General features: G+C 51.3%; 52 protein-coding genes and 1 tRNA gene (1 of these 53 running past the window's edge). 31 read left to right on the plus strand and 22 right to left on the minus strand.

Annotated features, from left to right (window positions below; translation table 11 throughout):
* Positions 1-69: 69 nt before the first annotated feature.
* From ACCI51_RS03775 to ACCI51_RS03790, 4 genes are all read right to left on the minus strand, one after another.
* Entirely contained in the window at positions 70-687 is a 618-nt protein-coding gene (locus ACCI51_RS03775) for a hypothetical protein (protein WP_371842652.1), read from the minus strand.
* Positions 669-989: a hypothetical protein gene (locus tag ACCI51_RS03780; RefSeq protein WP_371842653.1), complete on the minus strand. Its 321-nt coding sequence runs from the start codon at positions 987-989 to the stop codon at positions 669-671. The genes ACCI51_RS03775 and ACCI51_RS03780 overlap by 19 nt, the downstream gene beginning before the upstream one ends.
* Positions 990-1,044: 55 nt before the next feature.
* The gene (locus ACCI51_RS03785) at positions 1,045-1,584 is read right to left on the minus strand and encodes an NMCC_0638 family (lipo)protein (protein WP_371842654.1); all 540 of its coding nucleotides are present in this window, start codon (positions 1,582-1,584) and stop codon (positions 1,045-1,047) included.
* Between the two features lie 101 nt (positions 1,585-1,685).
* Positions 1,686-3,152, minus strand: a complete 1,467-nt coding sequence (locus ACCI51_RS03790; protein WP_371842655.1) for a hypothetical protein — start codon at positions 3,150-3,152, stop codon at positions 1,686-1,688.
* 340 nt (positions 3,153-3,492) lie between these two features.
* Between ACCI51_RS03790 and ACCI51_RS03795 the strand changes: the two genes are divergently transcribed.
* Entirely contained in the window at positions 3,493-3,873 is a 381-nt protein-coding gene (locus ACCI51_RS03795) for a phage integrase N-terminal SAM-like domain-containing protein (protein WP_371842656.1), read from the plus strand.
* The gene (locus tag ACCI51_RS03800; RefSeq protein WP_371842820.1) at positions 3,861-4,478 is read left to right on the plus strand and encodes an integron integrase; all 618 of its coding nucleotides are present in this window, start codon (positions 3,861-3,863) and stop codon (positions 4,476-4,478) included. The genes ACCI51_RS03795 and ACCI51_RS03800 overlap by 13 nt, the downstream gene beginning before the upstream one ends.
* A gap of 322 nt (positions 4,479-4,800) precedes the next feature.
* Here the strand turns inward: ACCI51_RS03800 and ACCI51_RS03805 are convergent, their stop codons facing one another.
* The 7 genes from ACCI51_RS03805 to ACCI51_RS03835 form a co-directional block, all read right to left on the minus strand.
* Complete coding sequence (locus ACCI51_RS03805) at positions 4,801-7,629, minus strand: DUF927 domain-containing protein (protein WP_371842657.1); 2,829 nt, start codon at positions 7,627-7,629, stop codon at positions 4,801-4,803.
* Between the two features lie 241 nt (positions 7,630-7,870).
* A complete protein-coding gene (locus tag ACCI51_RS03810) occupies positions 7,871-8,302 on the minus strand; it encodes a hypothetical protein (protein ID WP_371842658.1) in 432 nt (143 codons plus the stop codon).
* Positions 8,292-8,780, minus strand: a complete 489-nt coding sequence (locus ACCI51_RS03815; protein WP_371842659.1) for a hypothetical protein — start codon at positions 8,778-8,780, stop codon at positions 8,292-8,294. The genes ACCI51_RS03810 and ACCI51_RS03815 overlap by 11 nt, the downstream gene beginning before the upstream one ends.
* The gene (locus ACCI51_RS03820) at positions 8,780-9,028 is read right to left on the minus strand and encodes a helix-turn-helix transcriptional regulator (RefSeq protein WP_371416934.1); all 249 of its coding nucleotides are present in this window, start codon (positions 9,026-9,028) and stop codon (positions 8,780-8,782) included. The genes ACCI51_RS03815 and ACCI51_RS03820 overlap by 1 nt, the downstream gene beginning before the upstream one ends.
* Positions 9,029-9,161: 133 nt before the next feature.
* Positions 9,162-10,172, minus strand: coding sequence for a DUF6387 family protein (locus ACCI51_RS03825; protein WP_371842660.1), 1,011 nt, complete (start codon positions 10,170-10,172; stop codon positions 9,162-9,164).
* Positions 10,173-10,188: 16 nt separating this feature from the next.
* Positions 10,189-11,427 (minus strand): tyrosine-type recombinase/integrase, encoded by a 1,239-nt coding sequence (locus tag ACCI51_RS03830; RefSeq protein WP_371842661.1) that lies wholly within the window; start codon positions 11,425-11,427, stop codon positions 10,189-10,191.
* A gap of 163 nt (positions 11,428-11,590) precedes the next feature.
* Positions 11,591-11,677 (minus strand) — tRNA-Leu (locus tag ACCI51_RS03835).
* Positions 11,678-11,855: 178 nt separating this feature from the next.
* Here ACCI51_RS03835 and queA point away from each other — a divergent pair.
* The 4 genes from queA (at position 11,856) to secF (ending at position 17,148) form a co-directional block, all read left to right on the plus strand.
* The gene (gene queA / locus ACCI51_RS03840; protein ID WP_371842662.1) at positions 11,856-12,929 is read left to right on the plus strand and encodes a tRNA preQ1(34) S-adenosylmethionine ribosyltransferase-isomerase QueA; all 1,074 of its coding nucleotides are present in this window, start codon (positions 11,856-11,858) and stop codon (positions 12,927-12,929) included.
* Between the two features lie 14 nt (positions 12,930-12,943).
* Positions 12,944-14,062, plus strand: coding sequence for a tRNA guanosine(34) transglycosylase Tgt (gene tgt, locus ACCI51_RS03845; RefSeq protein ID WP_455363771.1), 1,119 nt, complete (start codon positions 12,944-12,946; stop codon positions 14,060-14,062).
* A gap of 204 nt (positions 14,063-14,266) precedes the next feature.
* Complete coding sequence (secD, locus tag ACCI51_RS03850) at positions 14,267-16,135, plus strand: protein translocase subunit SecD (protein ID WP_299583694.1); 1,869 nt, start codon at positions 14,267-14,269, stop codon at positions 16,133-16,135.
* Between the two features lie 11 nt (positions 16,136-16,146).
* Entirely contained in the window at positions 16,147-17,148 is a 1,002-nt protein-coding gene (gene secF, locus ACCI51_RS03855; protein WP_371842664.1) for a protein translocase subunit SecF, read from the plus strand.
* A 143-nt stretch (positions 17,149-17,291) separates the two neighbouring features.
* Here the strand turns inward: secF and ACCI51_RS03860 are convergent, their stop codons facing one another.
* The 3 genes from ACCI51_RS03860 to pyrC all read right to left on the minus strand — a co-directional run bounded on the left by ACCI51_RS03860 (position 17,292) and on the right by pyrC (position 19,473).
* A complete protein-coding gene (locus ACCI51_RS03860) occupies positions 17,292-17,486 on the minus strand; it encodes a hypothetical protein (protein WP_371842665.1) in 195 nt (64 codons plus the stop codon).
* Positions 17,487-17,671: 185 nt separating this feature from the next.
* Positions 17,672-18,346 (minus strand): ribonuclease T, encoded by a 675-nt coding sequence (rnt, locus tag ACCI51_RS03865; RefSeq protein WP_371842666.1) that lies wholly within the window; start codon positions 18,344-18,346, stop codon positions 17,672-17,674.
* 95 nt (positions 18,347-18,441) lie between these two features.
* Complete coding sequence (pyrC, locus tag ACCI51_RS03870) at positions 18,442-19,473, minus strand: dihydroorotase (RefSeq protein WP_371842667.1); 1,032 nt, start codon at positions 19,471-19,473, stop codon at positions 18,442-18,444.
* A 321-nt stretch (positions 19,474-19,794) separates the two neighbouring features.
* Here pyrC and ACCI51_RS03875 point away from each other — a divergent pair, with 321 nt between their 5' ends.
* The 10 genes from ACCI51_RS03875 to ACCI51_RS03920 all read left to right on the plus strand — a co-directional run bounded on the left by ACCI51_RS03875 (position 19,795) and on the right by ACCI51_RS03920 (position 30,001).
* Positions 19,795-21,015: an argininosuccinate synthase gene (locus tag ACCI51_RS03875; RefSeq protein WP_371842668.1), complete on the plus strand. Its 1,221-nt coding sequence runs from the start codon at positions 19,795-19,797 to the stop codon at positions 21,013-21,015.
* Between the two features lie 195 nt (positions 21,016-21,210).
* Complete coding sequence (gene ccoN, locus ACCI51_RS03880) at positions 21,211-22,665, plus strand: cytochrome-c oxidase, cbb3-type subunit I (RefSeq protein ID WP_252085974.1); 1,455 nt, start codon at positions 21,211-21,213, stop codon at positions 22,663-22,665.
* 11 nt (positions 22,666-22,676) lie between these two features.
* Positions 22,677-23,294 carry a cytochrome-c oxidase, cbb3-type subunit II gene (ccoO, locus tag ACCI51_RS03885; RefSeq protein WP_299583679.1) on the plus strand — a complete coding sequence of 206 codons (618 nt, stop codon included), beginning with the start codon at positions 22,677-22,679 and terminating at the stop codon, positions 23,292-23,294.
* Positions 23,295-23,312: 18 nt separating this feature from the next.
* Positions 23,313-23,546, plus strand: a complete 234-nt coding sequence (locus ACCI51_RS03890; RefSeq protein ID WP_299583676.1) for a cbb3-type cytochrome oxidase subunit 3 — start codon at positions 23,313-23,315, stop codon at positions 23,544-23,546.
* Complete coding sequence (ccoP, locus tag ACCI51_RS03895) at positions 23,546-24,454, plus strand: cytochrome-c oxidase, cbb3-type subunit III (protein ID WP_299583673.1); 909 nt, start codon at positions 23,546-23,548, stop codon at positions 24,452-24,454. The genes ACCI51_RS03890 and ccoP overlap by 1 nt, the downstream gene beginning before the upstream one ends.
* A 138-nt stretch (positions 24,455-24,592) precedes the next feature.
* Positions 24,593-26,011, plus strand: coding sequence for a cytochrome c oxidase accessory protein CcoG (gene ccoG / locus ACCI51_RS03900; RefSeq protein ID WP_299583670.1), 1,419 nt, complete (start codon positions 24,593-24,595; stop codon positions 26,009-26,011).
* A gap of 96 nt (positions 26,012-26,107) precedes the next feature.
* Positions 26,108-26,620, plus strand: coding sequence for a FixH family protein (locus tag ACCI51_RS03905; protein WP_371842669.1), 513 nt, complete (start codon positions 26,108-26,110; stop codon positions 26,618-26,620).
* Positions 26,617-29,061 (plus strand): heavy metal translocating P-type ATPase, encoded by a 2,445-nt coding sequence (locus ACCI51_RS03910; protein WP_371842670.1) that lies wholly within the window; start codon positions 26,617-26,619, stop codon positions 29,059-29,061. Before ACCI51_RS03905 ends, ACCI51_RS03910 begins: the two co-directional genes overlap by 4 nt.
* 16 nt (positions 29,062-29,077) lie before the next feature.
* A complete protein-coding gene (gene ccoS / locus ACCI51_RS03915; protein ID WP_299583661.1) occupies positions 29,078-29,257 on the plus strand; it encodes a cbb3-type cytochrome oxidase assembly protein CcoS in 180 nt (59 codons plus the stop codon).
* A 3-nt stretch (positions 29,258-29,260) separates the two neighbouring features.
* Positions 29,261-30,001, plus strand: coding sequence for a sulfite exporter TauE/SafE family protein (locus tag ACCI51_RS03920; RefSeq protein WP_371842671.1), 741 nt, complete (start codon positions 29,261-29,263; stop codon positions 29,999-30,001).
* A 54-nt stretch (positions 30,002-30,055) separates the two neighbouring features.
* On the opposite strand, the gene nadC is transcribed toward ACCI51_RS03920, so the two are convergent.
* Positions 30,056-30,910 (minus strand): carboxylating nicotinate-nucleotide diphosphorylase, encoded by an 855-nt coding sequence (nadC, locus tag ACCI51_RS03925; RefSeq protein WP_371842672.1) that lies wholly within the window; start codon positions 30,908-30,910, stop codon positions 30,056-30,058.
* A gap of 482 nt (positions 30,911-31,392) precedes the next feature.
* Here nadC and ACCI51_RS03930 point away from each other — a divergent pair, with 482 nt between their 5' ends.
* The 8 genes from ACCI51_RS03930 (at position 31,393) to ACCI51_RS03965 (ending at position 41,763) form a co-directional block, all read left to right on the plus strand.
* A complete protein-coding gene (locus tag ACCI51_RS03930; RefSeq protein WP_371842673.1) occupies positions 31,393-33,765 on the plus strand; it encodes a DUF1631 domain-containing protein in 2,373 nt (790 codons plus the stop codon).
* Between the two features lie 167 nt (positions 33,766-33,932).
* Entirely contained in the window at positions 33,933-34,493 is a 561-nt protein-coding gene (gene ampD, locus ACCI51_RS03935; RefSeq protein WP_299583649.1) for a 1,6-anhydro-N-acetylmuramyl-L-alanine amidase AmpD, read from the plus strand.
* A gap of 105 nt (positions 34,494-34,598) precedes the next feature.
* Positions 34,599-35,474, plus strand: a complete 876-nt coding sequence (gene ampE / locus ACCI51_RS03940) for a regulatory signaling modulator protein AmpE (protein ID WP_371842674.1) — start codon at positions 34,599-34,601, stop codon at positions 35,472-35,474.
* A 221-nt stretch (positions 35,475-35,695) separates the two neighbouring features.
* The gene (locus ACCI51_RS03945; protein ID WP_371842675.1) at positions 35,696-37,093 is read left to right on the plus strand and encodes an aldehyde dehydrogenase family protein; all 1,398 of its coding nucleotides are present in this window, start codon (positions 35,696-35,698) and stop codon (positions 37,091-37,093) included.
* A gap of 102 nt (positions 37,094-37,195) precedes the next feature.
* Positions 37,196-38,182, plus strand: coding sequence for a threonine ammonia-lyase (locus tag ACCI51_RS03950; RefSeq protein WP_371842676.1), 987 nt, complete (start codon positions 37,196-37,198; stop codon positions 38,180-38,182).
* A 17-nt stretch (positions 38,183-38,199) separates the two neighbouring features.
* Entirely contained in the window at positions 38,200-38,775 is a 576-nt protein-coding gene (locus ACCI51_RS03955) for a YbhB/YbcL family Raf kinase inhibitor-like protein (protein WP_366525561.1), read from the plus strand.
* Positions 38,776-38,855: 80 nt separating this feature from the next.
* A complete protein-coding gene (locus ACCI51_RS03960; RefSeq protein WP_407070185.1) occupies positions 38,856-40,223 on the plus strand; it encodes an AmpG family muropeptide MFS transporter in 1,368 nt (455 codons plus the stop codon).
* Between the two features lie 241 nt (positions 40,224-40,464).
* Positions 40,465-41,763 (plus strand): AmpG family muropeptide MFS transporter, encoded by a 1,299-nt coding sequence (locus tag ACCI51_RS03965; protein ID WP_371842677.1) that lies wholly within the window; start codon positions 40,465-40,467, stop codon positions 41,761-41,763.
* A 1-nt stretch (position 41,764) separates the two neighbouring features.
* Here the strand turns inward: ACCI51_RS03965 and ACCI51_RS03970 are convergent, their stop codons facing one another.
* Positions 41,765-42,079: an MGMT family protein gene (locus ACCI51_RS03970; protein ID WP_371842678.1), complete on the minus strand. Its 315-nt coding sequence runs from the start codon at positions 42,077-42,079 to the stop codon at positions 41,765-41,767.
* Between the two features lie 307 nt (positions 42,080-42,386).
* Between ACCI51_RS03970 and ACCI51_RS03975 the strand changes: the two genes are divergently transcribed.
* On the plus strand, positions 42,387-43,340 hold the full coding sequence (locus ACCI51_RS03975) for a DUF481 domain-containing protein (RefSeq protein ID WP_371842679.1): 954 nt from the start codon (positions 42,387-42,389) through the stop codon (positions 43,338-43,340).
* A 113-nt stretch (positions 43,341-43,453) separates the two neighbouring features.
* Positions 43,454-44,215, plus strand: a complete 762-nt coding sequence (locus ACCI51_RS03980; RefSeq protein ID WP_371842680.1) for an SDR family oxidoreductase — start codon at positions 43,454-43,456, stop codon at positions 44,213-44,215.
* Between the two features lie 74 nt (positions 44,216-44,289).
* On the opposite strand, the gene ACCI51_RS03985 is transcribed toward ACCI51_RS03980, so the two are convergent.
* Positions 44,290-45,063: a hypothetical protein gene (locus tag ACCI51_RS03985; RefSeq protein ID WP_371842681.1), complete on the minus strand. Its 774-nt coding sequence runs from the start codon at positions 45,061-45,063 to the stop codon at positions 44,290-44,292.
* Between the two features lie 147 nt (positions 45,064-45,210).
* Positions 45,211-46,356: a cyclopropane fatty acyl phospholipid synthase gene (gene cfa / locus ACCI51_RS03990; RefSeq protein ID WP_299583626.1), complete on the minus strand. Its 1,146-nt coding sequence runs from the start codon at positions 46,354-46,356 to the stop codon at positions 45,211-45,213.
* 139 nt (positions 46,357-46,495) lie between these two features.
* Here cfa and ACCI51_RS03995 point away from each other — a divergent pair, with 139 nt between their 5' ends.
* The 5 genes from ACCI51_RS03995 to ACCI51_RS04015 all read left to right on the plus strand — a co-directional run bounded on the left by ACCI51_RS03995 (position 46,496) and on the right by ACCI51_RS04015 (position 53,361).
* A complete protein-coding gene (locus ACCI51_RS03995; RefSeq protein WP_371842682.1) occupies positions 46,496-46,972 on the plus strand; it encodes an FxsA family protein in 477 nt (158 codons plus the stop codon).
* 215 nt (positions 46,973-47,187) lie between these two features.
* Positions 47,188-47,481 (plus strand): co-chaperone GroES, encoded by a 294-nt coding sequence (locus ACCI51_RS04000; protein WP_299583735.1) that lies wholly within the window; start codon positions 47,188-47,190, stop codon positions 47,479-47,481.
* Positions 47,482-47,527: 46 nt separating this feature from the next.
* A complete protein-coding gene (groL, locus tag ACCI51_RS04005; protein WP_299583620.1) occupies positions 47,528-49,168 on the plus strand; it encodes a chaperonin GroEL in 1,641 nt (546 codons plus the stop codon).
* A 616-nt stretch (positions 49,169-49,784) separates the two neighbouring features.
* Positions 49,785-49,994, plus strand: a complete 210-nt coding sequence (locus tag ACCI51_RS04010; protein ID WP_299583617.1) for a cold-shock protein — start codon at positions 49,785-49,787, stop codon at positions 49,992-49,994.
* Between the two features lie 667 nt (positions 49,995-50,661).
* The gene (locus ACCI51_RS04015) at positions 50,662-53,361 is read left to right on the plus strand and encodes a LamG domain-containing protein (protein WP_371842683.1); all 2,700 of its coding nucleotides are present in this window, start codon (positions 50,662-50,664) and stop codon (positions 53,359-53,361) included.
* A gap of 143 nt (positions 53,362-53,504) precedes the next feature.
* Here the strand turns inward: ACCI51_RS04015 and ACCI51_RS04020 are convergent, their stop codons facing one another.
* The 4 genes from ACCI51_RS04020 to ACCI51_RS04035 form a co-directional block, all read right to left on the minus strand.
* Positions 53,505-55,301: a sensor histidine kinase gene (locus ACCI51_RS04020; RefSeq protein WP_371842684.1), complete on the minus strand. Its 1,797-nt coding sequence runs from the start codon at positions 55,299-55,301 to the stop codon at positions 53,505-53,507.
* The gene (locus ACCI51_RS04025) at positions 55,279-55,956 is read right to left on the minus strand and encodes a response regulator transcription factor (protein WP_299583608.1); all 678 of its coding nucleotides are present in this window, start codon (positions 55,954-55,956) and stop codon (positions 55,279-55,281) included. Before ACCI51_RS04025 ends, ACCI51_RS04020 begins: the two co-directional genes overlap by 23 nt.
* 585 nt (positions 55,957-56,541) lie before the next feature.
* On the minus strand, positions 56,542-57,426 hold the full coding sequence (locus tag ACCI51_RS04030) for a ketopantoate reductase family protein (RefSeq protein ID WP_371842685.1): 885 nt from the start codon (positions 57,424-57,426) through the stop codon (positions 56,542-56,544).
* Positions 57,427-57,568: 142 nt separating this feature from the next.
* Positions 57,569-57,671: the final stretch of a hypothetical protein gene (locus ACCI51_RS04035; RefSeq protein WP_299583604.1), read on the minus strand. 203 nt of this gene lie beyond the right edge of the window; only the last 103 of its 306 coding nucleotides appear in the window; its start codon lies off the right edge, out of view; its stop codon occupies positions 57,569-57,571.

Here is a 57,671-nt window from a genome sequence, read left to right on the forward strand (position 1 = left end):
ACAACACATACTGGGATGAAAATATGGCTTAAAAGCTTGACGAAGAACCATAGTCACTTGTTAACTGTTTTACTCGAATGTGGCTCTATATACATTTTGATCCCACGGCTTGCCAAAAAAGCTCTCTTTTGAAAGAGCTTTCGAATAGCTACTTTTCTCCTTACCAGCGATAAATGCAATTGCTTCGTTTTTGTAGAAAACAGCTACAGAATGCCCATCTTTCGACCATTTAATGGACAACTCAGAATCGCCAATGTTGTTAAGGACTGCAGACTCTGATGCAACTGACTTGGTTAAAATAGGAGTACCACCATCCTTTATCTCATCGATATTGAGTTTATCTGCAGGCTCAATAGGCGAATATATGAAGGCATCTCGATCAATTCCCTTTCCGGAAGTTGGAGTCAGATAAAGCCAGGCGCTGCTCTCATTTTCTTCGATTATGGCAAAACGACCAGATGTGTCGTTTCTTTGCTCAATGAAAATCTCCGCCATACAGCTCCCCGATATTGCTAATAATAATGCTGGTGCTAGTTTCATACAGTTAACGTCGCCAACAGCGGCAGACTTGTTGTTGTGTTTTTTGTGCCAAAATGGCGAAGCCATGCACAAAAAACGCAACGGCAAGGCTGTCCAAGGAGCAAAGCGACTGATGCTGCTTGGCCTTGTTAAGTGGATGGTACACATTCCGATCTGCTTTCGTAGCCCTTGTTCACAACTGCTATGCTTTTAGCTTCTACTATATACCTTTCTAGAAACTCAGTTGGCGCACTGTGCTCAACACAAACATCAATAGTAATTGCTTTTTCATAACCTTTAAGCTGATTAATTAGTTGATGGAAAGGTAGCATCTGCCCGTCAAGAGTATATCCATTTTTTGTGATGGTAATGCTTACTTCATCTACCTTGTCAAATGGGTAGCCAAAAAGGAATATGGCAACTAGCAGCAAAGGAACAATTCCAAGTAATCTTTTTAGGTGTACTGCCAAAACTTCCCCTTACACTTAACGCCCAAAGCAGCGGTTTATCCGCTGCCTTTGCTTGTTAGGCTTGCGATGTATCATAAGACATTATTACTACTAGTTTAGAATTTGGTTGGCTAGATAAAGTAATTACCCACTGTTCAACTAGCTTTGTGCCGCGAAATATTTTGTATGCAGTGGTTTTTAACGGGCCAGATTTAGAAATAATTTCTTTCTCATAACTGAAGCCACTTCCCTCTGGGGGTAACCATGCTTCCATACTAGCTATGAGTTTCTCAGGGCTGCCCTGATGAATAAAGACGGAACATAAACCTCTATCCTGTGCTGCAATACCAAAATTTCCGTACTCATTTCTGGAAATCCATGCTTTTCCTTTATGGCCTTGTAAATATTGGCGCGCCACTTCAGTTTCAGCCTCAAGAAATCCCATCTCCTTTGCCTGGCTCTCAACTTGTGCTGGTTGAGCTCGAGACGTAACACATGCCCCCATATAAAGTTGAATTGGATAGGACTTACGAAGCGCCAATGATTCTGCGCTATCCTGAGACGCTTGCGACAAACAAGTAAATAAAGTGATTAGTAAAACTATAAAGTATTTCATTATCCCTCTCTGTATTGGTGCCTAACGCTCGGCTCTGCGGCTGGCAAAAGTGGAGGCGAAGCCGCAGCTTTTGCCAGTCCGACAGCAGCCGCTTGTTATGTTCATTCTTTGGCCTCTGTAATGACTACTGTTATTGAACCAAGAACATCGTAGGGCTGATGATATCCATAAAAGCCTTCATCTTTCGAGTAGAATATATGACTAATATCAGAGAATGCATCTGGATCTACAGTGTGTTTAGCATTTGGGTTGTGGAACATTAAAAGCCCATCTGACCATGATTCTTCATAATCTGGATCATCTAAATCTTTGGAGAATGGGATAGGATGAATAGCTTCTGGATCTGGATTATATAAGAAGCCATTTCGAATCATCTTGACATCAGCACTGCCCAAACCTGCGATTTTCCCCATGCGATTAAACTTTGGAATTGTTGCCTGATTGCTAAATAGTACTGCGCTTATATTTTCAGCTTCGTCTTGATAGAAAAATCCGGAGGGTATTTCTTTTCCCTCCCAGCTATGTTTTTCTATATCCTCTACAAAAGGCTTCCCATCAACAATACGTGTTCTTATCCCGTATAGATATTCTGACAAAGCCGTTCTTGACCATGTCATCGCATTGTCGTTGTGATAGTCGTGAATTGCTAAAACAATTGGCTTTCCTGCGACATGCTCTTTTTCCCAGTACTTTTTTTGCAGTTTACTGTAAAGGGGACTTCCAAATTTTATAGGCATAAAATCGTTTAGTCTTTCCTCAATTTCTTCATGTGTCTGAGGAGGAGGTAAATCAGGGCGATTTGCATTTTCAGATGGATTAACTGTCACGGCCTCAACAAATATTTTTTCTCCAAAGAAAGAAACTTCAAAATCAGGTGCTGGGTGATTGTTTTCTACCATTAAACCCGCATTATGAATGTATATATGTAAATACAATTCCCATAATCTAGCCTGGAAGTTAACCGACTGAAATTCTCTTTCGAAATGCCCGTCGTTATCAACAAACGAATTCACGATTTCAGATATGATATTCCTAGCTGCCTCAAATCTAGGTTCATTCTTAAGTATTTTGTAGCCATGATGCTGCTCATTTTCAGGAATAACATCTGTAAATAGGTCAAACCCAGCATCAGTTTCGTCGCCTTGTGGGTATATATCCTGAGTCTTTCCTAAATAATCCTGAGAAATCTTTCTAGCTAGAGCTTTCCGGGCCATTTCTGGAGTATCATGAAACTCGTTACCAACCTCGATGCAACGAAATAACCTTCTCGCATCCCTACCGAGTACGATGAATCCATAATCGTTATCTGTCACATCTCTAATAACGATCCCCAAAAGCTTATTATCAAAAAGCGAGTACCACTCGATCTCCTCTGCAGTAAAGCGTACTAAGGGCATTCGGCAGTAACAATACGCATCAAACTGCCTTCGTGTTAATTTCTTGCCAAATCTAAGAATATTCTCTGCTAACTTTCTTTCACGATTTCTATCATGCACCGCGCGGCGAGCAGCCTTAGCTTTAGCCTTTGATTTCTGCTTTCTTTTTTCCTTCTTCGAAGGCTTCGCCATAATTCAAATTCCTTCGGGAACATAACAGTTTATTAAAGAGCCAGTGGCTCACTATCGATTTGGCCACTATTTCTGAAGTAGACCCTTCAAGCTATGTAAAAAAGCCTTTATTTACAGTAGGTTATAAATTTACGATCAAATAATAACCAGAGATAGTAAGCCATCGGCTCAAGTCGCCTGGTAACACCTCCTGCTCTTGAACACATTTTACCCGCAATTAAATCAATAAGTTAGGGGGAGCCTTTCTGCGGATGTCAGCCATGGCTCTATAATTCGGGGCTTGACACCTGTAATTATTGCACCCATAACTGTGTTTATATACAGTTGTGAGGGTACAATCATGGATGATATTCGTCACAGGCTTCCCAGGCATTCAACCAAATTCATCCCCAGCATTCGACTTCATATTCGTGAGGCAGGTCTAGCCTATCGGACTGAACAGACTTACGTTCACTGGATAAAACGCTTTATTCACTTTCATAAACTACGACACCCTCGGGAAATCGGTATTGCCGAGGTCGAGGCGTTCCTAAACCACCTGTCGGTAAATCGGCATTGTTCAGTTAACACCCAGCGGATCGCGCTAAATGCACTGGTATATCTTTATAAACGTTTTTTGGGGGTTGATACTTCCAACATTGGCTTTCGCCTGCAAAGCAACATCGTCGCCTTCCAATTGTTTACAGTCGGGAAGAGATTAGAGCCATTATCTCAAAGCTGAAAGGTGTCTACTGCCTTCAAGTTAAACTAATGTACGGCACAGGGCTCAGATGTGCCGAACTCTTATCATTGAGAGTTAAGGACATCGATTTTGGCAGTAACAATGTGTTCGTACGGGGAGGCAAAGGTAATAAAGACCGAACCACAATACTTCCACAAGGCCTGATACCTGACCTGCGCACTCAAATTCAACAGGTCGAAATGACTCATGCATGGGATATCGCAAATGGCTATGGGGATGTCTATATGCCGGATGCATTAGAGCGGAAGTACCCCTCTGCTGCCCGTACCACAGCTTGGCAATTCTTGTTTCCAGCTTCGCGCGTTGGCCCTTGCCCCCGTAGCGGCGTGATAAGACGGCATCATCTTCATCCTTCGGCACTTGCAAAGCAGTTACGGCGTGCTGTGCAGGAATCTGGCATCAACAAGCCGCCCAGAGCACATGCATTCCGGCACAGTTTCGCCACTCACCTATTAGAAGTTGGCTACGATCTTAGGACAATTCAGGAGCTACTAGGGCATGCGGATATATCCACTACGGAGATTTACACTCATGTTGTGAATCGGGGCGGCAAAGGTGTATTGAGCCCCACAGACCGTTTGTAATCCTAATTGAAAAGATAGAATAGTAAAATGTTGGTGTTTGATTCTAAAACCTTTAAATGCCAAATTAATTTAATACCGAAGAGGCATCGTCTACTGGGGCAGGCTTTGTGTAAAGCTTGAATATCTGGGTGGATAGTACACGATTACACATAGTCTGGTCCGCAAAGCTGCAAATAGAGTGCACTTTGAAATTGGCCAACTAAAGCCACCGGCAAGCTTTGGGTTTATCCCCTACAAGCTAATTGTTTACCAAATAGGCAGTTACTTATTTTGAGAGTGTAAACGGCTGCACACCGTTTACAACACCTGTAAACGGTATGGGCTACGCGGCCTTTTTCGTAAGTAGTCCCTTTTCTCCATCATCTTCAACAGGAATCAAGTGAGGTCGAATGATCAACACCCGCTCAGGGTTACGCCCACTGTTTGGCAAACGCGTTGGTATCGAGAATTTCCCGTTGCCATCACGCTCCAAAGCACCACAGGCGGCCAGTAGTTGCTTCGCCTTGCGATCACTAAGCCCCTTGCAAACCTCAGCTTTGAAAGTGGCCGGGTAAACGTAGTAAACAGTTTCAGAGCAAGCCTGTCCCTCAAGGGCATTACTGTCTTGTAGCGTTTTCCGGTAGCCGCAGCGCTTCAGGGTGCGAACAGTGTGATCATCAGCGGTAAAGTCCTCTCGATCCCAGCGGGTAAAGTGGGACTCTCCGTAGAGATCAAAAAATAATCTCAGTGCTGACAAGGTCTGCCGGTCCTCCAGGTTTCCAACACCGCCACGGGCCGATACCCAAGCACTAAAACAGGATTTGGCCGCTTCCATAGCCATACCTTTAGTCCAGCCTGTAATTCCCGCAGTGGAAGCCAGCTCTCCGGCAAAGCCAACAAGAGCAAACTTGTCTGCTGCTCTGCGTACTTGACCACTTACATCATCAGACAGCTCTGCGGCAAAGTTCACAAGCTCTCGGCGAATCTGGCTTGCCAGCTTTTCCAAGTTGCTAGCGCAAAGCTCTCTGATAAACGTATAAAGGGGTACTCCATGGAACAAGGAAGCTTTCTCAACCATATAACGCGATAACGCAGCACCACCAGCAAACCCATGCAGTTCATCAAAGATACCGGCTCCGCTCCCTGTATCCGAGGGAATAGCCAGTAGCCGAACCTCTTGCCCAGCTTTTGCTTTCTTGCCCACTTCAGCCATCTGTTGATCAAGCGTACGCTCTCCTGTAGATAGGAAGACAAGCCTCCATTCAAATGCATTCCCGCGTACGCCTCCGCGATCATTAGCCCTTGCCTTGCCAGTGCCATTTCCCAGCATATAGGCAATATCCCCCACAATACGGGGATCGCATTGGCTGATCTCATCAAGGATTAAAAGGCCGTCAGAGTGGGAGGCAGCAATACTCTCTAGTGCGTTATCCGTACTGCGCCAGGTACGAACAAAATCAGGACCGCCATACACTGAAGCAGCTACTTTTAGCAGGGTCGTTTTGCCTTGGGAGCTATCACCAAAGAAGTGAAAGCCGGTCGTTTCCATACCAATGAGATTTAGTAGGGGCCCGGCAAATGCCGCTGAAACCGAAAATAACAATCGGGTATTGTTCTTACAATAGCTCGCTACATGCTCACGCCATTGCTGAAGCTCACCACTTAACTTTATCTTGTTGAGATCTGGGCTTGTGGAGTAAAAATACAGAGGCTCTACAGGGGTTCCCAGGGTTTCATTCGGTAGTAGGTATGCATTGCCATGCCAGCCCAGTTTGTTCACTAAAACATAGCGATTAGGGCTTTTTGTCGTTTGCAGATATTGAATAATTCTACGCCTTGGCTGCTGCCCAGCTTCAGCGCGGAGTCCCATGCTATATAGCTGCTTAAGCACTTCTGCACCGCCCTCGGTCGCTAGGTACTCACTGGGTATATTCCACTCTTTAACGATACCATCAGGGTCAAGGAAGCGAACCAACATGCCCCAGTTTCTCCCTTTGGGATCACGAGTTAACGCAAGCACATCCAGGCGGTCACAGATTCGCATTAAGGAAGGCTCGTCATCTGCCCCCTGAACTGGGAAGAATACCCCTCGATCATTTACTATGAATTGACCAGACTTGGGCCCTTCACCACTGCCTTCACTTTCTTGTGCTTTATCTGCCAACCCCTCAACTTGATAAGGCTTTAAAAATTGTCCCTTGGCAATTAAGGCGGCAAGCTGCTCTCTTGTAATACCGAGCGCCTCCACATCAGCAGCATCCCCCTTTGCTGGCCACTTAGGCCCTAAGGACTCCAAACACACCATTGAAACCTTACACTCCATAGCCTGTAGGATTGCAGCCAGCTTGAGCATACAGTCTTTACCTGCTGCATCATTGTCGGGCCAGAGAATCACTTCTTTCCCATGGAGAGGCTTAAAATCTGCCTTGCCCAATGCTTTACTACCACCGGGCCAAGTCATGCAAACATAATCCGGTAGCAGGTCAGCAGCTGCATCCGCAGCCTTTTCTCCCTCTGCTAGCAATACCGAAGCCTTAGAGCGCTTTGCTAATAGATCCAGCTTATAGAGTGGTCGGCTTTTTAACGGCTGTTTCCATCTCCACGAATTGCGGCTATTCGAATCCCGACAATAGGTTAAGGGGCGATAGTCTTTTGATCTTGTACCATCTTTCTGAATGTCAAAACGCATTACCTTCATTAACAGTGAGCCGCACTGTCCCCGGTACTCCCAAACTTTAGAGGGTTTACCGTTATGGGGATGAGCTGTTGGGCAAGACCGTTCTGCTTCTATAGACACCGGCAATACGGCTTCCCAGGAGTTACCGGCTGGCTTTTTGGGTTTCGCCTTGTTTGTTGGGCTAGGCGGTATAGATTCCCCTTCAGAGAGTCCGAGAAAAGCAGCAAGCCTTTGCGCTGCCTCTCCATTGTTTACCCGCTCAAGATAGGCAACCAGGGATACGAGGTCCCCACCTTTTTCATCCGATGCAAAATCCGCCCATGCACCGGTATTGCGATTTACAGAGAAGGACCCCTTGCTGCTATCGGATCGAGTTGGGTTAAGAGCAATATATTCAGCTCCCTGACATGAGCCATCTGGAGCCCAGTGCGCCAATACTTCATCAGCCCGATCAAGGGCGAAGTCTGCCACTCGTTTAATATCAAAGCGTGCCATTAGCTTTCCTTATATTTTTAGCTTTAACCCCCGCCCCATAAGGCTTCCAACAGAACTGCGGGCCTCACTCCTGTTACACCTTTTTACTGTAACACTCTTGGGGTAACAGAAAGGTGTGACAGCGGAAAGCCAATAAATACGAGGCTTTCAGCCATGCTGTAACACTTGCACACCTGTAACACCTTTTTTAAAGAGGGGGTAAGATCGCCCCGAATAGAGGCAATAGTCTTATTTACCGTGGTTATAAATTTGGCGGTAGGGAAACCGCTACGCCCTTAGGTTCCGTAAACCGTTTTGCATCGCGTAAGTTGGCTAGACGGATACGTTTTGCTTTGTCCTGTTCGTGATATTCATCATCACTGTAATGATGTAATCGCGCCAAGATCGCTAATTTAGCTTGATAAAAAAGCCAGGTTTCCGAGTTAGTGGTAGGGATACAACCATCGTTATAAAGAATAATTCGCCTCGGATCAGGATCTCCTTTCAGGGAGATTGCTGCTGCTTTTTTGGGTGTAATTCTGATGTTGAAAAGTACAGGGTACTCTTCATAGTAGACAAATGATCTGCTGCTAAAACCAACTGGCTTATACTTGCGATTCAGTAATGCATAGCGACCACACGGTTGTAAATCTAGGCAATATGGCATGGCGAGGGCACGTATATTAGCTGACATTTTTAAGCCCTCCATTGCGAAGCTCTAGGGCATCAGCTTCCTCAGATGGGTGGTATTCGAGTTGGATACCATCCCAAACTAACCAACCTCCCAGAGAGAGACCTGCTCTAAGGCGATAAAGGTTCACTACTTCTGTGTCAGGAAGGCCTAGTACTGTTGTATTAGGGGAGGAGAGATACCAATGGGCACGCCCATGTTGCTGATCAACAATAGGGTTAAATGAGTCAGAACCTACCGCTAGAAACGCTGCTTCACCCGTTGGCCATAGAAACAAAAGCAACTCATAACCAGGGATAGGACAGCTCATATCAAATGTCTCCATGATAGAGCTGAGGAAGAGTTTCCGATCTTCAGGGCTCAGGTTTGAATTTGAGAGAAGTATTTTCTGCTCAAACTCAGCGCTTTCTGTTTTCCGATAGCTTCGAGCAAATTCAGCTACTTGCTGGTGTGTGTAGGGAGAGTAGGCGCGAAGAGTCATTACTTACCTCCCGCACGAGAAATGGCAACTCGATCTTGCACCCATTGGCAGACCTCAGAAGAGAGCCAACCACTAGCGCGCTCACCAAGTTTGATAGGGGTGGGGAATTCGCCTTTTTTCACCAGGGCGTAGATATAAGTCTTCTTGAGTCCAGTCTGACGCTCTACCTCGGGTAGGCGCAAAATAGGATCATTCGTGAGGCTAGATACAGCATCTGGCACTTGGCGGTGAGTATTTGAGAGGGTCACATTCAATCTCCTTTAATAAACCACAGTGAACGTCTGTGGCGGTGAGGAGATTGAATCAATTGCAAACGGGGCTTACCGGAAGTTTAAGAAACGCCACTTTTCAGAAGTTTAAGCAGCGCCACTTTTCGGAAGTTTAAGAAATGCTATTTTTCCAATTCTTTTTTTCTTCCCAGTCTAAGGATCTATGGAGAGTAGATAGCAGCTCAGTTTTCATACAGCGGAAAGCGTATGGCAAGCAAACCTTTTTAATCTTATCTTCGTTAACCAGCTCATCGGCTCTTGTGTCACCTGGAAATACTAGCCTCAAAAAATCTGCATTAGATAAGTGCTCCCCCTCAACAATAGACCAGATATACAGATCAATTAATGCAGGAACACGGTAGTCTCTTACCTTATCCATATCAATTCGGCGGGTATCGCGTTTCTGTAACGAAGGGCCTAAAAATAACTGTTCTTTACGATTAGCAGAGTAGGCACGGTCGGGCTCTAGCTGTATTAATTCCCTTAGTCTTGGTAGTAGCTCTTTAAGCTCTCCAATTATCTGATCATCTCTTGCTGCCAAATCAATAGTCAGAGCTGTAAGGCCATCATGGTAGCCAAAAGCTTCCCGGTAATATTGATCAATTGAGGTCTTTTCTAGCTCAGGATAGATTTCTTCATTCTGTCGATACCTAGCTCTCGATTCAGCTACATCCTCAGCAAACTCCTCTTCAGAGAAACCTTCTGGTGCTCCATCTCCAAGATCATCGAACATCCGAATTACGTCCCCAACCCCCATAGGTTTGACTGAAGAGTAAACATACTGCTGGGACCTTAACCAAGTGGGAGTCCATGTTGAAGAATCAATTGTCTCTTCAACACCTTGGTCAGAAGAGAGATACTCACTTATATCAAAGGATTTAAGTTTCTTATACTCGGTATCGTCCTCCCTAAAAGCAAGGAAAGGGAATTCCGTCTCTTCTGGAATTTCTAAGTCACAAACGTTCAGTTTAAATAAGTTGCCTCCGGTCAAATGTGATAACCAAGAGCAAGTACTTGATCGAGATGCCAGAAACTCAAATAGCGTCCTGTCTGGTTGCTTATTAAGTTTTTTATAGTCATCAATTCGAAACCGCTCCCTAGCTTTTAGGAAAGAAGATGTCATACCTATCTCTCTGTTATTAGCTCTGCTTTGCAAAAATTGGGACAACCTTCCCGCTTCCCCGCATCTCATCAAGGTAATTTGCCCACCATTGCATCATCTCTTTTCGCTCATCCATATAACGAGCGTGGTGGGTATATGCAGCCCGTACCCCATTCCTCTCCATGTGGGAAAGCTGCCTTTCAATAGCGTCAGGATTAAAGCCGGTCTCATTCAGGATTGAGGAAGCAGTAGCGCGGAAGCCATGGGGATTTGCTTTACTTTTTCCCTCTTGGGAGCCATCCCAGCCCATTTTAAAAATTGCCTTGCGCATAGTGTTATCGGACATGGGCCGGGCCCTTTCGCGTTCAGAGGGGAAAAGCAGAGGATATTGGCCACTGATGGGCTTTAATTCCTCCAAGACAGCGCAGGCTTGGGTAGATAGCGGTACTATATGATCCGTTCCCATCTTCATACGCTCGCCAGGGATACGCCATAGAGCAGATTCGAAGTCGAATTCTTCCCAGCGCGCACAACGCAATTCGCCAGGTCGAACAAAGGTAAGGATTAATAGCTGTATAGCTAGCTTGGTTAGAGCTCGCCCGCGCTCCTGATAAAAGTCCAGTTCTTTTAAAAAACTGGGTAATTCTTCGCGGGGAAGGGAGGCCCTGTGATTACTTTTACGGCCACGTAGAATGCCAGTTAATTCGCTGGCGGGGTTGTGAGTGAGTTTGCCAATTTGCACTGCATAACGACAAACCCGACGAATATCTTGCAGAACCCGCTGAGCAACATCCATTGCGTCCCGCTCTTCAATATCGCGAACAATGGCAATTACATCTTGGGGATGAATATCGGCAATTGGCTTTTGCCCTATTCGAAAGAAGGTGTTATCCCGTAACCGGGTCCATACACGGCTGGCATGCTCTTCTGTCCAGGTCCCTTTCTGGTGTTTCCACCACTCTTCCGCAACAGCAGCAAAGCTCAGGTCAATATTGACTCGTACTTGATGCTTTTCTACTCGTTTTTGTGCAGAGGGATCGCGTCCCTCTTCAAGTAACTGCTTTGCCTCAGTTACTTTCTTCCTTGCCTGCTTGAGGGTCACAGACGGGTAAACTCCCAAGGCGAGCGTCTTTTGCTTTCCTTGGAAGCGGTACTTAAGCCGCCAATACTTGGAACCGGTGGGTTTGATTAGCAGGCGTAATCCCTGCCCATCTGTAAGCCACTGATCCTTGTCGCTTGGTTTGGCCTGTTTGATTTGGGTATCTGTAAGGGCCATTGGTGCTACCAGTTTCTAAATTGAACCAGGTAGCACCAAATGTAGCACCAGATAGCACCGGATGACAATGAACTAGAGCGGAAGGGTGTGTACGTTCCAGATAGCAGAAAGCCCCGATTTACGGGGCTTTCTGAACGATTCCGAACTTTCTCGGATCTTGATTTGGTACCAGAGGCCGGACTCGAACCGGCACGCTTTTAAGGGCGGGGGATTTTGAATCCCCTGTGTCTACCAATTTCACCACTCTGGCACTTTCGCTGCGCGACCTTGGGGTCGGTGCGAAGAGGGCGTGATTATAGCAATGCTTTGGCCAGGGTCAACCAGTGATTTCAATAACTTAGCGCATTTTCTGTCGTCCCAGTTAACAGCTCCTAAAATTTCCTATAACCTTCGCCACCTCTCCAGTATTTCTAATTTTCCAGGATTCCATGCAGCGTCAGGACTTTGACTTTCATCTGCCCGATGAGCTGATCGCCCGCGCCCCCACTGAGGAGCGTCGCGGTAGCCGTCTTTTGTGTTTGGATGGGCCCAGTGGGGCCATCGTACACCGGCAGTTCCCAGATATTCTCGACCAGGTACAGGCCGGCGACCTAATAGTCTTTAACGATACCCGGGTGATTCCTGCGCGCCTGTTCGCGCAAAAGGAGACCGGCGGCAAGCTGGAAATCCTGGTGGAGCGGGTGCTCAACGAAACGGATATCTGGGCCCATGTACGCTCCAGTAAGTCGCCCAAGCCCGGTTCCACCATCGTCCTCGAGGACGGCACCCGTATCGAGGTGACCGGCAGAAAGGATGCACTGTTTGAGCTGTCCTTTCCCAAAGAAGAGGGTGTGCTGGCGATTCTGGATCGCCTCGGCCATATGCCGCTGCCTCCTTATATTGATCGGGAAGACGATGCCAGCGATCGGGAGCGCTACCAAACCGTGTACGGTCGCAATGCCGGCGCCGTTGCGGCGCCAACGGCGGGGCTGCATTTTGACGATGAAATGATCGGTGCGCTGCGGGATAAAGGGGCGGAGGTTGTCTTCGTGACCCTGCATGTGGGTGCCGGTACCTTCCAGCCGGTGCGCGTAGACAATATTTATGAGCACCAGATGCACAGCGAAGTGCTGGATGTCTCCCAGGAAGTGGTGGATGCGGTAACTGCTTGCCGCGCGCGCAATGGCAGTGTGATTGCGGTGGGTACCACCAGCGTGCGCGCGCTGGAGAGTGCGGCGCGCAGCGGCCAGTTGCAGGCCACGGTGGGGGAGACGGATATCTTTATCTATCCCGGTTATGAATTCCAGGTTGTGGATAAGTTGATTACCAACTTCCATCTGCCGGAATCCACCTTATTGATGCTGGTGAGTGCCTTCGCGGGGTACCAGCATACGATGGCCGCCTATAAGGCCGCAGTAGAGGAGCAATATCGCTTCTTTAGTTACGGCGATGCCATGTTTATTACCCGCGATCCCAATGCCAAAAAAGAAGAAGTCGCATCAGCGAAAGGAGATACCCAGTGAGCCGCGAATGTTTTATGCAGTTTGAAGTGGATACCACTGATGGCAAGGCCCGTCGTGGCCGTTTGCGTTTCCCTCGCGGTGTGGTGGAAACCCCAGCGTTTATGCCGGTGGGCACTTATGGCACCGTGAAAGGCATGTTGCCGAGGGATATCGAGGGTATCGGTGCGCAGATTATTCTGGGTAATACCTTCCACCTGATGCTGCGCCCGGGTACCGAAGTGGTGAAAGCCCACGGCGACCTGCACGATTTTACCCAGTGGTCCGGCCCGATCCTGACCGACTCCGGCGGTTTTCAGGTGTTTAGCCTGGGTGAGCTGCGCAAGATTACGGAAGAGGGGGTTTCTTTCCGCTCGCCGATTGATGGCAGCCCGGTATTCCTGGACCCGGAAGAATCCATGCGCGTTCAGCGGGACCTGGGTTCCGATATTGTGATGATTTTCGATGAGTGCACCCCCTACCCGGCCACTACCGATGAAGCGCGCAAGTCTATGGAGTTGTCCCTGCGTTGGGCGGAGCGCTCCAAGAAGGCCCACGGCGATAGCCCGTCGGCGCTGTTCGGTATTGTGCAGGGCGGTATGTTCCCGGAATTGCGCGATGTGTCCCTGCGCGGCCTGACCGAAATCGGCTTTGATGGCTATGCCATTGGTGGCCTATCGGTGGGTGAGCCGAAAGATGAGATGATCAAGGTGCTGGATCACCTGGCGCACAAAATGCCGGAAGACAAGCCGCGCTACCTGATGGGTGTGGGCAAGCCGGAGGATATTGTCGAGGCGGTGCGTCGCGGTGTGGATATGTTCGACTGCGTGATGCCCACGCGCAATGCGCGCAACGGCCACCTGTTTACCTTTGAAGGGGTGGTGAAAATCCGCAATGCCAGGCACCGTCATGATACGGCCCCCCTGGAGGAAGAGTGCGATTGCTACACCTGTGAGAATTTCTCTCGCGCGTACCTGCATCACCTGGATCGCTGTGGTGAGATTCTCGGTGCGCAACTGAATACGATTCACAATTTGCGCCACTACCAGCGCCTGATGCAAAAGCTGCGCGATGCCATTGCCGCCAATGAGTTGGAGGCCTATGTCGCGGAGTTCTACCGCGGTCTTGGGCGCGAGGTGCCCGCGCTACAGGCCTAGTCGGGCGGCATTTTTATCCTATTTGGGGTGCAGTCGAGCGCATCGCTGTGCCCCTGTCATTTGTTCGGCTCCCTGATCTCCGTATAATCGGCCCACCTTTTGCGGGAGCTCGGCACCTTGCAATCTGCACGGTGTGCCCACATATCCAGGCAAATTGCCAAGCTTTACCGGCCCTCGGGGTCACACTAGAACAATGAGAACAGCATGAATCGCTACCCGATCTGGAAGTACTTTCTGATTCTCGCGGTTGTGGCCTTCGGCCTGATCTACGCCGCGCCCAATCTCTATAAGCCGGACCCTGCAGTGCAGATTTCCGGTCAGTCCAGCGCTCTGGTGATGGATGAACGTGTCCTCACTCAGGCGCGCAAGGCCCTGGATGAAGAGGGTATCGAGCACTTTGGTGGCGAGGTGGGCGATAAGGCCATACTGATCCGCCTCGAGTCCATCGATCAGCAGCTGCCGGCCAAGCGCGCAATCCAGCAGGCACTGGGACACAGCGATTATGTCGTTGCCCTGAACCTGGCCTCCACTACACCCCAGTGGTTGAGCGATATCGGCGCCAGCCCCATGAAGTTGGGTCTCGACCTCGCCGGTGGTGTGCACTTCCTTATGGAGGTGGATACCAACACCATCGTAAAAACCAATATGGAAGGCTATGCGCAGGATGTGAAAACCAAGTTGCGCGCGGCCAAGGCTCGCTATCGCAGTGTGGATCTGGTCGACGACCGCGAGATTGTGGCGCGCTTCCGCAGTGGCGAACTGCGCAACCTGGCCCTCTCCACCATGCGCAAAGAATTCCCCCAGTTGCAGCTGCGTGAATCCGGCAGTGGTGAGAGCCTGGAAATCCGCGCGACCCTGTCTGAGCAGGAGATCAAGCAGCTGGAAGATTATGCGGTTTCTCAGAACCTCACCACCCTGCGCAATCGGGTGAATGAACTGGGTGTAGCCGAGCCGATCGTGCAGCGTCAGGGGCGCAACCGCATCGTGGTAGAGCTGCCTGGTGTGCAGGATACCGCAGAGGCCAAACGTATTATCGGTAAGACAGCGAACCTCGAATACCGTATGGAAGCCAGCCCCGATGAGTTGGTTACCAATAAAGAATATTTCGAATACCGCGGTGAGCGCCAGCAACAGATGTACGGCGGTGCCTGGCTCGAGCGCAAGATTATTATCAAGGGCGACAGCGTCACCAATGCCCGTGTCGGTTACGATGAGAGCGGTCTTCCCCAGGTAAATATCACCCTCGATTCCCGCGGCGGTGAATTAATGCACCGCGCGACCTGGAAGAATGTCGGCCGCCGCATGGGCACTCTGTTTATCGAGACCCGTTTTACTCCGCAGACCAAAATCGATGCGGAAGGTAATGAGATTATCGAGCAAATTCGGACTGAAGACAGAAAGATCATCAGTCTCGCCACCGTGCAGAGTGCGTTGGGTAAGCAGTTCCGGGTCACTGGTCTGGATAGCCCGGCGGAAGCCCAGGAGCTGGCTCTGCTGCTGCGTGCCGGTGCCCTGGCGGCTCCCATGTACTTCGTTGAGGAGCGTGTGATCGGGCCATCTCTCGGTGCCGACAACATTAAGGTGGGCGTGCAATCTGTGCAGATTGGCCTGCTCGCGGTTATTATTTGTATGTTGATTTCCTACCGGGTATTCGGCCTGGCGGCGAACCTGGCTCTGGCGATCAACCTGATCCTGTTGGTTGCCGTGATGTCGATTCTCGGCGCCACCCTGACGCTGCCCGGTATCGCCGGTATTGTATTGACGGTCGGTATGGCGGTGGATGCCAATGTGCTGATCTTCTCGCGAATACGGGAGGAACTCAGGAATGGGATGCCTCCCCAATCGGCCATTAGTGCCGGCTTCGATAACGCCTACAGCACAATTGTGGACGCCAATATCACTACCCTGATCGTGGCGGTCATTCTGTATGCCATCGGCTCCGGTCCGGTACAGGGCTTCGCGGTTACCCTGTCTATCGGTATTCTCACCTCCATGTTCAGTGCCATTATGGGCACGCGCGCAATCATCAACTTGTTCTACGGCGGTCGCCGTGTACAGAAACTCTGGATTTAAGGGGACTGGCCATGAGTGAGAGCAAAGTGGAAAACGGCAAGATTACTGAGTACATGGGCAAGCGCGTATACGACTTTATGCGTTGGCGCAAAATTGCGGCGATGATCTCGGTTGTGTTGGTATTGGCAGCGATCGGTATTCTGGCCGCGAAAGGCCTGAAATTCGGTCTGGACTTTACCGGCGGTACTCAGGTTGAAGTGGGTTACGAAGTTACCCCGTTTATCAATGATGTGCGCAGCCAGTTGGACAATGCCGGCTTTGAGGGGGCGACGGTGGTGAACTACGGCTCCGATAATGAGCTGATGATCAAGCTGCCCCCGGAAGTTGCCGAGGAAGAGACCCGTATCAGTGCTACCGACCAGGAAACCACCACGCCCATTGGCGACAAGGTGGTTGCGGTGTTGCGAGCGGGCAGTGAGGGCCAGGTTACCCTGCGCCGAGTTGAGCTGGTCGGCCCGCAAGTGGGGGCCGAGCTGCGCGACGATGGTGGTCTGGGTATGTTGGTGGCGTTGGCCCTGGTCATGATGTACGTGGCCCTGCGTTTCCAGTATAAGTTTTCGGTCGGTGCTGTGGCCGCCCTGGCGCACGATGTGATTATCGTGTTGGGCTTCTTTGCACTGCTGGGGCTGGATTTCGACCTGACTGTGCTGGCTGCGGTACTGGCGGTGATCGGTTACTCCCTGAACGATACCATCGTGGTGTCAGACCGTATCCGTGAGAACTTCCGCAAGGTGCGCAAAGCTGAATCTGAGGAGATTATCAATATCTCGATCAGTCAGACTCTGGGTCGAACCTTTATGACCTCGTTTACTACCTTGCTGGTGCTGTGGGCGCTGCAGTTCTTCGGCGGAGAGCTGATTCACAACTTCTCCCTGGCTCTGATTGTCGGGGTAGTTGTGGGTACTTACTCTTCTGTGTATGTGGCTGCGAATGTGCTGATGGCGATGAAGATTTCTAAGGAAGACTTGATGCCGCCAGTAAAAGAAGGCGCAGAGCTGGAAGAGATGCCCTGATTTAAATTCAAGACTGAATTGAACTGGCTGCCATTGGCGGCCTTTCAAGAAGGCCTCGGCACCGTTTCTCAAGTTGTAGAGACGGGTAATGCCGGGGCCTTTTCGTTTGGGCTTCGGCAAGGGGGGGGCTGGAAAAGGGGCTTTTAAGCGCGGGGTTTTTTGCCCAGGGTAATATGCTTGGGGCCGGAGGTGTTTGTCTGGCCACTCATTCCCTTGGGGACCTGCTCAATCTCACCACCCTTGGCCAAGAAAGCCTGTACTTGTGCCTCAATGCTCTCGCTGGTCTCTAGGGAGGTAGCCTGCTTGCGACTGGAAGACGAAGATGCTTTTTTGGCCACGTTGACTGTCCGGTTTTGGATTTGGCCAGTCATCATACAGCAAATTGCATAAAAAAGCACCCAACTGCTTAAGCTGTGCTCACAGGGTGGGGTTGGTTGGGTGGGGATGGATATCAGCTGTGCTGTCGCCGGGGGAAAGCCGGTTCAGTGGGGATGGCTAATCCTCCCGGCGGCGCACAGATTTTTTACTCGGTCTCCTGCTCCAGGAGTTCCGTATTGGTCACCGGCCAGCCGCCCATGTCTCGCCATTTGTTGACGATACCGCAGAACAGGGTTGCGGTTTTTTCCGCATCGTATTCGGCCGAGTGGGCACAGCTGTTATCGAATTCGATACCGGCGACCTGGCAGGCTTTGGCCAATACGGTCTGACCATAGGCGAGGCCGGCGAGGGTGGCGGTATCGAAGCAGGAAAAGGGATGGAAGGGGTTGCGCTTGACGCCGCAACGCTCGACGGCCGCGTTGACAAAGCCCAAATCGAAGTGGGCATTGTGGGCCACCATTACGGCGCGAGTGCAGCTGTGTTTTTTTATCGCACTGCGTATCTGGCGGAATAATTCCGGCAGCGCAATCTCCTCGGGCCAGGCTTCACGCTCGGGGGACTCCAGGTCGATGCCAATAAAGTCCAGGGCCGATTGCTCCACATTGGAGCCCTCGAAAGGTTCCAGGTGGAAACTGTGGGTTTCCAGAGGGAAGAGTTTGCCATCCTCATCCATATCCAGGATCACCGCCGAAATCTCCAGCAAGGCATCGGTGCGTGCGTTAAAGCCGCCGGTTTCCAGGTCGATAACGACCGGCAGAAAACCGCGAAATCGCTGGGCGAGGGGGCTTTTGGGTCCTGTGGGTTCTTCCGCGGGGGTCACTTTGGGTCCTTGCAAATCTCAGTTGGGCCGGGATGCTAGAGCCCGGCGGGACAGGGTGTCAGCGGGCCTAGGGCCCGCGTGGGCTCAGGCCGGAATTATACGAGTTTCCAGTTCAGGGTCTCACCGGCGGCCAGAGGAATCAGGCTTTCATCACCCATATCCAGGCTCTCAGGCAAGGCCCATGGCTGTTTGACCAGGGTGATCGTGTCGTCGTTGCGGGGCAGGCCGTAAAAATCCGGGCCGAAGTTGCTGGCGAAGCCCTCGAGCTTGTCCAGCTTTCCGGCGCGTTCAAAGGCCTCGGCATAAAGTTCGATGGCCGAGAAGGCGGTATAGCAGCCGGCGCAGCCGCAGTCATGCTCTTTTTTGTGTTGGGCATGGGGGGCGGAATCGGTACCGAGGAAAAACTTGGGGCTGCCGCTAGTGGCCGCTTCGATCAGCGCGGATTGATGATCGCCACGCTTGAGAATCGGCAGGCAATAAAAATGCGGGCGAATGCCGCCAACCAGCATGTGGTTGCGATTGTACAGCAGGTGGTGCGCGGTAATGGTTGCGGCCACCCCTTCGCGGGCGTTTTGCACAAACTCCACCGCATTGACCGTAGTGATGTGCTCAAGCACTACTTTTAGCGTGGGGAAATCGTCGACCAGGGGCGCCAGGGTGTTCTCAATAAACACATGTTCGCGGTCGAAAATGTCGATATCGTTAGTGGTTACTTCCCCGTGCAGCAGCAGCTTCATGCCGCAGGATTGCATCGCCTCGAGGGCGGGGTAGATGTTGGTGATATCGGTTACCCCGGAGTCGGAGTTGGTGGTGGCCCCAGCGGGGTAGAGCTTCGCGGCGATTACGCCTGCGGCGTGGGCCTGGCGAATGACTTCGGCATCGGTTTTATCGGTTAGGTAGATGACCATCAGCGGGTCAAAAGAGCGATCGGCCGGAACCTGCGCGAGGATGCGCTGCCGATAGGCCGTTGCACCCTCGGCAGTGGTGACGGGGGGCACCAAGTTGGGCATCACAATTGCGCGGTGAAATTGTCGGGCGGCATCGCCAACGGTGCGTTCCAGGGCGGTGCCGTCACGCAGGTGAATATGCCAGTCGTCGGGGGCGCGAAGAGTGAGTTGCTCCGTCATGGTACTCCAGAGTATTAATAGCTGTAGAAGAGTCACTGTGCGGCGCGCATGCTACCCGATGCGGGTAAAAAATGCGATGCACCAGCCGGTTAAAAAGTAGTCAATTGCATCGACTAACGCCTTGGCGCTAGTCGATCGCGATCTGAGGCGCTACAATCGCGCCCCGATAAACTGTGTGGGTATTTATTGTGGCCATAAATACCGATCCTGGGCATACCTCCAAGAATAATCTCCCCCAGAACAATACAAACTTCGCAGACAGGTGATCCAGGTCGCCGCACTTTGACTGTGGCGGCGAAATTTCGGCAGCAGAGGACAGCAATGAGCAAAATCGAGAAGGTGGTACTGGCATATTCCGGCGGACTGGATACTTCAGTGATCGTGCGCTGGCTGCAGGATACCTACGGTTGTGAAGTGGTAACTTTCACCGCGGATATCGGCCAGGGGGAAGAGGTGGAGCCGGCCCGAGCCAAGGCCGAGGCCCTCGGTGTTAAAGAAATTTATATCGATGACCTGCGCGAAGAATATGTGCGGGATTTCGTTTTCCCGATGTTTCGTGCCAACGCGATTTACGAAGGGGAATACCTGCTGGGTACCTCTATTGCGCGTCCACTCATTGCCAAGCGCCTGATCGAGATCGCCAACGAAACCGGGGCCGATGCTATTTCCCACGGCGCTACCGGCAAGGGCAACGATCAGGTGCGCTTCGAGCTGGGCGCCTACGCGCTGAAGCCGGGTATTCAGGTGATTGCGCCCTGGCGGGAATGGGACTTAAATTCTCGCGAAAAGCTGATGCAGTACTGCGAGCAGCACAAAATTCCCGTGGACTTCTCTTCCGGCAAGAAAAAGTCTCCCTACTCGATGGACGCCAACCTTCTGCATATCTCCTATGAAGGCGGTAACCTCGAGGACCCCTGGGCAGAAGCCGAGGAAGATATGTGGCGCTGGAGTGTAAGCCCGGAAGCCGCGCCGGAAGCGCCGACGTATATCTCCGTCGGTTTTGAGCAGGGCGATCCGGTCTCCATCGATGGTGAACGCCTCAGCCCGGCCACTCTGCTGGAAAAACTCAATAAGCTGGGCGGCGCCAATGGCATTGGTCGTCTGGATATCGTTGAAAACCGCTATGTGGGGATGAAGTCCCGCGGTTGTTACGAAACACCCGGCGGCACAATTTTGATGAAGGCACACAGGGCGATCGAGTCTATTACCCTGGATCGCGAAGTGGCGCACATGAAGGACTCTCTGATGCCGCGTTACGCCGAGCTGGTGTACAACGGTTACTGGTGGTCCCCGGAGCGTCGCATGCTTCAGGCTGCGATCGATGAATCCCAGGCTGTGGTGAACGGCGAAGTGCGCCTCAAATTGTACAAAGGTAGTGTGAGCGCAGTAGGGCGTCGCTCTGCGGATAGTTTGTTCGATGAGCGTATCGCTACTTTCGAAGACGACGCCGGTGCTTACGACCAGAAAGATGCCGAGGGCTTTATCAAGCTCAACGCACTGCGGTTGCGTATCGCGGCCGGTAAAGGAAGAAAGTTGATTTAGTCGACTTAGTTGATTTAGATCAGCCAAGGCCGGAGACGGATGCGCTTAAATCCTTATCTGGCCGACAGTGACAGCTGTGTGTATGCCTACAGGCTCATTGCGCATTAGATAGGTTCATTCATAACTGCTGCAGACCCAGTGGTGGGCGAGCCCCGCTCTGTGGAACCGAATTTTAAAAGCAACGGAAGTATAAACATGACGACAACGGTGGCAAAGACCGGCCCTGTGCCGGACTATGACTACAATATCGTGCGCCAGTTCACCATCATGTCCGTGGTCTGGGGCATTTTTGGTATGGGCATGGGCGTATTGATTGCGGCCCAGCTGGCCTGGCCCGAGCTCAATGATTTCTGGCAGCCCTTCTCCCATTTCGGACGATTGCGGCCACTGCACACCAATGCGGTAATTTTCGCATTCGGTGGTAGTGTTCTGTTTGCCACCTCCTATTATGTGGTGCAGCGCACCTGCCAGGTTCGTCTTTGGGGCGGCTGGTTGATTCCCTTTACCTTCTGGGGATGGCAGGTCGTAATTGTCGCAGCGGCAATTACCCTGCCGATGGGCTTCACCTCCACCAAGGAATACGCCGAGCTGGAGTGGCCAATCGACATCCTGATCGCTGTGGTTTGGGTCGCTTATGCACTGGTGTTCTTCGGCACCATCATGAAGCGTAAGACCTCCCACATCTATGTGGCGAACTGGTTCTTTGGGGCTTACATCATCACCATCGCTGTCCTCCATATTATTAATAATCTGGAAATTCCGGTTGCTCCGTTTAAGTCTTACTCCATTTACTCCGGTACCAAGGATGCGATGATCCAGTGGTGGTATGGCCACAATGCGGTAGGCTTCTTCCTGACCGCCGCCTTCCTCGGCATCATGTACTACTTCGTACCCAAGCAGGCGGGCCGTCCGGTTTATTCCTACCAGCTGTCCATCGTGCATTTCTGGGCACTGATCTCCCTGTACGTCTGGGCCGGTGGTCACCACTTGCACTACTCAGCGCTACCCGACTGGGCGCAGAGCCTGGCGATGGTTATGTCCCTGATTCTGCTGGCACCTTCCTGGGGCGGCATGATCAACGGCATCATGACCCTGTCCGGGGCCTGGCATAAACTGCGTACCGATCCGACTCTGCGCTTCCTGGTGGTTTCTCTGTCCTTCTACGGTATGTCCACCTTCGAAGGTCCGATGATGTCCATCAAAACGGTGAACGCCCTGTCGCACAATACTGACTGGACTATTGGCCACGTGCACTCCGGTGCTCTCGGCTGGGTTGCGATGATTTCTATCGGTGCTCTGTATCACCTGGTTCCGGTACTGTGGAAGCGCCGCGAGATGTACAGCACCAAGCTGATCAACGCGCACTTCTGGTTGGCCACTGTCGGTACTGTTCTGTACATCGCTGCGATGTGGGTGAACGGCATTACCCAGGGCTTGATGTGGCGCGCATTTAACGCCGACGGCACGCTGACTTACAGCTTCGTGGAGAGTGTTGTTGCGAGCCACCCAGGTTATGTGGTGCGCTGGTTGGGCGGTGCCATGTTCCTCGTGGGTATGCTGCTGATGGCGTACAACGTCTACCGCACGATTACTGAAAAAGTAAACGATGCCGAAGCCGATAACACCGTTCGAGCAGTGCCTGCGGCATAGGAGTTTAGATCGTGAAGAATCATGACATCGTAGAAAAAAATATCGGCTGGATGATCTTTTTCACCATTATCGCCATTAGCTTTGGTGCATTAGTGGAGATCGTCCCGCAGTTCTTTACCAAGGAAAACTACACCCCTCTGCCGGGTCAGAAACCGCTGACCGCGCTGCAGTTGGAAGGCCGCGATATCTATATTCGCGAAGGCTGCCACGTGTGTCACACCCAGATGGTGCGCCCGCTGCGCGCCGAGGTGGAGCGTTACGGCCACTACTCCATGGCGCAGGAATCCGTGTACGAGCACCCCTTCCTGTGGGGTTCCAAGCGTACCGGTCCAGATCTGGCTCGTGTAGGTGGTCGTTTTTCTGACGAATGGCAGCGTGCACACCTGTACAACCCGCGCAGTGTAGTGCCTGAGTCCATCATGCCGGCCTACCCCTGGTTGTTCGACAATGTGGTTACTGGCAACTACACCGCGCGCAAAATGGAAGCTCTACGCCTAGTGGGTGTTCCCTACACCGATGAAGATATCGCCAATGCGGCCAAGCCATTTGTCGGCGGCAAAGTGAAGGAAATTGATGCTCTGGTCGCCTACTTGCAACAGCTGGGTACTCTGGTTACTCAAAAACGCTAATAGCGGGGAAGGAAACTCGTGACTATCGAAACTTTACGGGAAATCGGATTGGTTCTGGGATCACTGGCCTTCCTGGCGATCTGCTGGTGGGCTTTCTCTCCGAAGCGCAAGAAGCGCTTCGAAGAAGATGCCAATTTGCCATTTGCCGATGATGAGCAACAAGCGGACAAGGACGCGTCGGCCGCTCAGAAGGATGAATCCAAATCCGAGCAAAAGCCCGGAACTGAACGAAAACAGGGGCAGGACAAGTAATGAGTACATTCTGGAGTGTGTGGGTAATTGTACTCACCCTCGCCAATCTGGCGTTGATTACCTGGGTGTTGTTCGCCAACCGAAAAGTGGCAGTGGACGACCAGGCTGAACCGGAAAACAAAACAACCGGCCACGTATACGACGGTATCGAGGAGTATGACAACCCTCTGCCCAAGTGGTGGTTCATGCTGTTTATCGCCACGTTGATATTCTCTGTTGGATATCTGGTGATCTATCCGGGTATGGGTAACTTCAAGGGCGTTAGCGGTTGGTCTTCTGTTGGCGCTCTCGAGGCCTCCCAGGCCAAGGCGCAGGAGAAGTTTGACGAGCACTTTGGCAAATATCTCGATATGCCGATTGAGGAAATTGCCCAGAGCCCTGAGGCTCGCAAAATGGGTGGGCGCATTTTCGCCAACAACTGCGCCGTGTGCCACGGGGCGGATGCTGGTGGTAACTTCGGTTTCCCCAATCTCACTGATAACGCCTGGCTGTATGGCGGTACCCCGGAGAAAATCCTGGAGACCCTGAACAACGGCCGTCAGGGCATGATGCCTCCACAGGGCCCGGTTATTGGTGAAGAGGGTGTGAAGAACACCGCCGAGTATGTGCTCTCTCTGAATGGCCTGGACCACGATAAGGCCATGGCTGCCGAGGGGCAGAAGGTGTTCAACACCGTGTGTATGGCCTGTCACGGAATGGACGCCAAGGGTAATCAAGCCCTGGGTGCCCCGAACCTGACCGACGATCTGTGGCTTTACGGTAGCAGCCGCGAGCAGATCCAGCACACGATACGTGGTGGGCGTACCAATATGATGCCTGCGCAGAAGGACAAACTGCGTGAAGACAAGATTCGCCTGGTGGCGGCCTATGTCTACAGCCTGTCTCAGCAGGACGAGGAACAGCAGTAATCGAATAAGGCCCAGCTATGCTGGGCCTTATTTTTTTAGAAGGAACTCCGGGTGCTGCAGGGACGGAGATAAAAGCCTCAACATAAGTGGCTACCTGTGCCCACGTGCGGATTTTGCCCGTGTGAGAGTGAGGTTTTTGTGAGTGACTTGATACCCACCCGTGAGGAGCAGGAAGGTAATGGCGAAGTCCGTTACCGGATGCTCTATGAGTCGGACGATAAGATATACATTCGCCATATCCGCGGTATTTATACCCGGATACGCAAGTACACAGGCCTGCCGCTGTTACTGGCTTTCTTTTTTATTCCCTGGATCAATATCGACGGGCGTCAGTCGGTCTTCTTTGATCTTCCTACCCGTCAATTCCATATCCTTTGGACAACCTTTGGCCCCCAGGACGGCTTCCTGCTCGCCTGGTTACTGATCATTGCCGCTTTTGCTCTTTTTGCTGTAACCACCTGGATGGGGCGTGTGTGGTGTGGCTTCACCTGCCCGCAGACGGTGTGGACCATGATGTTTATGTGGGCCGAACGAGTCTGTGAGGGCGACCGCAATAAACGCATGAAGCTGGATAGGGCCCCCTGGGGTGTGGAAAAAACTCTGCGCAAAGGGGGGACTCATGCGATATGGCTGTTGATCTCGCTGGCTACGGCCCTGGCTTTTGTCGGTTACTTTTACGGCATTCGCGAGTTGGTGGTGGATCTGGCCACATTTGAGGCCCATCCACAGGGTGTCTTCTGGGTTGCCTTCTTTACTTTTGCCACCTACATGAATGCGGGCTTCCTGCGGGAACAGGTGTGCAAGTACATGTGCCCCTATGCGCGTTTTCAATCGGTGATGTACGACGAGGATACCCTCGCTGTTTACTACGATGCCAAGCGTGGGGAGACCCGCGGTCCGCGCAAGAAAAACGTCGACTACAAAGCCGAAGGTATGGGGGACTGTATCGACTGTTACTGGTGCGTACAGGTTTGCCCGGTGGATATCGATATTCGCGATGGTCTGCAGTTCGAATGTATCAACTGCGGTCTCTGTGTCGATGCCTGTAACAGTGTCATGGACAAAATGGGTTATGACCAAGGCTTGATCCGTTTCACCTCCGAGGACGAGCTGCAAACGGGCAAGACCAACTTTTTGCGTCCGCGCTTGTTTGGCTACGCAGTCGTTCTGCTGGCCATGATAGGATTGTTTGCGCACCAAGTGGCGACTCGCAGCCCTATTGAGGCGGAGATTACCCGCGACCGCGGTGCCCGTATGTTTAGGGTTTCCCGTGGGGTAGTGCAGAATGTTTACACCGTGAAGATCAACAATATGGATCAGGCGGCGCATGAGTTCAGCATCCGCGTTGAAGGCAATCCGAATTATGACTATTCGGTGCGCAAGCCGAGCAACATCTACCTGAAGGCCGGTGAAATTTATCCGGTACCCATTCGGGTAAGTGTGCCCAAAACGCAGCTGAAGGATACCAAACACGATATCGTGATCGTGGTGCAGGCTGTCGATGACCCGGAGCTGGTCAACAAGCATCGAACGGTATTTATTGGTCCCAAGCAGTAGACGGGACGCCGTTCCCGTTGCAAAGTACGGGCCCGCTCAGGCGGGCTTGGCTTTTCTGCACAAAACGGTAATTTTGGTAACGCGATGAATGAACCAATGTCGAAACCCTGGTATCGGGAATTCTGGGCCTGGATGGTCCTGGCACCGCTGATTGCGGTGGTTGTAGTGTCCTCTATCACGGTTTCCATAGCCGTGCGCTTCGCTGATGATCAGGTCAGTGATACCTATTACAAAGACAGCCGTATGTACCACTTCTCCGCCGAGCAGGACCAGCGTGCAAAAGCATTGGGACTGGCAGCGCTGGTGCAATTCCAACGTGCAGAGGGTGGCGTCACCCTAGAGCTAAATGGCAATACCGATTACCCAGAGGAGCTGCTGCTCACCTTGAGTCATCCGGTGGAAGAGGATCTGGATCAGCATATTCTCTTGTCGCAGCTTTCTGTTGGGCGTTATTCCGGTGCGGTTCCAGGTGAATTGAACCGCCGCTGGTACCTGCGTCTGATGCCTGAGCTGGACCCCCGTGCGCACCAGGAGGCTGAGTGGCGCCTCAAGGGAGAGATTAACTTCGACCTGGGCAATGCAGCGCCCATGAACCCCGGCAGTCAATGACATCTCCCTGTTATCACTGTGGGCTCCCGGTTCCCGCCGGTAGCAATCACACGGTTGTTATCGAAGGTACCTCGCGCAGCATGTGCTGCCCGGGTTGCGAGGCTGTGGCGAGCGCCATTGTCTCAGGGGGGCTCGACGGCTTTTACCGTTACAGGGAAAAGCAAAGCGACCGGCCGGAACAGAGTCAGCCGCAGGATCGCTGGGGCGCCTACGACCTTCCCGAGGTACAACAGCAGTTTGTACACGACTGGGATGGCGAGGCCAAAATGGCGGCTCTGCTGATCGGCGGTATCACCTGCGCCGCCTGCGTTTGGTTGATCGAAAAGCACCTGGGGCAGTTGACCGGAATTGAGAAAGTCTCGGTCAATGCCAGCACCCAGAGAGCACAAGTTGTTTTTGACCCCGAGCAGATCCAACCCAGTGATCTGTTTGAAGCCTTGGAGCGCATCGGCTATCGCCCTGCGCCGGCAACCGCCGCCAATCGCGAAAGTGTGATTCAGAGCGAGCACCGCGCGGCCCTGCGCCGCCTCGGGGTTGCGGGTCTCGGCACCATGCAGGTGATGATGTTCGCCATCGCTCTCTACTTTGGCGCTGGCAGTGGCGATGTGGGTGAATTTGAGCGCTACTTCCGCTGGGTATCCCTGCTAGTGGCTACACCCGTGGTGTTCTACGCCGCGCGCCCTTTCTTCAGTGCGGCCCTGCGCAGTCTGCGCGCACGGCATTTGAGCATGGATGTGCCGGTCTCCCTCGCCATTGGCCTGGCCTACGGTGCCAGTTTCTATGCCACCGTATTCGGTACTGGTGAAGTCTATTTCGAATCCATTTCCATGTTCACCTTTTTCCTGCTGCTGGGGCGTACTGTCGAGATGCGTGCACGCCACCGCGCCGGGCTGGCCAGCGGCGGCTTGGCCCAGCTGCTGCCGATGACTGCCGCCAAGTTTGCAGGCGATGAAATCACGCATATTCCCGTGGCGGCCCTGACCGAGGGTGACCGTATTTTACTGCGCCCGGGTGATACGGTTCCCGCCGATGGCGAGGTGCTGGAGGGGGAGAGTGGTGTGGATGAATCGTTGCTTAGCGGCGAGTCTGCCCTGCAGCAGAAGGCGATGGGAAGCCCGGTGTACGCGGGCAGTGTCAATGGCGATTCGAGCCTGACGGTGCGGGTGGTTGCGGCGGGTAGATCCACAAGATTGTCGGCGATCGAGCGCCTTGTGGAGCGCGCTCAATTGGATAAACCGAGTCAGGTTGCTCTGGCGGACCGGGTCGCCGGTATTTTTGTCGGAGTGGTGTTGCTGGCGGCCCTGGGGGCATTTGCGGTCTGGTGGCAGCTGGACCCGAGTCGGGCCTTCTGGGTCGCCCTTTCAGTGCTGGTGGTTACCTGTCCCTGTGCACTTTCCCTGGCTACGCCGGCGGCACTGGCTTCAGCCACTTTACGCCTGCAGGAACTGGGGCTGCTAGTGGCTGGTGGCAGCCTTCTGGAAACCCTGCCGCAGATCAGTCGGGTAGTGTTCGATAAAACCGGCACCCTGACTCGCGGCGAACCGCGCATTCTGCAAATTAATTTGATACGCGACGGCTGGACTGAACAGCGGGTTAAGGATGTCGCCGCCGCTCTCGAATCGCAAACTCACCATCCGCTGGCGCGGGCGTTTCGTTCCTGGCGTGGCAATCTGACTGCAAGCCAGCTTAAGGTTCACACAGGCCGTGGCCTCGAGGGGTACATAGACGATGTCCGCTATCGTCTGGGACGCGCGGATTTCGCCGTGTCTAAACCAGAAAAGGCCCCGGAAGGCGAGGGGCAGTGGTTATTGCTTGCCGATGATCGCGGCGCTGTGGCCTGGATCGCCCTCGGGGATAAATTGCGCGAGTCCGCACCACAAGCCGTTGAGCAGCTGGGGCGGATGGGGTTGTCGGTGGAGCTGCTGAGTGGCGATCAATCCGGTGAGGTGCAGCGCCTGGCGAGCGAGGCGGGTATTGCACATTTTCGTGCCGGCGCATCGCCTGAAGACAAGCTTACACATATGAGGCAGCTTCAGGGTCAAGGGGAAGCCGTTCTGATGGTGGGAGATGGCCTCAATGATGTGCCGGTACTCTCGGGTGCGGACGCTTCGGTGGCGATGATGTCCGCTGCCGACCTGGCCCAGTCCCGCGCCGATGCCATCCTGCTCAATGGCGACTTGCAGGTGCTGGCACAGTCTGTCGAATTGGCGCGCAAATGTCGCCGAGTGGTGCGTCAGAACCTGGCTTGGGCTCTGGGCTATAACGCCATCGCTCTGCCTTTGGCGGTATGTGGTTTGGTACCTCCATGGGCTGCGGCTATGGGTATGTCACTGAGTTCCCTGGTGGTAGTGGTCAATGCTCTGCGCTTGTCCCGCGCCAAATCCCCAGAGGGGGGAATCGCCAGGCGTGCGCCGGACCTACAGCCCGGATTTGCGGATTAATACAGAGGAGTGAAGCATGGACAGTCTCTATTTCTTGATTCCTATTGCGGTAGTGTTTGTCGCTCTCGCCACCAAAGTTTTTTTCTGGGCTGTAAACAATGGCCAGTATGACGACTTGGAAACCGAGGGGCGCAGAATTTTGTTTGAAGACGATCTTCAGGGGCCATCCTCGGAGCCTGGGGAAAAGGAGCAGTAATTCGTGGGGGATTGGGGGTTCTTGGCGGCGGCGCTCGCCATCGGTTTTCTCGGCAGTAGCCACTGTATTGGCATGTGTGGGGGCATTTCGGGTGCCCTGGGTATGGCGGTACCCGGTAGGCAGACCGCTTGGATACAACTCGGCTCCTACCAGTTGGGACGTATCGCCAGTTACACACTGATGGGAGGCCTCGCCGGTGCCTTGGGGGCTGCGGTGATTCCGGCGCTCACACCACTGCGATTTGCCGCGGGCATTATGCTGATCGTGATGGCGCTTTATGTGGCGGGAATATGGCGTGGCTTGGTATGGCTCGAGAAAGGCGGTAGTTATCTGTGGCGCTATGTGCAGCCGCTCTCAGCGAAGTTGCTGCCGGTGCGTTCCGCCGGCCAGGCCGTGGCGCTGGGCTCTTTGTGGGGTTGGCTGCCCTGCGGGTTGGTCTACAGCGCACTGACTTTTGCCCTGGCTCAGGGGAGTGCCGAGCGCTCGGCGCTGGCGATGCTCGCTTTCGGCTTGGGCACTTTACCGGCCATGCTGGCCACTGGTGCCGCTGCTGTGCAAGTGCGTAACATTGTACAGAAGCCGGGGGTACGTCTGGGTTTTGCCGCGGCAATTATGCTGTTTGGATTCTGGACCCTGTGGGGCGCACTCGGTCATGGGGGCCACGGAGGGCACGCTAGCCATGGGGCTATGGGAGCTATGGAGTCTCCCCAGGTGGAGGCGCAGGAGTCTCACCACCATCACTGAGGGTGCTTAGGGCGCCGCAATCGAGCGGTGCCCTTTTGGTTCATTAGGTCCGAGTTAAAATTCGATGCGCAGGGACAGGTCGATTGCGCGCAAATGCTTGGTGAGGCTGCCCGAGGAGATGTAGTCCACTTCAAGCTCGGCCAGCTGCGCGATCCGCTCCCGATCGACACTGCCGGAAATTTCAATTTTCGCGCGACCTTTGGCCAGTGATAGTGCACTACGGGTGTCCGCATCGTTGAACTCATCGAGCATAATCACATCGGCCCCACTGGCCAGTGCCTGCTGCAGTTCTTCGAGGTTTTCCACTTCGACCTCCACCAGCGCTTCCGGCTTAATAGTTCTCGCCTGAGCGACCGCCTTATCGATGCCGCCTGCGGCTGCGATATGGTTTTCTTTAATGAGAAAAGCGTCATAGAGACCGATGCGGTGATTGTGGCAGCCGCCGCACAGCACGGCGTATTTTTGCGCGCTGCGCAGACCCGGAATGGTTTTGCGCGTGTCGAGGATCTTCACCTCGGTGCCCGCGGCGCGTGCGGCAAATTCAGCGGCAGTTGTAGCGGTTCCGGAGAGCGTTTGCAGGAAATTGAGTGCGGCTCTTTCTCCACTGAGGATCGCACGCGCATTGCCTTGCAGCTCAAATAGTACGCTATTAGCGGCAACTTGGTCGCCGTCAGCAAAATGCCAGGTAAGTTGCAAGCTGGGGTCCAGCTGCCGAAAAATTTCCTCAACCCAGGCGCGCCCGCTCAGGGTGCAGTCCTCACGAGTGATCACACGCGCGCGCGCGCTGCGCTCGGCGGGGATTAGTTGAGCGGTAATATCGCCGCTGCCGATGTCCTCCTCCAGCGCCGTTCGCACAGCCCTTTGCAGGTCGGTCATGATGTTCGGGATGGGGGAGTCTTTCGGGTGCATGGGCAAATCTCGATATAAACGCGCGCGCAGTTTACCAAAAGCGGTGCGCTTTGGATTGTCTGTGTTCGGCCGGGTGTTGAAGTCGATAACTTCTCAGCTAGCAGCTGCTCCAACATTTCGCTGTGACAAACCTCTCAAATGTGTCGCGAAACTATGTCAATAAGGCCGCGACCATGGGTAAAATTCAGTGTTGGTAGGCGCGGCTATGAATGTGAGCCTGCCCGGCGCACACTGTTCAAATGATTTACCTTAGTGCGTTCAAAATATAAGCAAAATCAAGCAGTTACTTGGTTTGGTTTGAATAGGATGTCGAGAAAATTTTATTAGTTGCGGCAATGTAACCCCCGTCCTGCGATCAACGTTTGAGAGAAGTGTCGCCGGTAGCGAGTGAGGCTTGGTTATTTATCGCGGCTTTTCCGGCTGGCAAGCGTTCAGTCAGCAAATGTGCAAGACGCCGGATGGTATTTGAAGGACCCCTTGGAATGAGTGAATCCAGCAAGGTAGTTTCCCTTTCAGAGAAAAGTGCAGGGCGCTCGGGAGCAAATGCGGTTAAGCCTGCGGTCCTGCCGTCGGCGGTTGCGCTGTTGAGAGATAAGGCCTGTACCCAGCTATTCGAGCGGGTCAAGACACTGTTTGGCAAAGTGGACGATTCACTTTTCGCCATGGCCGAGCGCGCCCATGGTCAAGCGGAACAGGATGGGCTTTTCCAGGCCTTGCGCCTGTTGCGGGTGGAGCGTCGCAATATTGCCGAGCGTTTTGTCGACAATGTTCAGCGGGCTTTCCAGATTCGTCAGGAGGCTCAGACTGAGCCCAGTTTCGCTCCGGATAATCTGTCGTTGGTACACAATGATGACCTAGAGCAGCTGGTAGCTGCGGATACTATGGTCGCCAGTGCCAAGCGTGATTTCGCCGAACCCCTCACCGAGCTGTGCCTGCGCTTGGATACTCTCTACGCGGTGAAGGTATACGACAAGAACAATCCCCTGGGTCCGGATGTTATCTGCGATGCGTTTGTCGATGCGATCCAGGCCCTCGACTTACATATTCGCGCCCGCCTCACCCTACTGAAGAAATTTGAGCAGCTTGTGATGCAGCAACTGCGTGAATTTTATGAGTTCTGCAACCAGCTGTTAGTGGAGCAGGGGGTGTTGCCCTCCCTGAGGGAGCAGCAACGCGCGGCGCGACAACGCCCAGGTTACTCTGCTGCGCGCGCGGCGGGTGGCACTCAGGCCCCTGCCGGGGTTTCGGCCATGGGGGAGGCCGCAGGTCAGGTTGCTCAGGGGGTTCCGGTTAGCGGGCATTTTGCTCCGGGTCTTGTCCCCTCCGCTGCGGGTATGACACCGATGCCGGCGGGGGACCTTCTCGGTCACCTGGGAGCCTTGCAAAGCGGTACGCACTATCAGGACAGTGGCGTCGCCCACTTGCTCAATGTCGGTGAATTGTTGCAACAGCGTCTGGTGGAGTCTAATCAGGCGGCGTCGCTGGCCAAGGTGGACAGTGATGTTATCAAGCTGGTGGAGATGCTGTTTTCCTTTATTTTGGAAGATCGCAGTCTCGCAACGCCGATCAAGTCCCTTCTCGGTCGTCTGCAGTTGCCGTTACTTAAGGTAGCTATCGCGGATAAATCTTTTTTCAGTAAAGGTGGTCACCCGGCGCGAAAACTGCTTAACGAGCTCGCCGATGCTGCGACAGGTTGGCAGGCGCCCGAGCAATATGAGTCCGATCCGCTCTATCGGGAAATTTCCCAGATTGTTGAGCGCGCCCTGAATGAATTTGATCGGGATATCCATATTTTTTCTGCGTTGCTGGAATCCCTGCGGGAATTTATTGTGCGCGAGCGCAAGCGGGCGGAAATGCTTGAGCGCCGGGTCGTAGACGAGGCGGATGGCCGCGCGAAAACTCAGGCCGCTCGGGCGCGTGTGGCTGCGGTTATGGATGCCTTGGTGGCGGAGCGCGACCTACCCCCGGTGGTACAGGACTGGCTCAACAAGGTTTGGAATAATGTATTGTTCCTCACCTGTGTCAAGGAGGGTACCGAGAGCGCGGCCTGGAGTCGGGATGTGCGCACCGCGCGGGATCTTGTCTGGAGCGTTCAGGCACCGATGCCAGAGGCGCGCAAGCAACTGTTGAGTCTTCTCCCCGCCTTGCAGGAGCGTTTGCGCGAAGGTATTGAGGCGCTCTCCTACAACGCTTTTGAGGCGCGCGGCTTGTTTGCCGGCCTTAAAGAAATTTATCGCGAGCGTTTTGCCCTGGCACAGCGTCTGACCGAGGAGCGTGAGCGCCAGGTCAAAGAGCAGGTGGCGCGTGAGCTCAAGGCGGCGACCGTCACGGACTCTGCTGAGGAGACCACCGGTGTTACAGCTGAGAGTACTGCCTCTGAGAGTATCGCCGCAGCGTCTCCGGAAATTGAGGCTCCGCCGCACGATGGGCGAGTTGAGGTGGGTGCTAACGATGTTCAGGTAGAAGTCGCCGTGCCGCCAATGGAAGAGCTGGAGCAGGCTGTTGCCCAGGCAGAAGTTGCTCCGACCACTGTGGAGCAGGAGGGCTTGGCGCCATTGGATGAAGAGGATCCTCACTGGCAAATGACTTTCCGCTTGGCTCAGGGCAGTTGGTTCGAATTGAAACGCTCTGAGGACGAACAGTTTCGCTGCCGTCTGGCGGCAGTGATCCGCGATATTGATCAGTTTATTTTTGTAAACCGCAACGGTGCCAAGGTGGCGGAGTTTGCACGCCTGGAGCTGGCCCATGCGCTGCGCTCGACCCAGCTCTTACCCCTCGACGACGGTATGCTGTTTGAGCGCGCCCTGCAGTCGGTTATTGGCAATGTACGTAAAAAGCGTAGCGAGCAGCGTTAGGGTATAAAGCGCTAAATTTTTATGCCCTGCAGAGCGCTTCTTGCACTGCACTTCTGTCGCTAGACTGCTCCAAACCGATTGGCATATCGATCAACGCTTCCATAAAATGGTAACTGCTGAAACCCCGAGGCCAATCGGGGTGGTAGTTTTGGAGCGGAGATCGCAGATTGAAATATCAAGTGGATTCCGGTTGGTTATCCGGGGCGCGCCGGGTTCCCAGCCCTCACTGCAACAGCCGGCCGGAAAACTGTCCTGTGGATCTATTGGTGATCCACAGCATCAGCCTGCCACCGGGTCAGTACGGCGGCCCTTATATCGATACCTTTTTCCTGGGGCAGTTGGATATTGATGCCCACCCCTATTTTGCGGAAATTGCTGCGCTACAGGTTTCTGCACACCTGCTGATCGATCGCGACGGTGTCGTCACCCAGTATGTGCCTCTGAATAGGCGCGCTTGGCACGCGGGAAAATCTGAATTCCAGGGGCGCAGTAACTGTAACGACTTCTCCATCGGTATTGAGCTCGAAGGGCTGGATACCGATATTTATACCGACGCCCAGTATCTGGCTTTAGCTGAAGTGAGCGCTGCCATCATGCAGGCCTATCCCGCTATCGATAGAGATAAAATTACCGGGCACTCGGATATTGCCCCGGGGCGCAAGTTGGACCCTGGCCCCGGCTTTGATTGGCAGCGATATCTGGGTGAAGTAAAAAAAATCGCCGAGTAGGATGTTGTCGGCGACATTGCACATGTATGTTGCCGCCTTACAATCGAATCCCGGTATTTTTGTGCCGGTTTACCCAAACCCACTACAAACTGACGCGGCAGCGCTATGACTTTGCTGATTATTTTAATGACTTTGGCTTTGGTGCAAATCTGGGGATCGGGCTGGCCTCTGCATCGCGATCGCTGGTTTGACCGCTGGAGCGCCCGTGTTGAAAAGGCGCCTCAGCTACAAGGTCAAGACGGACTGTTACTCGGGCTGAGTATCTTACCACCGGTCTTGGCCGCGGCCCTGGCCATGGCTTTTGTCGAGTCTTCCGCAGGTGGGTTGGGGGTACTTTTACTGGGAATTCCTCTACTGCTCTACTGCCTGGGGCGAGGGAATTTTAATGATATTCTGAGTACTTACCTGCGCAGCTGGTATCGAGGCGATTTAAAAGGCGCTGCCGAGGCAGCCAGGCCCCTTCTGCGGGAAATCCACGAAGGGGCAGGCGAGGGCGCCCGATTACACGAGCAGGTATTTCGCGGCGCGGCCTATTGTGCTTTTGAGCGACTCTTCGCCGTACTGTTTTGGTTTATCCTGCTGGGTATTCCCGGCGCACTGCTGTTCCGGCTCAGCGCCCTGTATGCGGAGCGAGCCCGGGGCACTGAGCGGGAGATCTCAGCTGCGCGCTGGCTGTGGCTGTTGGAGTGGGTTCCGGTGCGTGTGATGGGGCTCAGCTTTGCCATTGTGGGCAATTTTGCCGGCTGCTATCGCGCATGGCGCCAGTGCCTGATGTGCCGCGAGCGCGATACCGCCCAGGTGCTTGAAGCCTACCTCGAGGGTGCTTTGGGAGGAATTAATGCCAACGAGTGCCGTTTCTCCGATGATATCTCTCAGGTTCAGCGTCAGAGTGGCGCCGAGATCGAGGGGCTGCAGGCGCTTCTGTCCAGATCACTGCTGTTGTGGATTACCGTGTTGGCGCTGACGGTCCTGTTTACCTGAGTTGGACCTGTAGGCTCCGGCTCCAGTAGGTAACGGTATTCTTAGTGTCTTTATACTCTTTTAAGTATTTTTATTGGGAAAAATTACTACCAGTTGCTTGACTTATAACCACCATCCCAGATGATTGCGCCCGCTGCGTATCCCGGTCGAAGGGCCGGCTGCGGGCGTCATATACTCATTGGGGGATGTCTGGGTTGAAGGTTTCAATACTGGGAGAGCAAATGCTGTCAGATTTCAGTGTGGCAAGTGGTGGGGACACCGCAGCGCTGGTTGCCGGTTTGCGAGCCTATTTTCGCAGTGGCGTTACCCAGGAGCTTAACTGGCGGCGCCGTCAGTTAAGTCAGTTGCGCAAGATGCTCAGCGAAAATGAATCTCGTTTTATGCAGGCACTGGGGGAAGACCTGAACAAGGCCCCGCAGGAGGCCTATTTGACCGAGATTGCTTTTCTCTACAGTGATATTGACCACACCCTCAAATACCTGAAGCGTTGGGTTCGCTCACGTAAAGTGTCCTCTCCGTTGCTGGCCCAACCTGCCAGCAGTTATATCCAGCCAGAACCCCTCGGGGTAGTCCTGATTATTGGTGCTTGGAATTACCCATTACAGCTCCTGTTATCGCCATTGGTTCCTGCGATAGCTGCGGGCAACTGTGCCGTGGTAAAACCATCGGAGCTGGCTCCCAGGGTTTCCAGTCTGATCGCAGAATTGTTGCCCAGGTACCTCGATCGCGATGCCTTTGCCTGTGTCGAAGGGGCTGTGGCCGAAACTACCAATCTTTTGCAGCAGCGCTGGGACCATATCATGTACACCGGGGGGGGGCGGGTCGGGAGAATTGTGATGACCGCCGCCGCCAAACATCTGACGCCCGTCACCTTGGAGCTCGGGGGCAAGAGTCCCTGTATTGTGGCCGACGATGCCGATATTGAATTGGCTGCGCGGCGAATTGCCTGGGGCAAGTTCACCAATGCGGGGCAGACCTGTATCGCGCCAGATTATGTGCTGTGTACCCGGCATACCGCTGATCTCCTGGTCCCGGCTATCCAGCAGGCGGTGACAGACATGTTCGGTGATAACCCACAGCAAAGTGCCGACTATGGGCGCATCATTAACAGCCAGCACACACTGCGCTTGGCTGATCTTCTCGGCGGCGGGGAGGTTATTTACGGCGGTGAGGTGGATGCCGAAAAGTGTTACATGGCGCCTACTCTGATGCGTGCCGTCAACCTTGAGGCCCCGGTGATGCAGGAGGAGATATTCGGTCCACTGTTGCCGGTGATCGAACTGGATGAATTTGCCGCGGTGGAGGCATTCGTTAACCAGCGGGAAAAACCCCTGGCACTGTATCTTTTTACCAAAAGCGATGCCTTGGCCGAGCGCATTCTCTCCAGCTGCAGTTCGGGTAATGCCTGTGTTAACGACTGCATGATGTTTATGTTGGCACAGGACCTGCCATTTGGCGGAGTCGGCGCCAGCGGAATGGGGTGTTATCACGGAGAGCATGGTTTTAAAACGTTCAGCCACTTCAAAGCGGTGATGAAGCGTAAAAATATTTTGGACATCAATGTGCGCTACGCCCCTTATAGCAAGCGGAAATTCAGGCTATTGAAAATGCTGCAGTGATAAGACTGCTGAGAGGTTAATGGCGGCTAAAAAGGATTTTACTGGTTTTGGGGGGCTCTGAATTGGTACATTCAGCAATAAATTATTAAGACCAAAAGCGCTATGCCCTCGGACCGTAACGACCTGCCCACCAGCGCGGATATTTTTTGTGCCGCACAAACCGTCTCTGCCGCTGTTCATCGAACACCTCTGATTCGCTCTCAGTCTCTAGACCAGCTGGGAGGCGCTAACCTCTGGTTTAAGTGTGAGCACCTACAGAAGGTCGGTGCTTTCAAAGCACGCGGCGCCACCAATGCCGTTGCCAACCTGCCCGCTGCAACTCAAATGGTAGCTACCCACTCGTCGGGAAATCACGGTGCGGCTCTGGCGTGGGCCGCAGCAGGGCGCGGCCTACCCTGCATTGTCGTGATGCCGGAGACGGCGCCCAGAGCGAAGCGCGTGGCTGTGCAAGGCTACGGTGCCAGAGTCGTTACCTGTGGTCCAAGCCTGGCGGAGCGAGAGGCTGCGCTTAAAGCGGTTGTGGAGGAGACGGGTGCGCATATCGTTCCCCCCTTCGACGATAGCCGGATTATTGCGGGGCAGGGCACTGTTGCCCTTGAGGTTGTGCAACAGTGTCGCGACCAGGGCTTTACGCCGGATGTTATTGTGGCCCCGGTAGGTGGTGGGGGTCTGCTCGCCGGTGTCGGCCTGGCTATGGCCGCATTGGCACCGGATGTACTGGTGATCGGTGCCGAGCCGGCCGGTGCGGATGATGCCCAGCGGTCCCTGCGGGGTGGTGTGCATATCACCACTCAAGAGCCGCACACTATTGCGGATGGTTTGCGCACGACACTGGGGCGCAGAAACTACACCGTGATCCGCCGCACCGTGCGCGATATTGTGACAGTTTCAGAAAATGGTATCGTGCAGGCAATGCAACTGCTATGGACCCGCACCAAGCAACTGGTGGAACCCTCTGCGGCCGTTGGTTTGGCTGCGGTGCTTGAGCACGGTGCGCGCTTTCGCAATAAGAATGTCGCGATCATTCTCACCGGTGGCAATATGGACCTGGACAGGGTTTCAGGCCTGTTTGCCGGTGTGCAAGAGTAATCATTGGAGGAATGGATATGAAATTAGGCGTTTTCCAAATTAATGGCTGCAAACTCAGCACAGGTCTGGCGGCTTTGTTGATTTCCCTGGTGGCAGTGGTCGCTCAGGCTGGGCAGTTGACCCTATCCTCCAGTTCCCTCAAACCCGGCGCAAAGATGCCGTTGACTCATGTTTACAGTGGCTGTGGAGGGGAAAACCTCTCCCCCGAGCTGAGCTGGGCTGGTGCCCCGGAGGGAACGAAAAGTTACGCAGTAATGGTTTACGACCCTGATGCGCCCACCGGCAGTGGTTGGTGGCACTGGGTGATGTTTAATATCCCCGCCGATGTCACCAGTCTGCCGGAGGGGGCGGGGGATCTCAAAAATGGTCTGATCCCAGAGGCGGTTCAGGGGCGCAATGATTACGGCAATCCCGGTTATGGTGGCGCCTGTCCACCTAAAGGGCACGGTGATCACCGCTATCGCTTTCGCGTGTATGCCCTGAAAGTGGATACCCTTCCGTTGGATGAAAATTCCTCACCCGCCAAAGTGGGCTTTAATGTGAATGCCAACAAGCTGGCCGAGGCGGAGCTTGAAGTGCTGTGGGGCCACTGAGCCTGCAGTCTCCAAACATTTTTCCTGGCCAGTGCAACAATAAATTTTCTACTTGATTGGGCGGCCGTGGGGCTTTGGGGGTGAAATTGGATACCGTGCAGCAAAATTTAACATGGGGGCAAACTCTGCGGGTTTATCTCAAACCCCGAGTCCTCACCATGTTCTTCCTTGGCTTTTCGGCGGGCCTTCCTTTGCTGCTGGTCTTTTCCACCCTGACCGCATGGCTGCGTGACTATGGTGTAAGTCGCACGGCCATTGGTTTTTTTGCCTGGGTAGGTATTACTTTCTCGATCAAGGTTCTATGGGCACCGATTATCGACCACTTGCGCCTGCCCTCATTAATTGCGGGTTTGGGTAAGCGTCGTAGCTGGATGCTCGTTTCTCAGCTGGGTGTGGCCCTCGGGCTCGTGGGGATGGCGAGTGTTAATCCGCAGCTGGCCCTGACCGAAGTGGCTCTGCTTGCCCTGTGGGTAGCATTCTGTTCAGCCTCGCAGGATGTTGCCATCGATGCCTATCGAATTGAAGCCATGGATGAAAATTATCAGGGCGCCATGGCGGCGAATTATGTCTTTGGCTATCGGGTGGCCATGTTAGTGGCCGGAGCAGGTGCACTTTATATTGCTGATATTGCCAGTTGGTCGGTTGCTTACCTGTCTATGGCTGCGCTGATGGGGATTGGTGTTATTACTACGCTGATGATTGCCGAGCCTAACCACCCCCGGGTCAATGGGGAGGCCGAAGAGCTCCAGAATATGTGGGTTGAACGCTTGCTGGGCCAGGGTCAGCACAGCCGTCTCAAGGAGTGGTTTATTCGTGCGGTGGCTTGCCCGTTTATTGAATTCTTCCAGCGTAACGGTCGCTTTGCCCTCGTATTATTAATTTTTATTGGTATTTTCCGCCTTAGTGATATTGCAATGGGCATCATGGCAAATCCTTTTTACTTGGACCTGGGATTTACCAAAACGGAAATCGCTGAGATTAGTAAGGTATTTGGCTTTTTTTGTACCGTTTTGGGTTCCTTCCTCGGCGGAATTTTTGTCGTACGCTACGGAATTGCACGCCCGCTGATACTCGGCGCCGTAATGGTAGCCTGCACCAATCTATTGTTTGCCCAGCTCGCTCTGATTGGACCAGATAAAACTTGGCTGGCCCTGGTGATTAGTGCGGACAATATCAGTGGTGGCATCGCCAATGCGGTTCTGATTGCCTACCTTTCCAGTCTGGCCAACAAGGCGTATACGGCAACCCAATATGCGCTTTTTAGTTCGCTCATGACGCTGCCGGGTAAATTTATCAGTGGCTTCTCCGGTATCGTGGTCGATGCCCAGGGCTATGCCCAGTTCTTTATTTACGCCGCCTTGATGGGCTTGCCAGCTATCCTGCTCTCTATCTACCTATGGCGGCGAGAAAAGCGGGAGTGGGTTGGCGAGGAGCCGCAACCGGGCTAATCGGCACAAGCCCCCTTCGCTAGTCGGCCTCTACCTTCAGGTCGAGGCCTCCTATCTTCCCCGGTCCACACCTTCCAACAGGCCCACCGGCATCTGAGAGGCGTACTCTTCGGGCATTATCGTTCGCTTATGTCTATGTTGGTGGTGGAGAGAGAAAACCACCACGCCCACTCACTATTTCCCTTGGCATTTAAGGTTGCTGGTATGGGGAACAGGGGGAAGGGACGCTTGCAGATCTTAATTGACGATTAAAACGCGACAGACTATGGCCCACGAAACAGTCAGGGAAGCGGTATTTAACCGACGTATGCTGATTTGCCTTGGGACCGGGTTCTCCTCGGGGATGCCGCTGTTTGTGCTGATTCAGCTGGTACCGGCCTGGTTGCGCTCAGAAGGTGTAGACCTAGCGACCATTGGCATTTTTGCCCTGCTGGGGTTGCCCTATACCTGGAAGTTTCTCTGGGCGCCGCTCATGGAGCGCTATGCCTTCCCGATTTTGGGGCGGCGTCGGGGGTGGATGCTGGTGATGCAGCTCCTGTTGATTGTTTTTATCGGTGCACTGGGCATGTTTAGCCCCCAATTCAACATTTGGACTATAGCAGCCCTCTGCTTTGGTGTTGCTTTTTTCAGTGCTAGCCAGGACATTGTTCTGGATGCTTTTCGCCGGGAAATCCTACCTGACTGGGAGTTGGGGCTCGGCAATTCTTTTCATGCGAATGCCTACCGAATTTCCGGCCTGATACCGGGCTCCCTCAGTCTTATTTTGTCTGATCATTTGGCCTGGGGGCAGGTATTTTGGGTAACGGCGGCCTTTATGTTGGTCGCGGTATTTATGACCTTAATGGTCGCGGAGCCACAGCATCCCGCGGCGCGGCCAAGGTCATTGCGTGAAGCTATCGTGTTGCCTTTCGTGGAGTTTTTTAATCGCAATGGGGTCAGGCACGCGATCCTGGTGCTTGCATTTATGTTCCTCTATAAGCTGGGGGATAGTATGGCGACCGCCCTGGCGACGCCCTACTATCTCGATATGGGATATTCCAATACGGATATTGGGATTGTTGCAAAAAATGCCGGACTTTGGCCGGCGGTGATTGGTGGTTTCCTTGGTGGTTTATTAATCGTACGTATTGGTATTAATAAATGCCTGTGGATATTCGGCGTTGTCCAGCTTGTTTCCATTTTTGGCTTTATGATTTTGGCTGAGGCCAATGCAGATCTGGTGGGTACTCCGGGATTTAGGCCAAGTCTCTGGCTACTGGCATTGGTGATTGCCTTTGAATACTTGGGGGTGGGGCTCGGCACGGCGGTATTTATTGCCTTCATAGCTCGCACCACCAGTAAGTTGCATACGGTCACACAGTTGGCACTTTTTACCGCACTCACCTCTCTGCCCAGAACTTTCGCCAATGCCTCAACAGGTTACCTGGTGGAATCTATGGGGTGGACCAACTTCTTCCTGCTGTGCGCTGCTTTGGCTGTTCCTGGCATGTTGTTACTCTTTGCCGTAGCACCCTGGAGAGGGGAGGGGGAGGAGGCCTGAGTCAAGGCCTCCAGCGATACTTTGCCATGTCTATCCGCCCCTTCAAAAAACTAACACCTTCGCTCTGCAGTAGTTCCCGCTGGTAAGAGGCTCTGGGTTCGGGCAGAGAGAGTCGTCCCTGCGCGTTGATCACCCTGTGCCAGGGGAGCTTTGTATCCTTGGGGAGTTTTCTCAGTTGCTGGCCCGCAAGCCGGGCCCCCTTGGGAAAACCGGCCATCGCTGCTAGGTCACCATAGGTGACTACGTGGCCACTTGGAATGGAAGCCAAAACTCGGCATATTCTGGCAAGTGTATTGTTGATTTCCTCTTCGCTCACTAAAGCTCTCTGCTTAATCATTTATCCGGAATTAGCCCCAGTTTGCCGCGATTTTTGCTCAATAAGCTATAAATAAGCCTCTTGACAGGGGGCGGCCTGAATTTGCCAGGGGAGTCGATGACTAGTAACGGCGTGCCACATCATTGGCAGTTATGGCATTATTGCCCCTTGTGCCGTTTTTTAGAACGGTTTTCACTGTTGGTTCACCCAGAAACGCTAAGGTCCTCCTGTGGTTCTATCGACACGCTTGTCCAGGTTTATTACGCGAGTATGCCTCTGTCTCATCCCTCTGCCACTCCATGCCGGAGTGCTTACGCTTGAAAATGGCGACCGTATTCAGGGAGAGCTGGTTTTAGTGGATGCCGAGCAGGTGGTTTGGAAATCTGAGACTTTTGGCCAGGTCAAAGTCGAGAAGTCCAAGGTTGTCTCCATGGATGTGGATACCGACCTGAAAATTGCCGGGCGCGATGAGCCCTGTACTCTGGCGGGGCACTATCAGGAGCGGTGGGAGGTCTATTGTGCGGAGGGGGATGGTTGGCTGATCGATTTCCCCGGTGTTGAGCGCGCCGAGCCCTATCCGAACTTTGTCAGTAACCCTATAGCATTTAAAGGCAATATCAGCGCTGGCGGAGTTTTTGAGTCCGGTAACCGGGAGCGCGAAGACCTGGATGTGAATATTAATCTGGATGTGCGCCATGGCGATTTCAACCACCTGATCGGCGCCCTCTACCAGAATCAGGATAGCGAGGCGGACGGCGATCTGGAAAAGTACCAGCTTACTTATGACCTTCGCTGGATTTTTGCCGAAAAATGGTTTGCTGCGGCCAATACCGAACTGGAACATGAAGAGGCGCGCAACCTGGATTTGGGAACCACATTGGGTCTTGGTTTGGGTTACCTGTTTTACGAAACTGATAAAACTGCCTTCTCCCTGGAAGGTGGTCTCAGTAGTTTGCAGGAAGATTTTATTGATGCGGAACTGAGTGAGGATCAGGATGATCAGTATGTAGCAGGTCGTTTGGCGATGAAATATCGCTATAAATTTTCACTCGGCCCGGAAATATATTTCAATCAGAAAACGCTTCAGTCGTTTGATTACGGCGATGACTTCCAGGCGAGTGCTGAAGTGGGGGTGCGTACCCCGCTGGTGGAGGGTGTATTAATGGAAATCGGCTACCAGTGGGAATATGACAATACCCCCTCACTGGAGAGTGAGAAAGAAGACACCAAGGTAACCGTCGGAGTTGGTTATCAGTGGTAATATCTGAATGTCGCGTCGAATAGGGCTTGAAATATACGAAGACATTACAGAGTTAATCCGAGATTCCCTAGACCTTTAAAAAATATAATTTTAATACAGATAAGGAGTAGATCATGCAGATTGCCGGTAGCACAGTGGCGATTACGGGCGCGGGCCAAGGCCTGGGGCGGGCTATGGCAGAATACCTTGCAGAACGGGGAGCCCGCTTGGCTCTGATTGACGTCAATGAAGATGGATTAAAGGAGAGCCTCGCCTCCTGTGAAAAGCATGGAGCAGAAGCCCGCAGCTATGTGATCAATGTGGCCAATGAAGAAGCGGTGGACAAGGGCTTTTTACAAATCGCTGAAGACTTCGGGGGGTTGCAGGTTCTGATCAATAATGCCGGTATTATGCGCGACGGTTTACTGCTCAAGTGCAAAGAAGGCAAAGTGACTGATCGCATGTCTTTGGCCCAGTGGCAATCTGTAATTGACGTAAACCTGACCGGGGTTTTCCTCTGTGGCCGCGCAGCAGCGGGCATTATGGCGGAGAGTGGTAAGGGTGGAGTATTAATCAATATCTCCAGCTTATCTCGTGAAGGTAATGTGGGGCAGACCAACTACTCTGCTAGTAAGGCTGGTGTTGCCGCCATGACGGTAGCCTGGGCTCGTGAGTTGGCTCGCTACGGAGTGCGTGTGGCCGCAATTGCCCCAGGTTTTATCGGCACGGATATGGTAGCGCAAATGCGCCCGGAAATTCTTGAGAGCTTGGTGAAACAAGTCCCTTTGCGCCGCCTAGGTGAGCAGGATGAAATTGCATCCACTGTCGCTTTTATTTTGGAAAACGATTTTATCAGCGGCCGTGTTATTGATGTTGATGGCGGTGCACGTATTTAGTAAGTGCTGTCCATTGGTAGGTAAAAGGGTGATTAATATTCACCCTTTTTTATTTTTCCCTCTCTTCAAATCTTTTATTTTCTTGTGCTTAAGCGGTCAAATCTTTTACGGAAAATTAAATACACTAGAATGCAAGTTGCCATCCAGAGAAGCGTTGATGTGACTTCGTGAAATACGGTTTTATTGAGAGGTAAGTGAAAATCTCGAAATAAAAATCCCTTGATTAATGTTATCCAGGCAAATAGCATTTTGCTCATATGTAGAGCCCACCAGGGATTGCCGGAAATTTGTGGGCGGAAAGTGAATGTGTAAACGTCGAATGCGGCAAAAACCAGCATGATTGCTGCTGGAGTGAGGTAGATATTGGCATAGCTGGGATGACGTCCAATATCATATAAGAAGACCTGAAAGTAGAAAACGGCTACCCAAGCGGCAATCAGTGTAAGTGTCCAGTCAATAATGTTGGATGTTATGCGATTATTTTTTGAGTGTTTGATTCTCGGCCAAATACGATATGCGGAAAACATCGCATAACCGAACATAGAGATAAGCCCCAGTAGTAAAAGATCGGGATGGGTATTGTAGACATAGGCAGCATCTATTTGGTAATTGGGAATATCCGCTGTTAGGTGTGGAATAAGAAAGGAATTAAAAAGCATCAGTATGGCGGATGCTGAAAATATAACGGCCAGTAATAGGGAAGTTATACCGCAGGCACGATGGTAGATGCTCCCCTTTTTCATAAGCAGTGTCAGGGGGATAGCGAGAATGGTGAGGATAATCGCCGAGAACGTGTGTATTTGTATGAGTTGCTTTAGGCCGTCAGCAGTCTCGAATAGGAAATGCATTGGATAAAATCCTTAGGCAGTAAGGCTGGGTCTATAGGAGAGACCGCGAGATAGGTCAACAGATGGAGGGCTGGGCAGCCGGTTTTTCGCCAACTGTCCAGCCTGACTTTTCAAAATTCTGATGTTATTAGGTTTGTTAGCCTTTAGTTAGCAAATACGTTCCACTCCGCCAGACCGGTTGTTGGTAAACATCCACTGCCACAGTTGTAATCGACGCGACCTGAATGTCGCCGCACTGGTTAATAAGTAAAAGCGCCACATGCGAGAAAATTTTCTTCCGTAACGGTCTGCAAAGCGTGGCCAGTTGCGCTCGAAGTTTTCATGCCAGGCTAAAAGTGTCTTGTCGTAGTCCGGTCCGAAATTATGCAAATCTTCGCTGATGAAAACGCCCTGTGCGGCCTGGGTTATTCGTGCCGCTGTGGGTATCTCGCCATTTGGGAAAATATATTTCTCGAACCAGGGGTCTGTATTGGTGGGCTTGGCTTTGCCGATGGTATGAAGCAGTAAAATCCCATCTTTTTTCAGGCAGCGCTTTCCGACCTCCATAAAGTCTCTGTGATTCTTATGTCCCACATGCTCGAACATACCGACACTGGCAATGCGGTCAAAACGTTCATTTAACGCACGATAATCCTGCAGATGCACTTTGATGGGTAGGTTGGCATAACGCTCCGAGGCATAGGCTCGCTGTTCGCGGGATATGGTGATGCCGACACACTCCACTTGGTATTTTTGTGCCGCGTAGCTGATCAGACTGCCCCATCCGCAGCCGACATCCAGTAGTCTCATGCCCGGTTGTAGTTGCAGTTTGCGGCAAATGAGGTCCAGCTTGGCTTCCTGGGCCTCATCCAATGTTTGTGCATCCTTCCAATAGCCACAGCTGTAAGTAAGACGGTTGTCGAGCATGGCGGCATAAAATTCATTGCCTAGGTCGTAGTGGTGCTCGCCGACTTCAAAGGCGCGATTGCGGCTTTGTAAATTGATGCAATAGCTGCGCAGATAGCGCCAGACATTGCGCCAGGTTTTCATATGACGATCCAGATCTGCCTCGATCACCCGGGTCATAAACTGGTCTAATGCGGGAACATCCCAGTCACCGCGCATGTAAGTCTCACCCAGGCCCAGGGTTTGCCGAGCAACAATCTCGTCCAGTGCCTCTTCTCGGTGTAACTGGATATCCCAGGGCCGGTCACCATTAATGCGAATATCCGCTTCGGCCAAAACATCATCGAGTAAATGTCGACTGCGGCTAATAGCCGGCACCTCCAAGGCATCCTGCTGTTCGCTTGCCATCTAAGCCTCCCTCTCTCCCGGTTTTGTGGGGTTGAATATGGCGCCCTTGAATAATTTGCCTCCCCACTCCATTTACTTCAGCATATCGATAACACCTCAAGCCCTCTCTGAATGGGCTTTTAGATCAGGAATTCTCTCTATGCGTCCCTTGCTGCTTCTATTTATAGTCCTACCTGTACTCGAAATGTGGGTATTGATCACCGTAGGAAGAGAAATCGGCGCCTTGCCCACCATTGGCCTGGTTTTTTTGACCGCTATCGTTGGCGTAACACTGCTACGTCGCCAGGGATTGTCCACCTTGATGCGGGCTCAGGAGAAGATGCGCACTGGCGATATCCCCGCCCAAGAGATGGTTGAGGGTATCTTTCTCGCCGTGGGCGGCGCACTGCTTCTGACACCCGGCTTTATCACCGATGCCCTGGGATTTGCCTGTCTGATACCAGGGCTGCGACATCTGCTTCTGGGGAGGCTGTTACGGCATGTCACTATTTTGCGGCCGGGTGCCCCTGGTCAATCCGACTCGACCAAGCGCGGCCCAGATATCATCGAGGGAGAGTTTTCGCGAGATCAGCGAAAGTCCGTAGATCAAGTGGAGCACAAGAATCGTAAAGACTGAATTGGTTAAATAGTGCACATTTTTGTCTTTCAGCCAGCACTTTTGTAGTTTTTTCACTGAATAGTGTTGAAATCTATTCTCGCGCCCATAGATAGGGAGCAACTCTGATTTAAGCCCCGCCTCTGGTAACCAGGGAGGGGTCAGGTCACCAGCCCTTAGGGCTGGTGACACCTATGTTGGAAATCCTTAAAAACGACTCAATGGAGAACTTATCCATGAAAATTCGTCCTTTACACGACCGCGTCGTAGTACGCCGTAAGGAAGAAGAAGCGATGTCTGCTGGCGGCATCGTTCTGCCAGGTGCTGCCAAGGAAAAGCCGAACCAAGGTGAAGTGGTAGCCGTGGGTGAGGGCAAGCAGCTGGACAATGGCGATGTACGTGCACTGTCAGTCAAGGTGGGTGACACGGTTGTTTTCGGTCGCTATGCCGACAGCAATACCCTCAAGATGGGCGGCGAAGAGCTGATCATCATGAACGAAGGTGACATCTACGGCGTGTTGGAAGGCTAATTTAGCTCCAACGTTACTCGCACAAAGAATTTGAGGAATAAGAATCATGGCTGCTAAAGACGTAATTTTCGGTGATGAAGCTCGTCAGAGAATGCTGAAAGGCGTAAACATTCTGGCAGATGCTGTTAAAACTACCCTGGGTCCCAAAGGCCGCAACGTAGTTTTGGATAAGTCCTTCGGTGCTCCTACCGTAACCAAAGACGGTGTTTCCGTAGCTAAAGAGATCGAGCTGAAAGACAAGCTCGAAAACATGGGCGCGCAAATGGTGAAGGAAGTGGCTTCCAAAGCTTCCGACACCGCTGGTGACGGCACCACCACCGCTACCGTACTGGCTCAGGCAATCGTAACTGAAGGCCTGAAGTCCGTAGCCGCGGGCTTTAACCCCATGGACCTGAAGCGCGGTATCGACAAAGCGGTAAGTGCAGCAGTTGAACACATTGCTGGCTTGGCCACTCCGTGTGCTGACACCAAGTCCATTGCTCAGGTAGGTACTATCTCCGCTAACAGCGATGAGAGCGTTGGTACCATCATCGCCGAAGCCATGGAAAAAGTGGGTAAAGAAGGTGTTATTACTGTTGAAGAAGGTTCCGGCTTGGAAAATGAGCTGGACGTAGTAGAAGGTATGCAGTTCGACCGCGGCTACCTGTCTCCTTACTTCATTACCAACCAAGAGAACATGACTGCCGAGCTGGAAAGCCCATTCATCTTGCTGGTAGATAAAAAAATCTCCAACATCCGCGATTTGCTGCCTTTGCTGGAGCAAGTAGCCAAGGCTTCCAAGCCTCTGCTGATCATCGCTGAAGACGTTGAAGGCGAAGCGCTGGCAACTTTGGTTGTTAACAGCATGCGCGGTATCGTTAAAGTTGCTGCTGTTAAAGCACCTGGCTTCGGCGATCGTCGCAAGGCTATGCTGCAGGATATCGCTATCCTGACCGGTGGTACTGTGATTTCTGAAGAGGTTGGTCTGGAGCTGGAAGGTACTACTTTGGAGCACCTGGGTACTGCTAAGCGCGTAACCCTGTCCAAAGAAAACACTGTAATCGTTGACGGCGCTGGCATAGTTAAAGACATCGAAGCTCGCGTTAGCCAGATCCGTGCACAGATCGAAGAGTCCTCTTCCGACTACGACAAAGAGAAACTGCAAGAGCGCGTAGCCAAGCTGGCTGGCGGTGTTGCAGTAATCAAAGTAGGCGCCGCTACTGAAGTGGAAATGAAAGAGAAGAAAGCCCGCGTTGAAGACGCACTGCACGCTACCCGCGCCGCAGTAGAGGAAGGTGTAGTACCTGGCGGTGGTACCGCACTGGTTCGCGCTACTCAGGCTATCTCTGTAACTGGCGACAACGAAGACCAGAACCACGGTATAGCCGCGGCTCTGCGCGCTATGGAAATGCCTCTGCGTCAGATCGTTGCCAACGCCGGTGACGAATCCTCTGTAGTGGTAGACAAAGTGAAGCAAGGCGAAGGCAACTTCGGTTACAACGCGGCTACTGGCGAGTATGGTGACATGTTGGATATGGGTATTCTGGACCCAGCCAAAGTAACCCGCTCTGCTCTGCAAGCGGCTGCTTCTATCGCTGGCCTGATGATCACCACTGAAGCCATGGTTGCAGAGATTCCGGAAGACAAGCCGGCTGCACCTGACATGAGCGGTATGGGTGGTATGGGTGGCATGGGCGGCATGATGTAAGCCGGCCCTTAAAGCCAACAAAAAAGCCCCGCACTCTGCGGGGTTTTTTTATTGTAGTACCCAAAGGGGCTAATCCTTTCGAATCCATTGTTAGTGGCTTCCTTGCGCCGATGCTTCAAAAGTGGGCCTGCTCATTGGCACCCTGCTTCCCTCAGGCTGCGCGAAAGGGTAATTACTACTTCATAGAATTCGGTCTCTATCTGATCTGCTTTGTAAAAGAGGCTCCTGCATCATAGTGAGGGGATGGAAGAGAAATGCTCAGTCATTCTGAAAAGGCTAGATTTCTAGGAATCCTATTCTATTTCCGTGCGAGGCTTTCTCTGGATGGGGGCTCTGAGTCACTCAGTCGTGTCTCTGAAAGTGCGGCTAGACGGGACTTGAAGGCGATAAAAGTAGTGTGAAATATTTTAAGATATCTTGAAAACTTACAGAATACTTGACAAAACTTTTATTGTCGGTATAGTCTGCAGAAGTCAGAAAGAAGTCTATTTACTTATATATTTCCTACATTTCGCTGTTTTAGTCATATTACTCCGTCCTGCAGTTTTTAAGTTCCAGTCTCTATTTTCTGCTTACGTGCCTTTTTGGGCGTCATTTATTTTTTTAGGATATTAATATGTCTAATACAGTTACAGGAACCGTTAAGTGGTTCAACGAATCTAAAGGTTTCGGTTTTATTCAACAGCAGTCCGGCCCAGATGTTTTTGCGCATTTCAGCTCAATTACTGGATCAGGCTTTAAAACTCTCGTCGAGGGTCAGAAGGTTGAATTTAAGGTAACTCAGGGCCAGAAGGGTCCTCAAGCAGAAGACATTGTTCCTCTGTAAAACCGTTATCAAGTTCTAAAAAGGCAGGCCTCAAAGGGCCTGCCTTTTTTTTTGCGTTAATTTATATCGATTTAGACAGCCTGCAGTTTTCGCCTCTATAGGGTGCCCCTCACTGAGTATGAGCATCTACAGTCTTACTGCCTTCCATAAGCAGGGGGAGACTTTTAGCTTTTCCTGGCTCAAATTATTTATACAAGTTTGGGTCTTTGGATTGGTAATTTCAGAGCGAATTATTCGCAGGAATATAAATTCAGCTATTTTTTGAGTTTTCCAGCTTCTTCCATTTTCTAAAAAGACGGCAATCCCTATCTTGTGATTCAGGTCATTTATGGACAGGTTGGCCTTGTATTGCTTCCGAAATTCCCAATTAACAGCTCTATCTTTTTATACATTGGCACTCGGTGAGTCACTTATGTTGGCAATCTAGGCTGTAGGGGGGCACAGAAGACTTCTTTGCGGGGGGGGGGCGAAGCACGCTTAATTTTTTTATTCTGAATTATACAATCGCTGTTAGCAGTATGAACTCTAGGATTTCGGGATATAAGGAAGTCATTTGATTTACATCGGAGTGCACATTACAAAGATTTAATATTCGATCCATTCTGACGTTAAGCTGCTCTTTTAGACTTACCTGTCAATTAAAAGAGCGGGAACTGTAGATATGTTAATGTCAAAAGGTAACCTTGTACTGGCGCTATGCCTTACGGTACTTGGTTGTAAGGACTCTGGCGGATCTAGTGAAAATCGGGTGCCAGTGCCCCAAGCACCTCAAGTGGATCTAGGGCAAACATCGGCTGGTTTCTTTGCGTATTATACTCGTGTTGATTCTCAGGATATTCCGGAAAAGATCACAGGACCCTATGCCGATATCGTTGTGAATATTGACGGGAAAGGCAAGCTTGTTTTCGGTCGTGATCATAGCTATCGCCCTGTTTGGCATTTTGGAGATGACTCTACACCTGTAGGCCACTTGGCCGATATTTCAGCGGATGTGAATGCTCGTTTTGATAAATCCAATGACTTTTCCTTTGTTCGTATTTTAGAGCAATCCGACAGCAAGGTTGTAATTCATTGGCGCTACTTTCCCCAGGCTGATCCAATAAAAGGGAGGGTTCCTGAGGGGGTAGTTCACGAGATATTTTCGATTACTGCAGATGGCAATGTAACCAGATTGTACCGTCCGGGTACTGACCGCATCGCAGATTGGAAAGCGCGTAAAGGGGCTATCTTACAAACTATGCAGCTCACAGCAAGTGGTATTGCTGATGTGCAAAATAAGTCTGGTGAGTTGGTAATAGGCACTGTTCAAAGTAGCGAAAATGCGAGAGTTAACCACTCACTTCCAGGTAAGCCTGTGTCGCATTGGCAGTTTGATGAGGGCGAGGGGACAAGCACAATTGACAACCTGAGCTCTGCGACAGGATATATTGATAGTCATGGTAGCGATTGGGTCGGTGGCGTATCAGGCTCGGCATTGCTGTTTGATGGTTATAGATCTGCTGTGGTGGTTGCGCAGGATGAAGCGCCAGTACTTACTGATTCTATCTCTATTGGGGCCTGGATCAATCTAGCCGCTTACCCATGGAATGATGCGCCTATCATTCATCAGTCTAATAGAGTGGGAAATGAAGGATATTATTTTGGAATAAATTCCAGCGGCAAACTCATATTTAGGGCGAATAGTAAAACCTTGATTTCCGACAGTGTAATTCCCACCAATCAGTGGGTTCATGTCGGTGTTTCTGCAGGTAATAATGTATCTCTTTATATCAATGGGGCTGTAGATAAAAATCAATCGTCAAGTATCAATCTGGCCACCCCGGACATGCCAGTAATTTTGGGAATGAATAATTCGGTTTTACCAGCTACTGATGGGGTACGGCAAAGTGAAATTGATGAGTTTAATCATTTTTCTAGCCTGTTTGGTATAGAGGGGGCAATAGATGAAGTTGTCATTTATAACCAGTCTCTTACCGCTAAAGCGTTTAGCAAAATCTATAATGATTTTTTAACTGCACAAAAAGAAGCTCCTGATTCCAGTGTTACAAAACGGCAACTACCTGATCTGGAAAAATACCCACAAAAATTTGGCGGCATCTATACAAAATTAGACTTTCATGATGTTTGGGATAACTTGTGGAGGGTTACGGAGAATGAGGATATTGTTGTCCGGTTTGATGATAAGCCAATCAGTTATGTCTACTGGAGAGGAACTTCTCATGGTATGAACCTTGTGACGGATAATCGATGGATGTCAGACCAGAGTGTTGAGATCGTAATTCCCGATCCAGATGATCCTGAAACTCCAGCTTCAACATTCAACCCGATTGTTTCTTTAGCCGAGCATATGTCTGATAAGGCAGCCTTACGTACCCATGTTCGTATGATTGAAAATACATCGGCACGCGTAAAAGTGCATTGGCGTTATGCGGCGGCAGATGTATTTGATTTGCCAGTTATGGATACGGCTTATATTGATGAGGTGCATACCATTTACCCGGATGGTGTGGCAATCCGGGATGTGTTTTATCACCCCGCGGCTGATGAGGGAGGCATTGAATTTTATCAGGACTTCCAATGGCTGTTGGGTCCTGATCAGAAGGCTGAGGATTTTTTAAACTATAACGCGGTTTCGATTGCAGGGCTTACGGGTGATAGCGTGGATGTAATTTATCCTAGGCCAGAGCACAACCAAACCCCACTACAAGGAAATATTGCAGTACTTAACAGCCAGACAAACTGGAAGGTCTTCGGTGTAAGCCAAGGAGGGGGTTTCTTCCCTTCTTCCAACGGGGAGAGCTCGGAGCATATTGACTTCCTCGGCGGGGTATTCCCCTTTGCGGGCCCGTGGAATCATTGGCCGGTCGCGCAAATTCCTTCTGATGGCCGATTCTCTGTTGCTAATGATCGAGTGTCTCACTTTGCCGTCGGAAACCTGGAAGCTTTTGAATATGGTACTGGATCTATGATGTACGGTTTTACCCAGGGCACCCCAACCGATTTACAAGGCTTGGCAAAGTCATGGATCTCGCCGCCTACAATTGATGCGATCAAAGGCGTTGACGGTAATACAGTTACTTATCTCACTGACGAACGGGCCTATAGCTTGAAAGCTGCTGGGGCCTTAGAGGAAATTTCCCTGAAGGTGAAGGCTAGTAATACTAATCCTTTGCAGAACCCGACACTGGTTATCCGCCAATGGGGGGCAGATAGTCTTCCGGAGGTGAAATTTAATAGTGAGGTTGTATCTGAGGCAAAAACAGGTGTTGTCAGAGATGCAGATGGTACGCAAAGTCTAATTGTATGGTTACCTGTGGCAGCAACTTCAGACTCAACTATTGAGATTAGATCTAACCCCAGTGCTTAGGGTTAATCTTCTAAATGCTCAGTGTGAATTAACTGAGTAATGAGAAAACAGCTATTCGAATGGATAGCTGTTTTCCTTTGTGAGGCTAATTTTTCTCCATCATGCAGGTTTAGGCGATTTACCTTATCAAGCTTGCACTACCTTTAAGGTAATTCTGGTTCAACAGTTTCCCTTTTGGAGAAACTCAGCGTGGCTGGTTCGTGAGAATTAATCGCTGTGGGGATATCTATCTGAACAAGCAACCCACTGGCGTTGGTCAGTCTGATTTTTGCTTTATGTAAATTACAAACCGCCATAACAAGACTTAGCCCCAATCCGTTCCCTTTCGTGTGTCTATGCGATTCAATCCGATAAAATCGTTCAAAGACTTTCTGGAGGTCATCTTCTGGAATTCCAGGACCGCTATCGTGCAATTGTAAATGAAGATAGTTACTCTCTTTCTGAGAGTTAACTGATAGCTTAATGTTCAGGTTGCCGCTTCCCGGTGCATACTTGACGATATTATCAAAGAGGTTTGCAATGGTTTGTGACCATTGCTCTTTATCTCCGTAGATCAAATGGTGGTCATCAAGTAAGGTGACGGATAGTTGTATTCCCTGATCTTGGAATGTGGGTTCATAAACTTCTATCAGGGTTTCAAGGACACTATGTAGGGAAAATCGTCTGAATGCTGCCCTGCGAGCTCCTTGCTCAATTTGTGAAATTCTAAGTAGAGCATTAAAGCACTCGATGATTCTATCATTTTCATCAATAACAGCCTCAATAGTTCCTCTTTCTGGCTTTTCCATATGTAGTAATAGTTCTAATTGGCCGCGCAGACGAGTAAGAGGCGACTTTAAATCATGAGCAATATTGTCCGAAACTTGCTTTACCCCGGTCATCAGTTGTTGGATTTTATCTAACATCGAATTGATGTGTAGCGCGAGTTGATCATAATCGCCATCAGTGTTTTTAAATGGCACACGCTTGCCAAGGTCTCCACTCATAATTTGATGGCATACCTGGTTGATTTCACTTATTCGCTTGATTGCTTGTCGCGATACAAGATACCCACAGAGCAGGCTGATGATTACAGAGAATAAAAATCCGTAAAAAATAATATAGTTGAGTGTATCCAGTAACTGATATTCCCGAGTAAATTCCTTCCCCACTAGTAATATTCCCCCGTCAGGGAGAGGGGAAGCTTTTATAAGGCAGGCACGCTGACCATTTTTATGGTCAATTACTGGATCAGAATTGGATACTATAGTATAGAAAGCTTTATATTTTAGATTCCCTGGAGTAAGTCCTTCAATGTTGCTAAAGATAGCATTCCCCTTTGTATCCAAGACTTCTACGCAAAGGCTTTCGTCATCTAAGAAATATTCAGCCTCTAAATAATGCTTTGCTAAGAGCGAAGGGCTTTTATGGATACTTTCTTGATATTCTGGCCAGTCACTAAATCGCTCATCAGTGATATTCTCTATGTAGTCATGAAAGTCTTCAGGAATTTCATTGTTGAGTAGGTGTCTGATCAAAATAGAGGGTATGTTTTCCAGTGGAAGATTGATGTCTTCGCCCAGTGCAAACAGCCGTCCTTGGGCGGCAAGCTTTTCCTGCTGGCTTAATCCGCTCTGGGTTAATAGGTTTGTAAAAAATTGTATATAGGTTTTGGTAAATTTTGATGGTGATGTGTCATTATAAATAAAATTTCTAGGCTCGACATCACGAAATCTGGGGTAAATGTCCGGGTGAAAAAATTCCAAGTCACCGATCTCTGCGATAGATTCGTTGGCGATTTCTTCAACTTGAGCAAGTGTAGGTTCTACTAGTGATTTTTTTGTAAGCAGGTAGGTAGTTAACAAAGATATACTGGAGCTGAGGCAGACGCAGCTGAACGTAATAATTGCCAATCTAAAGCTTGAACTTTTAAGCAGTTTAATCTTTCTTGCGAAGGACATATCCGGCCCCCCTGATAGTATGAATAAGGGGGCTGTCGAGAGATTGGTCAATTTTTTTTCTGAGCCTACTTATATGTACTTCAACTACATTAGTTTTGGGGTCAAAATGAAGATCCCAGACTTGTTCCAGTAACATAGTCTTTGTGACAACTTGCCCTTCATGGCGCATCAGGTATTCAAGTAGTTTGAATTCTCGGGTTAGTAACTCAATATAACGACCTCTGCGCTGTGCTTGCCTGGTCAAAAGATTTAACTCCAGGTCTGAAACAGCAAGGGATTCTTGAGCGTTTGGATGAGGGCGGCGTTTTCCAATAGCTTCGATTCTAGCTAGAAGCTCTGCAAAGGAAAAAGGTTTAGCCAGGTAGTCGTCACACCCGTTGCGCAATCCTTCTATGCGATGGTCGACTTCTCCGAGATTACTTAGCATTAATACTGGGGTATCAATTTCCATTCCTCGGAGAGACTTTAGCAAATTTAACCCATCCATACCTGGGAGCATCCGATCGAGAATTATCGCATCGAAGGGCTCGGTACTGGCCTGAATTAATCCCGTTTTTCCATCGTGACATAGCTCCACGCTATGCCCTTCCTGGCTAAGACCTTTGAGTAGGTAATGACTCAACTTGACATCGTCTTCTATGATAAAGATACGCATAAATCTGTAACTAATGAACTGACTGGCTGGACAGTTTTCGGGTTCTTCCTAACTAGCCCATCGTATAAAAAGTATGTGCTTGATAAGGGGTGGAGACTGATCTGGCAGTCTTGTATTGCGTTCCTCGTAGACAACAGATACGGGTTATTGTTTAAGTCTGCTGGCAATTTTTAGAATTTTTGAGTGCTAGTTTAAAGCGGATAGTGGCGTCCCTGGCTCTCTATGTGGGCGCTGTCTATATTTTCAACTTTTTGCGGAAATTATCTCCTAAGAGATGATGGTTTTTTGTTGATTTTCTCACCTTTGTAGGGTGCCGGCAAAATATTTTCACTGTTGCATGGCTGTGGGTTTTTATGTTGATTCACCACCTCTAGCGGGTTGCATCCCACTGTCTTTTTTGCTAGCTAAACTTAAGGTGGTTTGCATGGTGATTTTAGGGGAGGGGGATGATTTTAATTATTCAGTAGGTCGGCTCCCTGAATTGGGTTGCTCATCGTTTGTACTGCCGGCGTTGATTCCTTTGTCTTGGCGGCCTGATGAGTCTGGGCTGATTCTAGATCGAAAATTTCCTGTAAGTTATTGTTGTCAGTAAAAATTTGGATACTTCTTCTTGAAAATTTTTACAGCTTCAATATTGTAAGGGGTGGCAACGCCCACTTTTCGGCCTAAATCAATAATAAAGCCATTTAAGAAAGCAATCTCAGTCACTTTGTTCTCCCTAACATCCTGGTAAGTCGATGCATAGTGGTTCAGTGTACCGGCGAATTGGATGAGGTGGTTCCAGAGGGATTCTTTATCTTGTGGGATATCAATTTCTTGTGAGAGTACTTCATAGGATTCATAGAATACGTTTTTCATGCGCTCTAAAGTTGAGCTGTTAGCAAATAACTCCCTGACTGTTTTTGAGTAGATCGCTGAGAATATATTTATCGCGCAGTTATAGATGGTCTTTTCTGCACGGTGCTGTAGCATGTTGTCCGTTGTTCTGGTTTCTATATTTGAGTCTTTGAGTAGTTGAGTTAGCCTCTCTGAATATTTAGTATTTTCAAGCAGAAATCCGGCCCCTTTGGTGTGCTTTAGTCTGTTGCCAGTTAGGTTAAATCCATCGAACACAAGGATGCTGGTTAACTCCTGTGGGTAAGTGTTTTTGAATTCAGTTATGTCGAAAAAACAGTTTTGTAGCAATATAATGATTTCTGATTTTGGGCTCCATCTTTTTAGGTGTTGAAGATTATTTTTTAAATCATAGATTTTGCAGGTTAAAAATATGTAGTTATATTTAATTTGTGAGTTTATATTTGTTGAAGTGGTCGGAAAGTGAAATTTCTCATCATTTATATAAAGGTAGCTGCCAATCTTTTCTGCTTTCCTGCCAATGACATTAATATTATGGCCTGAAAGAGCAAGCTTAGCTGCTAGATAAGAACCGACTGATCCGGCACCAAAAATCAATATTTCCCCTTTTTTCATTCATCCTGCCGTGTATTTTTGCTGTTGGTAACTCTGGTGTCGGTAGAAATAAGCTTGCTAATATAAGGTGGTTAACTTTAGAGCTTTAGATGGATTTTGTTATATTTTTAACAGCTAATTTGTAGGTGAATTCGGATGAAGCCTATTTTGCTAGGCGATCTGCAATAATAATTCCGTTATCTGGATTGACTTCCAGGGCCCGGAGTTCTCCCTGATAAACCGCTTGTATTTTCCAGCGACCACCA

The organism is Microbulbifer echini, from assembly GCF_041447225.1.
In the GTDB taxonomy this organism is placed as follows: Bacteria; Pseudomonadota; Gammaproteobacteria; order Pseudomonadales; family Cellvibrionaceae; genus Microbulbifer; species Microbulbifer echini.

Excerpts from the sequence above, each read along its gene's own strand:
- ACCI51_RS04030 (WP_371842685.1), bottom strand. The coding sequence starts at position 57,426 with ATGAAAAAAGGGGAAATATTGATTTTTGGTGCCGGATCAGTCGGTTCT.
- ACCI51_RS03905 (WP_371842669.1), top strand. The coding sequence starts at position 26,108 with ATGTCGAAACCCTGGTATCGGGAATTCTGGGCCTGGATGGTCCTGGCA.
- ACCI51_RS03980 (WP_371842680.1), top strand. The coding sequence starts at position 43,454 with ATGCAGATTGCCGGTAGCACAGTGGCGATTACGGGCGCGGGCCAAGGC.
- ACCI51_RS03810 (WP_371842658.1), bottom strand. The coding sequence starts at position 8,302 with ATGTCAGCTAATATACGTGCCCTCGCCATGCCATATTGCCTAGATTTA.
- nadC (WP_371842672.1), bottom strand. The coding sequence starts at position 30,910 with ATGCACCCGAAAGACTCCCCCATCCCGAACATCATGACCGACCTGCAA.
- ACCI51_RS04020 (WP_371842684.1), bottom strand. The coding sequence starts at position 55,301 with ATGTCCTTCGCAAGAAAGATTAAACTGCTTAAAAGTTCAAGCTTTAGA.
- secF (WP_371842664.1), top strand. The coding sequence starts at position 16,147 with ATGAGTGAGAGCAAAGTGGAAAACGGCAAGATTACTGAGTACATGGGC.
- ccoP (WP_299583673.1), top strand. The coding sequence starts at position 23,546 with ATGAGTACATTCTGGAGTGTGTGGGTAATTGTACTCACCCTCGCCAAT.
- ACCI51_RS04015 (WP_371842683.1), top strand. The coding sequence starts at position 50,662 with ATGTCAAAAGGTAACCTTGTACTGGCGCTATGCCTTACGGTACTTGGT.
- ACCI51_RS03790 (WP_371842655.1), bottom strand. The coding sequence starts at position 3,152 with ATGGCGAAGCCTTCGAAGAAGGAAAAAAGAAAGCAGAAATCAAAGGCT.
- ACCI51_RS04000 (WP_299583735.1), top strand. The coding sequence starts at position 47,188 with ATGAAAATTCGTCCTTTACACGACCGCGTCGTAGTACGCCGTAAGGAA.
- ccoS (WP_299583661.1), top strand. The coding sequence starts at position 29,078 with ATGGACAGTCTCTATTTCTTGATTCCTATTGCGGTAGTGTTTGTCGCT.
- ACCI51_RS03785 (WP_371842654.1), bottom strand. The coding sequence starts at position 1,584 with ATGAAATACTTTATAGTTTTACTAATCACTTTATTTACTTGTTTGTCG.
- ACCI51_RS04025 (WP_299583608.1), bottom strand. The coding sequence starts at position 55,956 with ATGCGTATCTTTATCATAGAAGACGATGTCAAGTTGAGTCATTACCTA.
- pyrC (WP_371842667.1), bottom strand. The coding sequence starts at position 19,473 with ATGACGGAGCAACTCACTCTTCGCGCCCCCGACGACTGGCATATTCAC.
- ACCI51_RS03995 (WP_371842682.1), top strand. The coding sequence starts at position 46,496 with ATGCGTCCCTTGCTGCTTCTATTTATAGTCCTACCTGTACTCGAAATG.
- ACCI51_RS03985 (WP_371842681.1), bottom strand. The coding sequence starts at position 45,063 with ATGCATTTCCTATTCGAGACTGCTGACGGCCTAAAGCAACTCATACAA.
- ACCI51_RS03775 (WP_371842652.1), bottom strand. The coding sequence starts at position 687 with ATGTGTACCATCCACTTAACAAGGCCAAGCAGCATCAGTCGCTTTGCT.
- tgt (WP_455363771.1), top strand. The coding sequence starts at position 12,944 with ATGCAGTTTGAAGTGGATACCACTGATGGCAAGGCCCGTCGTGGCCGT.
- groL (WP_299583620.1), top strand. The coding sequence starts at position 47,528 with ATGGCTGCTAAAGACGTAATTTTCGGTGATGAAGCTCGTCAGAGAATG.
- ACCI51_RS03955 (WP_366525561.1), top strand. The coding sequence starts at position 38,200 with ATGAAATTAGGCGTTTTCCAAATTAATGGCTGCAAACTCAGCACAGGT.
- secD (WP_299583694.1), top strand. The coding sequence starts at position 14,267 with ATGAATCGCTACCCGATCTGGAAGTACTTTCTGATTCTCGCGGTTGTG.
- ACCI51_RS03805 (WP_371842657.1), bottom strand. The coding sequence starts at position 7,629 with ATGGCACGCTTTGATATTAAACGAGTGGCAGACTTCGCCCTTGATCGG.
- ACCI51_RS03910 (WP_371842670.1), top strand. The coding sequence starts at position 26,617 with ATGACATCTCCCTGTTATCACTGTGGGCTCCCGGTTCCCGCCGGTAGC.
- ACCI51_RS03930 (WP_371842673.1), top strand. The coding sequence starts at position 31,393 with ATGAGTGAATCCAGCAAGGTAGTTTCCCTTTCAGAGAAAAGTGCAGGG.
- ccoN (WP_252085974.1), top strand. The coding sequence starts at position 21,211 with ATGACGACAACGGTGGCAAAGACCGGCCCTGTGCCGGACTATGACTAC.
- ACCI51_RS03795 (WP_371842656.1), top strand. The coding sequence starts at position 3,493 with ATGGATGATATTCGTCACAGGCTTCCCAGGCATTCAACCAAATTCATC.
- ACCI51_RS03875 (WP_371842668.1), top strand. The coding sequence starts at position 19,795 with ATGAGCAAAATCGAGAAGGTGGTACTGGCATATTCCGGCGGACTGGAT.
- ACCI51_RS03945 (WP_371842675.1), top strand. The coding sequence starts at position 35,696 with ATGCTGTCAGATTTCAGTGTGGCAAGTGGTGGGGACACCGCAGCGCTG.
- ACCI51_RS03950 (WP_371842676.1), top strand. The coding sequence starts at position 37,196 with ATGCCCTCGGACCGTAACGACCTGCCCACCAGCGCGGATATTTTTTGT.
- ACCI51_RS03815 (WP_371842659.1), bottom strand. The coding sequence starts at position 8,780 with ATGACTCTTCGCGCCTACTCTCCCTACACACACCAGCAAGTAGCTGAA.
- ampE (WP_371842674.1), top strand. The coding sequence starts at position 34,599 with ATGACTTTGCTGATTATTTTAATGACTTTGGCTTTGGTGCAAATCTGG.
- ACCI51_RS03825 (WP_371842660.1), bottom strand. The coding sequence starts at position 10,172 with ATGACATCTTCTTTCCTAAAAGCTAGGGAGCGGTTTCGAATTGATGAC.
- ACCI51_RS03830 (WP_371842661.1), bottom strand. The coding sequence starts at position 11,427 with ATGGCCCTTACAGATACCCAAATCAAACAGGCCAAACCAAGCGACAAG.
- ACCI51_RS04010 (WP_299583617.1), top strand. The coding sequence starts at position 49,785 with ATGTCTAATACAGTTACAGGAACCGTTAAGTGGTTCAACGAATCTAAA.
- cfa (WP_299583626.1), bottom strand. The coding sequence starts at position 46,356 with ATGGCAAGCGAACAGCAGGATGCCTTGGAGGTGCCGGCTATTAGCCGC.
- queA (WP_371842662.1), top strand. The coding sequence starts at position 11,856 with ATGCAGCGTCAGGACTTTGACTTTCATCTGCCCGATGAGCTGATCGCC.